51 protein-coding genes and 3 pseudogenes are annotated in these 55,566 nt (G+C 72.2%); 28 read left to right on the forward strand and 26 right to left on the reverse strand.

Annotated features, from left to right (window positions below; genetic code table 11):
- Window positions 1-336: 336 nt before the first annotated feature.
- On the reverse strand, window positions 337-942 hold the full coding sequence (locus ACIOJE_RS34295) for a 2'-5' RNA ligase family protein (protein ID WP_400781625.1): 606 nt from the start codon (window positions 940-942) through the stop codon (window positions 337-339).
- A gap of 218 nt (window positions 943-1,160) precedes the next feature.
- Window positions 1,161-1,488 (reverse strand): annotated as a pseudogene (locus tag ACIOJE_RS34300) (ISNCY family transposase); the annotation flags it as partial.
- 101 nt (window positions 1,489-1,589) lie between these two features.
- Here ACIOJE_RS34300 and ACIOJE_RS34305 point away from each other — a divergent pair.
- Both ACIOJE_RS34305 and ACIOJE_RS34310 read left to right on the forward strand, forming a co-directional pair.
- A complete protein-coding gene (locus ACIOJE_RS34305) occupies window positions 1,590-1,751 on the forward strand; it encodes a hypothetical protein (protein WP_280685660.1) in 162 nt (53 codons plus the stop codon).
- 43 nt (window positions 1,752-1,794) lie between these two features.
- Window positions 1,795-2,229, forward strand: a complete 435-nt coding sequence (locus tag ACIOJE_RS34310) for a hypothetical protein (protein WP_280685661.1) — start codon at window positions 1,795-1,797, stop codon at window positions 2,227-2,229.
- Window positions 2,230-2,300: 71 nt separating this feature from the next.
- On the opposite strand, the gene ACIOJE_RS34315 is transcribed toward ACIOJE_RS34310, so the two are convergent.
- A complete protein-coding gene (locus ACIOJE_RS34315; RefSeq protein ID WP_400781628.1) occupies window positions 2,301-3,242 on the reverse strand; it encodes a hypothetical protein in 942 nt (313 codons plus the stop codon).
- A 72-nt stretch (window positions 3,243-3,314) separates the two neighbouring features.
- On the reverse strand, window positions 3,315-4,061 hold the full coding sequence (locus ACIOJE_RS34320) for a hypothetical protein (RefSeq protein WP_400781631.1): 747 nt from the start codon (window positions 4,059-4,061) through the stop codon (window positions 3,315-3,317).
- A 315-nt stretch (window positions 4,062-4,376) separates the two neighbouring features.
- Between ACIOJE_RS34320 and ACIOJE_RS34325 the strand changes: the two genes are divergently transcribed.
- The 3 genes from ACIOJE_RS34325 to ACIOJE_RS34335 all read left to right on the forward strand — a co-directional run bounded on the left by ACIOJE_RS34325 (window position 4,377) and on the right by ACIOJE_RS34335 (window position 8,147).
- Window positions 4,377-5,276 carry a Gfo/Idh/MocA family oxidoreductase gene (locus tag ACIOJE_RS34325; protein ID WP_280685713.1) on the forward strand — a complete coding sequence of 300 codons (900 nt, stop codon included), beginning with the start codon at window positions 4,377-4,379 and terminating at the stop codon, window positions 5,274-5,276.
- A 330-nt stretch (window positions 5,277-5,606) separates the two neighbouring features.
- Window positions 5,607-7,478 (forward strand): endonuclease/exonuclease/phosphatase family protein, encoded by a 1,872-nt coding sequence (locus tag ACIOJE_RS34330; RefSeq protein WP_400781633.1) that lies wholly within the window; start codon window positions 5,607-5,609, stop codon window positions 7,476-7,478.
- A gap of 156 nt (window positions 7,479-7,634) precedes the next feature.
- Window positions 7,635-8,147, forward strand: coding sequence for a GNAT family N-acetyltransferase (locus ACIOJE_RS34335; RefSeq protein ID WP_280685666.1), 513 nt, complete (start codon window positions 7,635-7,637; stop codon window positions 8,145-8,147).
- A gap of 117 nt (window positions 8,148-8,264) precedes the next feature.
- Here ACIOJE_RS34335 and ACIOJE_RS34340 read toward each other — a convergent pair whose 3' ends face one another.
- Together ACIOJE_RS34340 and ACIOJE_RS34345 are read right to left on the reverse strand one after the other, a co-directional pair.
- Window positions 8,265-8,558: a hypothetical protein gene (locus ACIOJE_RS34340; RefSeq protein WP_400781741.1), complete on the reverse strand. Its 294-nt coding sequence runs from the start codon at window positions 8,556-8,558 to the stop codon at window positions 8,265-8,267.
- 97 nt (window positions 8,559-8,655) lie between these two features.
- A pseudogene (locus tag ACIOJE_RS34345) lies at window positions 8,656-8,805 on the reverse strand (3-oxoacyl-ACP reductase); the annotation flags it as partial.
- Between the two features lie 426 nt (window positions 8,806-9,231).
- Between ACIOJE_RS34345 and ACIOJE_RS34350 the strand changes: the two are divergent.
- The gene (locus ACIOJE_RS34350) at window positions 9,232-9,999 is read left to right on the forward strand and encodes a hypothetical protein (RefSeq protein WP_400781636.1); all 768 of its coding nucleotides are present in this window, start codon (window positions 9,232-9,234) and stop codon (window positions 9,997-9,999) included.
- A gap of 390 nt (window positions 10,000-10,389) precedes the next feature.
- On the opposite strand, the gene ACIOJE_RS34355 is transcribed toward ACIOJE_RS34350, so the two are convergent.
- Window positions 10,390-10,968, reverse strand: coding sequence for a TetR/AcrR family transcriptional regulator (locus ACIOJE_RS34355; RefSeq protein WP_400781638.1), 579 nt, complete (start codon window positions 10,966-10,968; stop codon window positions 10,390-10,392).
- 91 nt (window positions 10,969-11,059) lie between these two features.
- Between ACIOJE_RS34355 and ACIOJE_RS34360 the strand changes: the two genes are divergently transcribed.
- On the forward strand, window positions 11,060-11,506 hold the full coding sequence (locus tag ACIOJE_RS34360; RefSeq protein ID WP_280685669.1) for a DUF1772 domain-containing protein: 447 nt from the start codon (window positions 11,060-11,062) through the stop codon (window positions 11,504-11,506).
- 332 nt (window positions 11,507-11,838) lie between these two features.
- On the opposite strand, the gene ACIOJE_RS34365 is transcribed toward ACIOJE_RS34360, so the two are convergent.
- A complete protein-coding gene (locus ACIOJE_RS34365) occupies window positions 11,839-12,411 on the reverse strand; it encodes a 3'-5' exonuclease (RefSeq protein ID WP_280685670.1) in 573 nt (190 codons plus the stop codon).
- Between the two features lie 713 nt (window positions 12,412-13,124).
- On the opposite strand from ACIOJE_RS34365, the gene ACIOJE_RS34370 reads away from it, so the two are divergent.
- On the forward strand, window positions 13,125-13,451 hold the full coding sequence (locus ACIOJE_RS34370; protein WP_400781641.1) for a hypothetical protein: 327 nt from the start codon (window positions 13,125-13,127) through the stop codon (window positions 13,449-13,451).
- 353 nt (window positions 13,452-13,804) lie between these two features.
- Here ACIOJE_RS34370 and ACIOJE_RS34375 read toward each other — a convergent pair whose 3' ends face one another.
- From ACIOJE_RS34375 to ACIOJE_RS34385, 3 genes are all read right to left on the reverse strand, one after another.
- Window positions 13,805-15,538: an Ig-like domain-containing protein gene (locus tag ACIOJE_RS34375; RefSeq protein ID WP_400781643.1), complete on the reverse strand. Its 1,734-nt coding sequence runs from the start codon at window positions 15,536-15,538 to the stop codon at window positions 13,805-13,807.
- Between the two features lie 352 nt (window positions 15,539-15,890).
- Complete coding sequence (locus tag ACIOJE_RS34380; RefSeq protein WP_400781646.1) at window positions 15,891-16,172, reverse strand: hypothetical protein; 282 nt, start codon at window positions 16,170-16,172, stop codon at window positions 15,891-15,893.
- Between the two features lie 272 nt (window positions 16,173-16,444).
- On the reverse strand, window positions 16,445-18,043 hold the full coding sequence (locus ACIOJE_RS34385) for an ISL3 family transposase (protein WP_400781648.1): 1,599 nt from the start codon (window positions 18,041-18,043) through the stop codon (window positions 16,445-16,447).
- 911 nt (window positions 18,044-18,954) lie between these two features.
- On the opposite strand from ACIOJE_RS34385, the gene ACIOJE_RS34390 reads away from it, so the two are divergent.
- On the forward strand, window positions 18,955-19,209 hold the full coding sequence (locus tag ACIOJE_RS34390) for a hypothetical protein (protein WP_400781650.1): 255 nt from the start codon (window positions 18,955-18,957) through the stop codon (window positions 19,207-19,209).
- A 106-nt stretch (window positions 19,210-19,315) separates the two neighbouring features.
- Window positions 19,316-19,723, forward strand: a complete 408-nt coding sequence (locus ACIOJE_RS34395; RefSeq protein WP_400781652.1) for a hypothetical protein — start codon at window positions 19,316-19,318, stop codon at window positions 19,721-19,723.
- Window positions 19,724-20,089: 366 nt separating this feature from the next.
- Here the strand turns inward: ACIOJE_RS34395 and ACIOJE_RS34400 are convergent, their stop codons facing one another.
- Window positions 20,090-20,263 carry a DUF6368 family protein gene (locus tag ACIOJE_RS34400; RefSeq protein ID WP_400781654.1) on the reverse strand — a complete coding sequence of 58 codons (174 nt, stop codon included), beginning with the start codon at window positions 20,261-20,263 and terminating at the stop codon, window positions 20,090-20,092.
- 460 nt (window positions 20,264-20,723) lie between these two features.
- On the opposite strand from ACIOJE_RS34400, the gene ACIOJE_RS34405 reads away from it, so the two are divergent.
- The 7 genes from ACIOJE_RS34405 to ACIOJE_RS34435 all read left to right on the forward strand — a co-directional run bounded on the left by ACIOJE_RS34405 (window position 20,724) and on the right by ACIOJE_RS34435 (window position 32,307).
- On the forward strand, window positions 20,724-22,409 hold the full coding sequence (locus tag ACIOJE_RS34405) for an acyclic terpene utilization AtuA family protein (protein WP_400781736.1): 1,686 nt from the start codon (window positions 20,724-20,726) through the stop codon (window positions 22,407-22,409).
- Window positions 22,406-24,004: an acyl-CoA carboxylase subunit beta gene (locus ACIOJE_RS34410; RefSeq protein ID WP_280685671.1), complete on the forward strand. Its 1,599-nt coding sequence runs from the start codon at window positions 22,406-22,408 to the stop codon at window positions 24,002-24,004. The genes ACIOJE_RS34405 and ACIOJE_RS34410 overlap by 4 nt, the downstream gene beginning before the upstream one ends.
- A 23-nt stretch (window positions 24,005-24,027) precedes the next feature.
- Window positions 24,028-25,965 (forward strand): acetyl/propionyl/methylcrotonyl-CoA carboxylase subunit alpha, encoded by a 1,938-nt coding sequence (locus tag ACIOJE_RS34415; protein ID WP_400781657.1) that lies wholly within the window; start codon window positions 24,028-24,030, stop codon window positions 25,963-25,965.
- A gap of 15 nt (window positions 25,966-25,980) precedes the next feature.
- Window positions 25,981-27,153, forward strand: coding sequence for an acyl-CoA dehydrogenase family protein (locus ACIOJE_RS34420; RefSeq protein WP_400781660.1), 1,173 nt, complete (start codon window positions 25,981-25,983; stop codon window positions 27,151-27,153).
- Between the two features lie 180 nt (window positions 27,154-27,333).
- On the forward strand, window positions 27,334-28,947 hold the full coding sequence (locus ACIOJE_RS34425; protein ID WP_400781662.1) for a 4-coumarate--CoA ligase family protein: 1,614 nt from the start codon (window positions 27,334-27,336) through the stop codon (window positions 28,945-28,947).
- Between the two features lie 125 nt (window positions 28,948-29,072).
- Window positions 29,073-29,693: a TetR/AcrR family transcriptional regulator gene (locus ACIOJE_RS34430; RefSeq protein ID WP_400781665.1), complete on the forward strand. Its 621-nt coding sequence runs from the start codon at window positions 29,073-29,075 to the stop codon at window positions 29,691-29,693.
- Window positions 29,694-29,841: 148 nt separating this feature from the next.
- Complete coding sequence (locus tag ACIOJE_RS34435; protein WP_280685676.1) at window positions 29,842-32,307, forward strand: SpoIIE family protein phosphatase; 2,466 nt, start codon at window positions 29,842-29,844, stop codon at window positions 32,305-32,307.
- Between the two features lie 19 nt (window positions 32,308-32,326).
- On the opposite strand, the pseudogene ACIOJE_RS34440 reads toward ACIOJE_RS34435, so the two are convergent.
- The 3 genes and pseudogenes from ACIOJE_RS34440 to ACIOJE_RS34450 all read right to left on the reverse strand — a co-directional run.
- Window positions 32,327-32,992: pseudogene (locus tag ACIOJE_RS34440) on the reverse strand (endonuclease/exonuclease/phosphatase family protein); the annotation flags it as partial.
- 153 nt (window positions 32,993-33,145) lie between these two features.
- Window positions 33,146-33,358: a DUF397 domain-containing protein gene (locus tag ACIOJE_RS34445; protein ID WP_400781669.1), complete on the reverse strand. Its 213-nt coding sequence runs from the start codon at window positions 33,356-33,358 to the stop codon at window positions 33,146-33,148.
- Window positions 33,355-34,146, reverse strand: coding sequence for a Scr1 family TA system antitoxin-like transcriptional regulator (locus tag ACIOJE_RS34450; protein WP_400781672.1), 792 nt, complete (start codon window positions 34,144-34,146; stop codon window positions 33,355-33,357). Before ACIOJE_RS34450 ends, ACIOJE_RS34445 begins: the two co-directional genes overlap by 4 nt.
- Window positions 34,147-34,308: 162 nt before the next feature.
- On the opposite strand from ACIOJE_RS34450, the gene ACIOJE_RS34455 reads away from it, so the two are divergent.
- The 3 genes from ACIOJE_RS34455 (at window position 34,309) to ACIOJE_RS34465 (ending at window position 36,071) form a co-directional block, all read left to right on the forward strand.
- A complete protein-coding gene (locus tag ACIOJE_RS34455) occupies window positions 34,309-34,572 on the forward strand; it encodes a hypothetical protein (RefSeq protein ID WP_400781675.1) in 264 nt (87 codons plus the stop codon).
- 180 nt (window positions 34,573-34,752) lie between these two features.
- Window positions 34,753-34,917 (forward strand): hypothetical protein, encoded by a 165-nt coding sequence (locus ACIOJE_RS34460; protein ID WP_280685680.1) that lies wholly within the window; start codon window positions 34,753-34,755, stop codon window positions 34,915-34,917.
- A 779-nt stretch (window positions 34,918-35,696) separates the two neighbouring features.
- Window positions 35,697-36,071 (forward strand): lytic transglycosylase domain-containing protein, encoded by a 375-nt coding sequence (locus ACIOJE_RS34465; RefSeq protein WP_400781678.1) that lies wholly within the window; start codon window positions 35,697-35,699, stop codon window positions 36,069-36,071.
- Between the two features lie 151 nt (window positions 36,072-36,222).
- Here the strand turns inward: ACIOJE_RS34465 and ACIOJE_RS34470 are convergent, their stop codons facing one another.
- The 8 genes from ACIOJE_RS34470 to ACIOJE_RS34505 form a co-directional block, all read right to left on the reverse strand.
- Entirely contained in the window at window positions 36,223-37,797 is a 1,575-nt protein-coding gene (locus ACIOJE_RS34470) for an MFS transporter (RefSeq protein WP_400781681.1), read from the reverse strand.
- Window positions 37,794-38,399, reverse strand: coding sequence for a helix-turn-helix domain-containing protein (locus ACIOJE_RS34475; protein ID WP_280685683.1), 606 nt, complete (start codon window positions 38,397-38,399; stop codon window positions 37,794-37,796). Before ACIOJE_RS34475 ends, ACIOJE_RS34470 begins: the two co-directional genes overlap by 4 nt.
- Window positions 38,400-38,593: 194 nt before the next feature.
- Window positions 38,594-38,986 (reverse strand): cell division protein SepF, encoded by a 393-nt coding sequence (locus tag ACIOJE_RS34480; RefSeq protein WP_280685684.1) that lies wholly within the window; start codon window positions 38,984-38,986, stop codon window positions 38,594-38,596.
- Between the two features lie 270 nt (window positions 38,987-39,256).
- Entirely contained in the window at window positions 39,257-39,772 is a 516-nt protein-coding gene (locus ACIOJE_RS34485) for a DinB family protein (RefSeq protein WP_280685685.1), read from the reverse strand.
- Between the two features lie 56 nt (window positions 39,773-39,828).
- Window positions 39,829-40,545 (reverse strand): TVP38/TMEM64 family protein, encoded by a 717-nt coding sequence (locus ACIOJE_RS34490; RefSeq protein ID WP_400781684.1) that lies wholly within the window; start codon window positions 40,543-40,545, stop codon window positions 39,829-39,831.
- A 56-nt stretch (window positions 40,546-40,601) separates the two neighbouring features.
- On the reverse strand, window positions 40,602-41,138 hold the full coding sequence (locus tag ACIOJE_RS34495) for an RICIN domain-containing protein (protein WP_400781687.1): 537 nt from the start codon (window positions 41,136-41,138) through the stop codon (window positions 40,602-40,604).
- Window positions 41,138-41,935, reverse strand: a complete 798-nt coding sequence (locus ACIOJE_RS34500) for a dienelactone hydrolase family protein (protein ID WP_400781689.1) — start codon at window positions 41,933-41,935, stop codon at window positions 41,138-41,140. The genes ACIOJE_RS34495 and ACIOJE_RS34500 overlap by 1 nt, the downstream gene beginning before the upstream one ends.
- Window positions 41,936-42,026: 91 nt before the next feature.
- Window positions 42,027-43,271, reverse strand: coding sequence for an MFS transporter (locus tag ACIOJE_RS34505; protein ID WP_400781691.1), 1,245 nt, complete (start codon window positions 43,269-43,271; stop codon window positions 42,027-42,029).
- A 166-nt stretch (window positions 43,272-43,437) separates the two neighbouring features.
- Between ACIOJE_RS34505 and ACIOJE_RS34510 the strand changes: the two genes are divergently transcribed.
- From ACIOJE_RS34510 to ACIOJE_RS34535, 6 genes are all read left to right on the forward strand, one after another.
- Complete coding sequence (locus ACIOJE_RS34510; RefSeq protein ID WP_400781694.1) at window positions 43,438-44,646, forward strand: ROK family transcriptional regulator; 1,209 nt, start codon at window positions 43,438-43,440, stop codon at window positions 44,644-44,646.
- A gap of 147 nt (window positions 44,647-44,793) precedes the next feature.
- Window positions 44,794-45,210, forward strand: coding sequence for a helix-turn-helix transcriptional regulator (locus ACIOJE_RS34515; RefSeq protein ID WP_280685691.1), 417 nt, complete (start codon window positions 44,794-44,796; stop codon window positions 45,208-45,210).
- An 82-nt stretch (window positions 45,211-45,292) separates the two neighbouring features.
- A complete protein-coding gene (locus ACIOJE_RS34520) occupies window positions 45,293-45,739 on the forward strand; it encodes a hypothetical protein (RefSeq protein WP_400781698.1) in 447 nt (148 codons plus the stop codon).
- Window positions 45,736-46,464 carry a glycerophosphodiester phosphodiesterase gene (locus ACIOJE_RS34525; RefSeq protein WP_400781700.1) on the forward strand — a complete coding sequence of 243 codons (729 nt, stop codon included), beginning with the start codon at window positions 45,736-45,738 and terminating at the stop codon, window positions 46,462-46,464. Before ACIOJE_RS34520 ends, ACIOJE_RS34525 begins: the two co-directional genes overlap by 4 nt.
- Before the next feature lie 373 nt (window positions 46,465-46,837).
- Window positions 46,838-48,031, forward strand: a complete 1,194-nt coding sequence (locus ACIOJE_RS34530; protein ID WP_400781703.1) for an AI-2E family transporter — start codon at window positions 46,838-46,840, stop codon at window positions 48,029-48,031.
- A gap of 31 nt (window positions 48,032-48,062) precedes the next feature.
- Window positions 48,063-48,938 carry a virginiamycin B lyase gene (locus ACIOJE_RS34535; protein ID WP_400781706.1) on the forward strand — a complete coding sequence of 292 codons (876 nt, stop codon included), beginning with the start codon at window positions 48,063-48,065 and terminating at the stop codon, window positions 48,936-48,938.
- A 58-nt stretch (window positions 48,939-48,996) separates the two neighbouring features.
- Here ACIOJE_RS34535 and ACIOJE_RS34540 read toward each other — a convergent pair whose 3' ends face one another.
- The 3 genes from ACIOJE_RS34540 to ACIOJE_RS34550 are packed head-to-tail and all read right to left on the reverse strand — an operon-like array spanning window position 48,997 to window position 53,505.
- Complete coding sequence (locus ACIOJE_RS34540; RefSeq protein ID WP_280685696.1) at window positions 48,997-49,554, reverse strand: GAF domain-containing protein; 558 nt, start codon at window positions 49,552-49,554, stop codon at window positions 48,997-48,999.
- On the reverse strand, window positions 49,538-50,395 hold the full coding sequence (locus tag ACIOJE_RS34545; RefSeq protein WP_400781711.1) for a S8 family peptidase: 858 nt from the start codon (window positions 50,393-50,395) through the stop codon (window positions 49,538-49,540). Before ACIOJE_RS34545 ends, ACIOJE_RS34540 begins: the two co-directional genes overlap by 17 nt.
- Window positions 50,392-53,505 (reverse strand): adenylate/guanylate cyclase domain-containing protein, encoded by a 3,114-nt coding sequence (locus tag ACIOJE_RS34550; RefSeq protein WP_400781713.1) that lies wholly within the window; start codon window positions 53,503-53,505, stop codon window positions 50,392-50,394. Before ACIOJE_RS34550 ends, ACIOJE_RS34545 begins: the two co-directional genes overlap by 4 nt.
- A 331-nt stretch (window positions 53,506-53,836) precedes the next feature.
- Here ACIOJE_RS34550 and ACIOJE_RS34555 point away from each other — a divergent pair, with 331 nt between their 5' ends.
- Together ACIOJE_RS34555 and ACIOJE_RS34560 are read left to right on the forward strand one after the other, a co-directional pair.
- Window positions 53,837-54,013, forward strand: coding sequence for a hypothetical protein (locus ACIOJE_RS34555; RefSeq protein ID WP_400781716.1), 177 nt, complete (start codon window positions 53,837-53,839; stop codon window positions 54,011-54,013).
- A 146-nt stretch (window positions 54,014-54,159) separates the two neighbouring features.
- Complete coding sequence (locus ACIOJE_RS34560) at window positions 54,160-55,380, forward strand: MFS transporter (protein ID WP_280685700.1); 1,221 nt, start codon at window positions 54,160-54,162, stop codon at window positions 55,378-55,380.
- Window positions 55,381-55,566 lie beyond the last annotated feature (186 nt).

Below are 55,566 nucleotides of genomic sequence, written 5' to 3' on the forward strand. Positions count from 1 at the left end.
ACTCTGGAGATCCGTACGGCCGTCGAGGTCGAGGTCCAGGACTGACCGGTTGCCTTCGCGCGGCTCAGTAGGGTCGGGAACTGGCGCGGTGGCTGATGCTCCGTTTCCAGCCCCGGCCGGGGCAGGCACCAGCGCGGTCACCAGCTCCCGCTTGGTCGGAGCGGGCAGCACCAGCGGACCCGAACAGCGCGGCGGCCATGGGGCGGGTCGGGGCTTGGCGACTTCCGTGGACCGAAACCGCGGGGGAGCCCGTGCAACGGGGTGAACGGCGGGATCCTGGGCATCACGTTGCCGCCGATGACCTCGAACGCGTCGGTGGGGAGCTGAGACCCGCGCTCACGCGGGCCCGAGGTCCGGCAGTTGTGGCAGCTGCCGGATCTCGCCTGTGCCCAGTTCGACCGTGAACCGGGCCCGCATCGGGCCGTCGCCCCGGCGGGAGAGGAGCGTGAGTTCGGTGACCCGTGTCGAGGTGGTGCCCAGGCGGGCGGCCAGTTCGGGTGCGAGCTGGCGCGGGTCCCGGGTCCGCCCCAAGGACAGGTGGGGTGTGAAGTCGTCCGCCCGACCCCGGCAGCGGGGGAAGCGCTCGACCAACGAGCCGTGGAGCGCCTGCCACGGGCCGGGGCCGCCGCTCGCCGGGTCGAGCCAGACCGTGGCGTCGTGGCGGTGGGGGAAGTGGCGCACCCCGTGCAGACGCGTGGTGAACGGGGCGTGCTCGGCCGCGGCGGCGCCCAGCAGCGGGAGCGCGGGCCCGAAGTCTGACTCCGAGACGAAGCCGAACAGCACGTTGACGTGCGGCGGCCAGCGGCGGATCTGCGGATCGTGTTCCTCCCGGATCCGCTGGACGGCCTGCCACAGTTCCGCCGGCGGCAGCCAGGCAAGCGCTGTCCGGGGTGTCGGTCCGACGTCCAGGACGCCCGGAACGTCGATCGGGTGTCTGTCCATCCCTCCATGGTGGGGGACCGGGAAGGCCGGTTTTCCATGGAGACGGCCGCGTGGTCGTCGTGGGGTTCGTCCCAGGGCAGGACGAGTGTGGGCCGGCCGTCCGGGCTCCAGGCGACGCGTAGATCGCGGTTGTCGGCGTGGGCCCGCCGGCCGTGCAGGATCGCGTCGTCGTCGGCGCAGATCAGCACGGCGCGTACCCGGAGCGGGCGAGCGCGGCGGGTGTAGCCGGGCAACGACACCAGCAGCATCTCCTCCACCGCGTCGTTCAAGCTGCTCGATCGTGCCCTTCAGGTGCGGGGTGTAGGCAGGCAGGTCCTGGAGCGGCACTGCGAAGGCGCCCAGCGCCTGGGTCACCGTTCGGCACAGGAACTCCTTGCCACGGTCGATGCGCACCAGCGACGGCAAGCCGCCGAACGGGAAGGGCTCCTCGCGGCTGATCCCGATGCGCAGCGCGGCCAGCACCGCATCCCTTGACGGCTGGTGTGGCGTGACCGCAACGCCGGTAACCGCCTTCGTCGCACAGTCGATGAACCACGTGATCCACGGGCACTGCGGGGCACCCTCGACGTTCACTCGAACGATATTGCGCCCCCGGCCTTCCCACCCCGGCGGCCCCGGATCGCTGCGCTGCCCACCGCCTCGCCCCCATGCTCGGCCTCCACCTCAACACCGTCACGCGGTGGCGCTCCCGCGCGGCCACTGACTGGACCGCCTACCTCCAAGCCTGGACCTCCAGCCGGACCGCGGGACAGCCCGAATCCGCGGCGGCCCGCGTCAACCAGACCGGCGCCACGCCGACCTCCGGGTGACGGTACGCCAGCCGTCCGTCCCGGGGCCGGTAGCCCTTGCTGCATGATCACTTCTGTCTGGTGGCGCCGAGGCGCCACCACTGCCGCCGCACTTGCCCTCGCGCTGATCCCCGCCGCCGCTCCGGCCGCCGCCGCAGTGTCGCCGGCCGCTCCCGCAGCTTTCATTGTCGCTCAGCACCGTGAGCTGACCGAGCCGCCTCCGGCCGAGCAGGCCCGTGCCGAACTCAACCAGCTCGTCGTGGAGGCCCCGCACTCCATGGAGGGGTACACCCGGGAGAAGTTCCCGCACTGGATCAAGCAGTACGGGCAGTGCGACACCCGCGAGGTCGTCCTCGCCCGCGACGGCCAGAACGTCGTCCAGGACGAACTCTGTCGCGCCGTGTCCGGTGTGTGGACCAGCCCCTACGACGACAAGACATTCACCGACGCCAAGGCACCCGACATCGACCACATGGTATCCGTAGCTGCGACAACATAGGGAGCTTTGCCTGCAGTTGAAGCCGCGAGCGGCATGTCGTTGACGGGCAGTAGATGTCCGGCTCCGCGGGGTCAGCGTGAATGGTTGAGGGCCCTCTGGATCGTCTCGCGCACTGAGTGGTCCTGCTCGATCGCCAGCTGATTTCTGAGAGCCTGCCGTAGCGGTGTGCTCAGTTGGCGCCCCAGCGCTGTGGGCGTGGTCATGAGGATGGCCGCGAGGGAACGGACGTCCGGGGCTGGGTCTGTGAACGCGGTGGCCAGGAGGTTGCGGCCGTACTCTCCTTGGGCGGCAAGGGAACGAAGAATTGTTTCCCTCACGGCTGGGAGAGCTTCCGTTGCCAGTGCTCGCGTCAGTACGTCTGGGAGCGATCTGCTCGGACTCGGGTAGGTGATGAAGGTGTATGCGGCGGCGCGACGCCGTGTCGCGAGAGCGTCGTTCAAGAGCGTGGCCACCAGTTCCCCCTCGTCGCCGGCCATCTGGTCCGCGAACCAGGTCAGATCACGATGTCCGGCCAGTACGAAGTCCAGCCATCGCTCGTACCAGGAGAGGAAGTCCGAGTCGGCGTGGAAGCGAGGGGGGAAGAAGCCTTCGGAGTTGACCTCTACCAGACGCCCGCGGCCTGGCCCTGTGACGACGAGCAGAGTCAAGTCGCTGCAGCCCCGGTAGACGACCGTGATGGTGCCTGGGAAGGAGTGTGTGAGGCAGCTCCGCGCGTCCGGTTGAGTGGAGATCTCCAGGTCAGGAACGATCGGGAACGGCTCGCCAGGCATTCCGCTCTTGGCCCTCGCGGCCCCGGTCACCCACCGTTCCATCGGCAAGAGGCCGTAGGTCGGACCGTATCCGCCATGGCCGATTCGGGTGACGAACTGGCGGAATTCCTCGGGAAGTCGGACACCGTGGGCGTCCTCGAACTCCGAGACCTGCGGCTCGGTGAGCACGGGGCCGAGAGAAGCCTTCTCCGTTGGCGGTAGGGCGGCGAGCTTGGCCTGGATCCGGGCGATCCTGTCGTCCACCGGGTCTTCTTCTCACGTCAGAGGGTGTTCGAGTCGCGAGCATAGCCCATGGCCCGGACGCACCGGCCGCTGTCAGGTTGGGGCGAATTGGGCCAGGCGCCGACGAAGTTCCAAGTTCTCACCCTGGGCGATCTGCAACGCCTTCCGAAGGCGTGCGATCTCCTCCCGGTGAGCCTGTTGCTGCTGAGACAGGCGTGCGCTCAGGGCCCGCACAGCCGCTGAGGCTGACGGCGGCTTGGCCTCTACAGGACGCGTGCCGGGAATGTGACCTCCCTTGGTGCGGTGCCGTTCGATCAGGAGGAGGAGCTCCGGATGCTTGTAGAGGAAGTCGGTGCTCACCCGGACTGCACGGAGTTGTCCGTCGTCGTGAACGCCGATCTGGTCGAGCGCGACCAGCACCTTGCTCAGGGCCCGCGTCTCAGAGAGGCGGCCGGCGAGCCAGACGTTTTCCTCGCCCATGGGCTCGCTGTGGCGGGCGGTGAACCGTGCCTGGCGGCGGGTGATCAGGGTTTCGGTCTGGGCGAGTTGGCGCTGGAGCTCGTCGTGGTGACTGGCGTCGGTGACGAACTTGTCGCAGGCCAGGCAGGCGTTGCCCTTGGAACAGATCTGCTTGGGTGGCAGCATGCACCAGCCGTTGGGGAGAACGCGGTCGGCGCGCTGGTCCAGGTGGAGGAGGTCGTAGAGGTCGCTCGGGTCGACAGCGGCTGTCCTGCCGTCCGCGGTGACCTTCTTGTAGCGCAGGAACTCCCGCTCGGCGGTGACTGAGAGGGTCTTTAATGATGGAGTCGGGTATTGGAAGTGTCCGAATGCCTGCCGCATCAGGGCGCCCGGGACGGCCGGTTCGCGGCGTAGACGGCCCAGTTGCCGGCTGATGGCTTCTGAGCAGCCGGCAAACCGACGCGACCACTGTCGGCAGGTGATGCGAGACTCGGCCCCAGCTGAGCCGTGGTGTGCTCGTCGCTGGCGCCGGGGTGGTGCAGTTCGACGAAGGCTCGCAGCCGATGGTGCTGGTCGCCCTGTGGCGTGGGCGGTGCTGTGTGGTGTGCGGTGCCTGGCGAATAGGGTGGGTGCGGCCGATGATCACCTATGCCCACAGGAGAGCCGATGAGTCCGATCCTTGTCCCCGATGCCCTGCTGCCGGTCGGGGTGATCGGTCTCGGCGACATCGCGCAGAAGGCGTATCTGCCGGTCCTGGCGGCTCTGCCGGGTCTGGATCTGCGGTTGATGACCCGGGATCGGGCCAAGCTCGACCGGATCGGCGACAGCTACCGCGTCGATCCGGGCAAGCGGTTCACCGATCTCGGTGAGCTGGTCGGCAGCGGGATCCGGGCCGCGTTCGTGCACGCGGCCACCGACCAGCACGTTCCGATTGTGGAGCGGCTGCTCACCGCGGGCGTCGACGTGTACGTGGACAAGCCGCTGGCCTACACGCTGGAGGGTTCCCGTCGGCTGGTCGACCTCGCGGACCGTACGGGTTGTTCGCTGATGGTGGGTTTCAACCGCCGTTATGCGCCGGGTTATGTTCAGGCGAAGGAGCGGCCGCGTGACCTGATCGTGCTGCAGAAGAACCGGGAGGGCCTGCCGGAGGCGCCGAGGCCGATGGTTTTCGACGATTTCGTCCATGTTGTGGATGTGCTTCGTTTCCTGGCTCCCGGTGAGGTCGAGCACGTGGACGTCCGCTCCCGGGTGCGTGACGGCCTCGTGGAGCACCTCGTCCTCACCCTCGCCGGGGAGGGTTTCACGGCGCTGGGCATCATGAACCGGGTGTCCGGCTCCACCGAGGAGATTCTCCAGGTCTCCGGCGCCGACTCCAAGCGCGAGGTCCACAACCTGGCCGAGGTGATCGACCACCGCGGCCAGCCCACCGTCCGCCGGCGCGGCGACTGGGTGCCCGTCGCCCGCCAGCGCGGCATCGAGCAGGTCGTCCTCGCCTTCCTCGACGCCGTCCGCACCGGCAAGACCGTTGACGCCCACGACGCCCTGCGCACCCACGAGCTCTGCGAACTCATCGTGGAGCGGATCGAGTCCGCCTGAGGGATGCCACCGGGCCGCTGCGGGTGGCGGCGGCCCGGGCGGCGGCCGGGGCGCATCGCGGGGGCGGCCGCCGGGGGAGCGGAACCAAGAGTTCACTGACGGGGTCTTGTCGCGTCATTTTCTACGCGCGTATCTTGGGGGCGCTGCGGGGGGCGGGTGACCGGCTTCCGCTTCCTCTACGCGGGTAGCGCGTGCGGTAGGCGCGCCGCCTGACCGCTCGTCACGGCCCGGCGGCCCCAGACCTGCCGGGTGGACGCTCGACGCCCCGCCCTCACCCTCGACCGCCGTGCCACGACTGTGCCGCACGACGGAGCTAGGAGTCATGTCCCGGTGACCACCGCCCCCGCCCCCCGCCCCCGCCGGGCGCTGCTGCGCGCCGCGATCCTCCCGGCCGGCCTGGCCGCCTCCCTGGTGCTCGTCCCGCTGCCGGCCGCGAGCGCCGCGCCCGCCGCCGCCCCGGCCGGGCCGACCGAGGCCGGACCGCTGCGCATCCACGACATCCAGGGCACCACCCGGATCTCCCCGCAAGCCGGAAAGCCCGTCACCGGCGTGCCCGGCGTCGTCACCGGCGTGCGCGCGTACGGCAGTTCCAAGGGCTTCTGGATGCAGGACCCGAACCCGGACGCCGACCCGGCCACCAGCGAGGGCATCTTCGTCTACACCGGCGGCAACCCGACCGTGAAGGCCGGCGACTCGGTCCTGGTCAGCGGCAAGGTCACCGAGTACTACCCGAACCTCTCCGGCGGCTCGCAGTCCGTCACCGAGATCACCGGCCCCGCCGTCACCGTGCTCTCCTCCGGCAACCCGCTGCCCGCCCCGGTGGTCGTGGACACCCGCAACATCCCCGGCACCTACACCCCGCCGGCGGGGCCCGACGGCACCGTCGACTCGGTGCCGCTCAACCCGGAGAAGTACGCCCTGGACTTCTACGAGTCGCTGGAGGGCATGCTCGTCCAGGTCAAGGACGTCCGGGTGATACAGGCGACGGACAAGTACAACGAGCTGTGGGTCGCCGCCGACCGGCAGGACCAGCGCAGCAAGCGCGGCGGCGTGTTGTACGAGTCGTACGCGGAGCCCAACGTGGGCCGCCTGATGGTGCAGCAGCAGGCGCCGGTCTCCCAGCAGCCCTTCCCGGTGGCCAACGTGGGCGACGTGCTGACCGGCACCACCACCGGCCCGCTGGACTACAACCAGTTCGGCGGCTACACGCTCGTCGCCGGCACCATGGGCACGCTGCAGGACAACCACCTCCAGCGCGAGGTGACGGCGAAGGCCACCGACCGTGAACTCGCCATCGCCACCTACAACGTGGAGAACCTGGCCCCGGGCAACCCGGACGCCAAGTTCGCCGAGCTGGCCCAGGGCATCGTCACCAACCTGCGCTCGCCCGACATCGTGGCCCTGGAGGAGATCCAGGACGACAACGGCGCCAAGAGCGACGGCACGGTGGACGCGAGCCAGACCGTCGCCAAGTTCATCGCCGCGATCAAGGCGGCCGGCGGCCCGGCCTACGACTGGCGTTCGATCGACCCGCAGGACGGCAAGGACGGCGGCGAGCCGGGCGGCAACATCCGGCAGGTGTTCCTGTTCAACCCGCAGCGGGTCTCCTTCACCGACATCCCCGGCGGCACCGCCACCAGCGCCGTGGACGTCGCCGGCGCCGGCGCCACCACCGCCCTGACCGCCTCGCCCGGCCGGATCGCCCCGACCGACGAGGCGTGGACCAGCAGCCGCAAGCCGCTGGTCGGCCAGTTCACCTTCCGGGGCAAGAAGCTCTTCGTGATCGCCAACCACTTCAACAGCAAGGGCGGCGACCAGGGCATCGACAGCCGCTTCCAGGCCCCGGCCCGCAGCTCCGAGCTGCAGCGGGTCAAGCAGGCCACCATCGAACAGGCCTTCGTCGCCAAGCTGCTGGCCGCCGACAAGGAGGCGCGCGTCGTCTCGCTCGGCGACTTCAACGACTACCAGTTCTCGCCCGCGCTGGCCGCGCTCACCAAGGACGGCGTGCTGCGCGACCTGGTGAACGAGCTGCCGGAGACCGAGCAGTACTCCTACGTCTACCAGGGCAACTCGCAGGTGCTGGACCACATCCTGGTCAGCCCCGAGGTCGGCTACGCCAAGTACGACGTGGTGCACATCAACGCCGAGTTCGCCCAGCAGGCCAGCGACCACGACCCCCAGGTCGTCCGCATCAAGCCCTGACCCGGCACCAGCCCGAGCGCGACCGCCGGCGACCCCACCGGCACCCACCGGCGCCGGGGCTGCAGGGGGGAGCCGTCCCTGACCTGGGACTATGCTGCCTTCGCCGACGGTGATCACCGTCGGCGAAGGCAGCTACGGCAGCGGGGGTCGGCGGGTATGCGGTACCGGATCGAGCGGATCGGCGTCGAGGACTGGCAGCGTCTGCGGAAGGCGCGGCTGGCCCAACTCCTGGACTTCCCCATGGCGTTCGGCGAGACCCACGAGACGGCGCTGGCCCTCGGCGAGGCCGACTGGCGGGCCCGGACGTCCCGGGCGAACGAGCCGGGCAGGGTCGGCCTGGTCGCGGTCGACGCGGACGGCGAGTGGGTCGGGACGATGCTCTCCTTCCCCGACGAGGAGCAGGCCGCGACCGTCGTCCTGGTCGGCGTCTGGGTGGCGGGGGACCACCGCGGCCGCGAGCGCGGCGTGCCGGACGCCCTGCTGGACGCCGTCATCGACTGGGCCCGCACCGAGGGCGGCGCCAAGCGGATGCTGCTCGGCGTGCACGAGGAGAACGCCCGCGCCGCCGCCTTCTACCTGCGCCGCGGCTTCGCCTACACCGGCGGCGAGACCCCCTACCGGCTCGACCCGCAGGCCCGGATCCTGGAGATGGCCCTCCCCCTGGACTGACCGCAACCGGACAGGCCGCAACCGTCCCTGGCACCCACCCCGAGTACGTCCGCTCTCGGCGGCAGCCCCCATGAGCTCGCCTTCAGGTGATTGCCGTCGGCTGATCAACTCGCGTAGCTACCAGGGAACGGTTCGGCCCCGGTAGTCGACGAATTGCACGCCGGGGGTGCCGAACTGAGCGAGCATGACGTTCACCAGCCGGGGAATGCTGTCCTCGACGCCGAGAGGGGCGTCCGATCCTCCCCGATCCGTGCGAACCCAGCCGGGTGCCATGGCCAGCAGCGTGCGTGCCGGTTCGGGCTGGCGGACTGCGAAGCTTCGCATGAACTGGTTCAGCGCCGCCTTGCCGCCTCGGTAGACCTCCCGCAGCCCGGTCTCGTTGTTGGCGATGCTGCCCTGGCCGGACGACATCGCACCGATCAAGCCGGTCGGGGTGACGAGGGTCCTGCAGGGATTCGATGACGCGCATCGGGCTCAGCGCGTTGGTGAGCATGACGTCGTTGAATTCCTCGGTCGTGACCTCGCCGATCGGGATGTGTTCGTCCCGAGTGGTGATTCCCGCGTTGACGAACAGGATGTCCAGCGCTCGGCCGTCCAGGCGCCTGCGCAGCGCCGCGATCGGCTCCGGCTCGTTGATGTCCAACGTCTCGATCTCCACCCTGCCGCCGGCGGTCTCGGCGAGATCGTGGAGCTTGGTTCTCGGGCTCTCCGAGTCGACCGTCGCCCGCCGCTACCGCCGCATGCGGCGTGCCGGGGGCGCCGGAATCGATCTTGGGATTGAATGCCATGGTCTTGCCTCGGCATCAGTGCCGATCTTCTTGGAAGGTCGCCTTGGCGCAGGAGGAGCTTTCGCAGGGTCTTGCCACCGACGGACGCCCCGACCTCGGCCCGGGCGGCCGCGAGAACGCGCGCCAACTCGTTGACGTCATCCGGGCTTCGGCTTCAGCCGACCACAACGCCCGCCGCTTCTTCTGTCCGTTACCCCGACGACTCACCTGAATCCGGCCACAGGGGCAGGCTGACGTGAGGTGAACGGCTGCGAGTGTCCGATGGGTGGGGTTGACTGTCCGTCGATCGATCACACGTGCTGGCAGCCCGGCCGATCGCCGGGGGAGAACGACGGAGGCTCCAGATGCAGGAAGACGTCATGACGGCCGGGACAGGGTTGCGGGTCTACCCCGATCCCGCGGATGTGTTCATCACCGACCAGGTCGAACTGGCAGAGCACCTGCACCCGTTGATCTCGATCGATCTCGCCGGAGTGGACCCGGCCTGGCACGGGTGGATCCATCTGGTCAGCCCACTGGAACCGGCGGAAGGTTACCTCGGCGACCACACCGAGGCATTCCACTCACCCCTGCAGAGAACCAACTGGCTCGGGTTCTCGATGGAGGACGACCGCTACCGCCTACTCGGCGACCTGCGCTACTTCGCGCGGGCGACGACCTCCGAGGAACTGCCCGACCCCTGGCCTGGGTTCCGTACGCGGCTCGACGAGCACTGCGACTCCGAGGGCCGCAGCTACCTGGCGCACCGGGACGCCTTCCGCCGTGAGGGCATCCTGCTCATGCGTCACAACGACGGGTCCCTGCGGTATGACGAGTCCAACGCCATGGCACTGCTGGAGCAGCTCGGCGGCAACGCGGACGCTCACGACAACTGGGTCCAGCCCGAGCTGTTCCGCGTTGAGTACGACGACGACAGCGCGTGGCCGGTCAGTCCGGCCGGAAACCCGTTCCACTTTGTGGCGTCGGTGCCGGGCTGGCACTACCGACGCTCGGGCGCCGACTCGATTCTGCTGTTCTTCGAGCCCGTTGAGCGGCTCGCACTGCTGACCTTCGACTGGAGCTGAGGCACTGTCCAGGGGCGCGGGGAACTGCTGGCGGGCTCAGCGGTTGGCGAGCCAGTCCTCGACGGCGTAGTCGTAAGGAGAGCGACCTTCGGAAGTGGTTCCAACATGAATGACAACTGACCGCTTGGTTCCAGGAAGCTTGGCAAATCAGTTCCAACAAGCGTGTCACCCACCCCGAGAACGGCCAGGTCAGCACGCCTTGGCGGTTCCAACGATCCTGTCACGGCTCAACCGGTTGGCTTCGCCGGTCCTGTTGCATGGAAGCTGTCGGACTCCAGCTCGGTCTCGTTCGTGCTGGCGGATTCTCGGCGCGGTGGCTCTTGCGTGGCGATGCCGTACGCCGGCAGCCGGGCCGGAAGGCCCCGGCTGCCCGTCCGCCCGGACGGTGTGTCAGACCACGGCGAGCCGGCTCACCAGCAGCTCCACCCTCCGCTCGGCCTCCGCTGGCGGAAGCCGTCCCGCCCGGGTCAGGGTGGCCAGCCCGTGCAGGGCCGCCCAGAACACCTCGGTGAACAGTGCCGGATGGACGCCGTCCCCGGCGACCTCGGCGAGAGTCTCCAGCAGGGCGGCGAAGCCGTCCTTCAGCGGCTCCGGGGTGTCCTCCTCCGCGAAGGCCAGGCCGCCGTCGAGCTGGAACATGGCGTCGTAGACCGCCGGGTTGCGTTCGGCGAAGTCGAGGTAGGCGCGGGCGAGGGCGGTGACCCGGGCGCGAGGGCCGTCCGCGGCCGAGGTCGCGGCCCGCAGTGCCGCGGCCATCTCGGCGGCACCCTCCAGGGCGACGGCGCCGATGATCTCGCGCTTGCCGCGGAAGTGGCTGTAGAGGACGGGCTGGCTGTATTCGATGCGCTCGGCGAGCCGGCGGGTGGTGACCGCGTCCCAGCCGTGCTGCTCGGCGAGTTCGCGGGCCGTCGCCACGATGAGGCGCTCGCGGCTCGCCCGTTCGCGTTCCTTGCGTTCCTGTACCGACATGACTCGATCCTAGCATCGCTAGACAAGTGAGCGGTGGCAGTACTAGCGTTACCTCATCATCTAGCGGCGCTAGATCCCAGGAGGGGTCATCATGCTCGACGCACTCAAGGTCGTCACCACCGTGGTCGTCGGAGTGATGGTGGGGGTGGAGTTCTCCGTCGCCTTCATCATCAACCGGATCCTCGACGCACTCCCCGACGACAGTGGCCAACTCGGCCGCGCCCACGGGGGCCGGATGCTCGGCGCCGTGATGCCGTTCTGGTACATCGGGTCGCTCGTCCTCGCCGCGGTCTGGGCCATCGCGGGATGGCATCACTCCGGCACCGGCCTCGTCGTCACCGCCGCCGGGCTGCTGATCGTCAGCGTGATCATGTCGATCCTGCTGCTCGTCCCGATCAACAACCGGAGCAAGACGTGGACCCCCGAGAACCGGCCCGCCGACTGGAAGGAGCAGGTGAACCGCTGGGACCGCTTCCACTACGTCCGCGTCGCCGTCATCATCGCCGCCTTCACCCTGCTGGCCGCCGCCCTCACCTGAGCCCGCAGGCCGAGTGCAGGCGGCGCGCACCCCTCCACTCCGCAGGCGGTAGCCGACGATTCGCACGGATCCGCACCGTCCTCGGTACGCAGGACCCCCTCTACCGGAGGTTCTTCCTCCATCGATGTCCTGTCTCGGCGAGCTTGTCTTTGGATCTCGTCCTCAGCTGTGGGGTTGCCACGTCGGCTGAGAACATTCGGCGCAGGATTCTCAGTGAATCCGGCTTCCGCGGAATATGCCGTGGGCTGAGAGCCAGTCCCGGAGATCCGTCTTGATGCGCCCGGCCCCAATCTGCTGTCAAGCCTCTGCGTGCGGAGGGATGCCAAGCGCGGTCAGCACGGATCCGGCCACACGCCCCGCTCGGACAGGTGGAGAACGAGGGCGGCGATGTTCCAGGCGTCGTCCTCGCCGCGGTGGTGGCGGCCTTCGAGTCGCCGCCCGGCGATCTCCAGGGCCTGCGCCATGCCAGGGCGTTTGCGCAGGCCGTATGCCTCGGTGAAGGCCGCCTTGGCGTTGGTGTGGTGCCGGCCGAAGGGATAGGGCGTCCGGGTGTCCTGGCACTGCCGGGTGAACTGGTTGCGGTCGTAGTCGCCCCAACTGGCCCACGGGCGGGACCCGGCGTGGTGTTCGGCCGCCAGCAGCCGACACGCCTCGGCGAAGCTGACCCCTCCGTCCACCTCGTGTTGTGTGAGGCCGGTCAACTCCGTGCAGAACTCGCTGACCGTCGACCGGGCGGGACGCACCAGGATCCGATGCCGGGCGAGGCGCTCCGCGGTGGCCAGGTCGACGACGGTCAGCCCGATCTCGATGATCTCGCTGACCGCGCCCGGTGGTTGGCCGCGGGCCCAGCAGGTGGCTTCGACATCCACGACGTTCAGGAGCCGCTCGGCCCCGGTGCTGTCCATGGCGGGAAGCGTAGGGACGAGTGGCGGCCGGGGCACCTGGATTTCCCTGCTGCGGTGCGGATGCGGTGGTGCCGCCACCCCCGGGCAGGCGACGGATGCGGGGCGGCGTCGCGATCGGGCAGGCCCGGTCCCGAACCAGGCGATGTTCGCCACTCGGCGCGCGAAGCGGTGAGCATCCGCCAGCTTCAGTGCGACAGGACCGAAAAGTCGCAGTAATGTGCCGAGACACGATAGTTGGAACCAGGGCGGTGTGCTGACCTGGCGATTCTGACCTTGCGGGACACGTTTGTTGGAACCGTCTGGTCACGCTTCTTGCAACCTGCGGTGGATTGCCATTCATATTGGAACCGGTTCCGATGCTGCATCGGCGACTGGGGGTCGACCTGGTCGAGCCGCTGGCCGACCGTTCGGTCGTGGTGGTGGCTCCGGGAGCGGTGGCATGAGGGCGGCGGGGGCGGTGCTGGACCTCTCGCCCGGGGCCGGGGTGGTGCTGGACGATGCTGAGTGGACGTGTCCTGTCTCAGCCGATCTGGTCCCCGTCTCACATGATCTGGTCCGATTCGCTCGTCGTCTCAGTGGACCTGGTCCGTCGTGTCCCGCCCAGCGAAGGTCGAGCAGGCTGACGGACAAGCGCTTGTCTCACCGAGACCTGACAGCACGGGTCACTGGACCAGCGGGCTGCTGGGCACCCGCAGAGCGCCATACTGCACGTCGTGGATCGCGAAGACCTGATTGCTGCCCTCGAACGGCATGAGACCGATGCCGCGAGCCAGGCTGCCCTGGCCTTGCGTGCCGGGGCTTCCTTCCGGGTGTGGTCCGAATCGACGTTGCCGGCCAGCCAGTTCCTCAGCGTCTGGACATGGCGGGCCCAATGCATGGCGGAGGACGGCGTCGTCACCTGCAAGGACTTCAAACGGGGATTGCCGGACCTTCGGCGCGCGGGCGACACCCCAGTCGCCTTGGGGCGAGTGGATGTCACCGAAGACTCGCACCTGGTCTTCCTGGCCACCGATCTGAGCTCGTGCGTTGCCGTACTGTAGCTCGGCGTGGAGAGCCCCAGGCCCAGTTGCCTGGCCGGGTGGACCAGATCAACTGAGACAACACCCGGGATCCCGGCTTTGGCTATGTACGCGGGTTGTGCCGTCGTTTCGACATGAGATTGGGAGTCGCGCGTCTGCTCGAATAGGTGCTGTTCGCGAGAATGGGAGTCACCTGCGCTTCAGTCGGCGGCGTGCGGCTCGTGGTCCTTCTTCTATAACTCCGGCCCTCGCCGTCTGCGAAGCAGCTGGAGCGGCGCCGAGCGACGCGAGGAGCCCGCGCCGGCTGCGTGGAGTGCGGCAGCGGGCGCGGGCACTACGGGCTTACCCAGGGGCGAAATGCCCGGCCGGGTGGGTTACAGGGTGCTGCACTGGCCCGTGCGGGCGCCGGTGACGGTGTTGGGGTGGCCGTCGTTGGTGGGGGGCGGGGTGTTGCCCCAGCAGGCCAGGGAGTCGCCGATGGTGTTGCCTTCGATCTCGGGGCGGTTGTCCTCGGGGAAGGGCCCGGTGCCGGTGTTGCCGGTGACCAGCAGGGATCCGCCGATGTGGTTGCCGATGGCCTCCAGGCCGCCGTTGTTGTTGCTCAGCTGGACCGATGACTGGATCTGGTTGGCGGCGCAGTGGTCGTCGCCGGGATCGCCGATGACGACGAACCTGCTGGCTCCGTCGACGGCGAGGGAGCCGGTGACGGTGGTGCCGCACACCCCGACCAGGGTGGAGCCGAAGGAGGCGACGCTGCCCTGGACGGTGGAGTTGCCGATGAACAGGGCGGTGCCCGCCCCGGCCGTGACGCTGCCGCGGACGGTGGCGTTGAGGATGCAGGTGCTCTCGCCGGTGGCGACGACGCTGGCCACGGAACCGGCGACGGTCCGGGTGCAGTTGACCGTCTGGGTGGCGCTTTCCGCGGCGGGGACCGCGTAAGTGGCGTCGCCGCTGTACTGGGCGGTCAGGGTGTGGCCGCCGGGCAGCAGGTTCGACCAGGTCAGCCGGGCTTGGGCGCAGTGGTCGCCTCCGCCGGGGGACAGCGGGGCGGTGCCGAGGGTGGCGCCGTCGTCGGTGAAGGTGACGGTGCCGGTCGGGGTCGCGGTGGAGCCGCTGGCAGGGCAGACGGTGTCGGTGAGCGTAACCGGGTGCCCGAAAAGCGACGGGTTCGGCGAGGTCGTGAGCATGGTCGTCACCGTGGCCCGGGTGTAGCTGATGGTGATACTCGCACCAGCGCTGGTCACCGTGGGGCCGGTGCCGCCCGGTGGAACCAGGGAGGAGCCGCCACCGCCACCGCCGGCGGCGGCCGTTCCGTTACGGGTGCCTCCGTTGCCGCCGCCGTAGAGACCGCCACCGCCTCCGCCGCCGACACTGGCGATAACGCTGTCAGTGCCGCTGCCGCCGGTGCCCAGGTGGCCCGGGTTGCCGCCGGGGGTTCCGCCGGTACCGCCCATGGTCTGGGTGCCCGGCCCACCGCCGGTGCTCGCGGTCCCGCACGTGCCGTTGCCTCCGGCTTCCCCGGCATTGCCACCCGGGGTGCCCCCCGGGTCGCAAAAGGCGAACGAGCCGCCTCCGCCGCCGCCGGCCGCCACGATGAGCCGCGAGTCGGTGGTGGTGAGGGGAGTGCTGCGGGGCTGGGTGCGCACATCGGAGGCACCGCCGCCGCCACCCCCGGTCTGGTGGCTGGAGCCGCCCCCGTTGAACCCGCCGGTACACCGCGTCGATCCGATGCAGCCGCCGCTGTTGGTGGGAGTGCCGCCGACCTCGACATACAACGTCTGGCCCACGCTCAATCCCGACAGTGTGCCGCTGACCTGGGCGCCCATCCCACCCGGGGTACCGCCGTCACCGGTGTCGTTGGGGGCACCGGCCGCGCCGATGGCGGACACCTGCACCGAGGACACCCCGCCGGGCACGGTGAAGGTCTGCTCGGCGCCGGTGAAAGCGAACGTACAGGTGGTGGTGTTACCCGAGGTCGTGCAGGTGCCCTGGGCATGAGCGGTCCCGGACAGCGCCACCGGGGCGATACCGGCGACACAGAGCATGCCGGCCGCAACGGCCAGCGCACGTCCACGGCGGCCCGCCCAACCGGCACGATACCCGCTCACGCCTGAGCCTGGCTGACCACCGGCAACCGACAGTGAGAAAGTCACGATCTACTCCCAGAAAGCGGAAAGGGGAATCAGGGGATTGTCTTCCGCCACCCTGGATCAGACAGCCCAGCCCCCGGCCGGCAACCGATCCGACACACCGCCGAATCACCCCGGCGGTCCCCCGCCCACCCGGCATGCGCGCAAGACCGGAGCGCGAACCCGACCTCCGTCGCCCAGGACGTCACCAGGCCGGGCCCGGCAGGCGGGCGGTGCTGTCGAAACTCGGTTCTGGCACAGATCTTGGGGAGCGGTCGCGGAGGGTGACAGGTTCGTTCGATTGCAGGGAGGGACACGACCCTGGAGACCGTCAGCGTTCACGCATTCTGGTCCACCACCAGCGCGTCGTCGCCCACTCGCTGTAGTTGGGCTCCGGCAAGGTGCGGCGCTCGAATTCCTCATCGATACGCGTGATCAATCGGCCCAAGTCCCGTTTGGCTCCGGGCGGAAGGTACAGCATCGCCCACTCCAGGTCATCACGGGCATCTCCCACCCCCGGCGAATCAAACGCGGAGGCGTCCAGGTAGCGTCCGGGCTGCTTAAGAGCCCACTCGAAACACGAGATTGCCTTGGCGACCGCGTTGGGCCACATCTCCTGGTCTTCGACCCGGCGGATCGCTGCACGAGTCCGCGCGGAGACACCGGGGACCCTCAGGACCGGATACTGCCATCGTGGCCGGCACCGCTCTGCGCGGACGACCTTGGGACGCCTACGCGGCATCGCCCTTTCGGATCAACATGAGGTCATCCTGCCACGGCTGGGTACCTGCATGCACTGGCTATATGCCGGCCGCGGCAGGGGTTCCTAGTATCCGGTTCTCGCGCAGCTCTTGGGGAACATCGCGAAGTGTTGCTGGAGAAGGATCATCTTGCGGAGCAGTTCGAAGCCGGCGCGGCCGTAGAGCTGCCGCTTGATCTTCTTGATGCGGTTGACGGCGCCTCGATGCTGCCGGAGCTCCAGTCGAGAGTGAGCCCTGCTGTCACGGCGTCGAGGTCTCGGAGCAGGTGGAGCGCGAAGCCGGTGAGGCCCGGTAGCTGGCTGGCGTCGACTGCGTCGATCCAGGTGGGGAGTGTGGAGCCGAGGCGGTCGGTGAGGATCTCGCCGAAGTCGCGGACGTGTCCGGCGACCTTGTCCAGTTCGGGGCAACGGGCCGGGACCTCCTTCAGGCCGGCCCGGTCCTCCTCGTTCAGGGTCGAGGGGTGTCGGGTGACCCAGCCGGTCACCTGCCGCACCGTCGGCGGCCGCGGCGGCGCGCCGGCCGGAGCCCCGCGGAGGGTGGCGATGTGGGAGCGGACCATCTGGTAGGTGACGGGCGCGTTGTCGGCAACGAGTTCACTGTGGAGGCGGGTGACGCTGGTGCATCCCGCGGCGAAGCGTCGCTCCAGGTAGGGCTTGTAGGGGTCCAGTCTGCTGGGCCGGGGGCGGTTCTCGCGGATGGTGTCCTGCCAGTGTGCGGCGTTCGCGTACCGGAGGACGGTGTTGAGGCCCCAGCCCAGGTGTCGGGCGATCGCCCGGCGTGAGTGGCCTTGGGCCAAGAGCTCGTGAACCAAGGCGTGTGCCGCCTTCTTTCGTTCGGCGCGTCGGCCGACGGGCTCCGAGTCGTCCTGCGGTCGACCGGAAACAAGTCCGGTGGCCTCCGGCAGCATGCCGCTGGGCGATGGGTTGCGCAGGCAGTCGCGGTGGGCGGCGACGCAGGTCTCCACGGCCCGGCCGAGGCCCTGCCACAGATGGAACCGGTCAGCGACCTGCAGAGCGTCAGGGGCACCGCGCCGGGCGCCTTCGGCGTAGGCGCCCGCCCGGTCCCGGCAGATGATCTCCACGCCTGGGTGACGGACCAGCCACGCAGCCAGCGGCCCGGCCTCACGTGTCGGGAGTACATCGACCACGCGATGGTCTTCGACGCTGGTCAAGACAGTGGAGTAGGTCTGGCCGCGACGGATCGCGAAATCGTCCACGCCCAGCACACGCGGTGTACTGAACGCGGGATCGGGCAATGCCATGACCCTGCGCAACAAGGTCATCCTTCCCGCGCCGAAGCCCAGCTGGGCTGCCAGCCGGGCGCCGGCCCGACCGGCGAGCGCGAGCCCCACGTGCTCCAGGGCATGGTTGAGCCGGGTGGTGAACCGTGCGTACGGGGCAGCCAGCCGCGAGAACCGCTCAGCAAACGTCCGACGCGGACAGTCCGCCGCCCCACAGATGAAACGCCGGACCACCAACCGGATCACGAAGCCCTGCTCAGCGAGCGGAAGATCCTTCAATCTGCGGCGATAGCGGTCGTGCACCCGGTCCGAGAAGCGGCCACAGTCCGGACACTCCGCCCCGGCACCCCGGCCCCGCGCCACCACCTCGACCGTACCGAACAAGGCGGTCACCGCCTCGACGTCCAAGTCGTCGATCCCGTCGAACACGAGCGAGTCCCAGAACGATGCGTTGGTCTGCATGACCAGCACGATCACCGCCACCGGCCGACCACGGCAGATACCACCAAGGAGTTGACGGAGCGTCATATCCGGCTGCCGGGCAGCCAGGCGTACGCGGTCTCACGCGACCCAGCCCCTCGCAATCGAACACCAAGGTGACGCTCCGCGACCGCTCCCCAAGATCTGTGCCAGAACCCGAAACTCGTGAACATTCCGCCGCGGTCTCGGAAGCCTTGTGCCTCCCGAATCGGTGTCGAAGTGCTGGCTAAACTCGTGGACGAAGCCACCGGCTTCCAGGACCAGACCACCTGAGATTTTCGGCACCTCGGCGTCTCAAAAGATCTGGTCGCCGCAGGTCACGGCCATGCCCACGGACCAGGTCCTTCGAGACGGGACGGGACGGTTGAGCGGCGTGAGCCGCACTTGGGCCGGGTCCAACTCGTCGCCGCCGACGGTGTCCGTCAGCGGGTGAGCTTCCGGTTCCTGATCAACCACCCGGGTTGCCGGCCGTCTTCGCGAACAGCGTCCGCCGGTGCCGACCGGGGGCGCCAGTCCAAGACCGTCGAGGACCTGATGGAGGGTCGGCTGGCACGCCGGGCGGCTTTGGGTAAGGGATCCGGGACGATGCCGACCATGACGCCGGGACTCGAACACGACCTCGGGGACCGGCCCGCGGCGACACCCCGTACCGCCGAAGCTTCACCGCCATCGACCGGGCAAGGTGACAACCAGATGGTTCCTACCCTCTGGGCGAGGGAGCCGATGCTCCGGCGACTCGTCCCGGAGGGCGGCTGGGCGACGAGGTGGCCGGACGGTCGGAACGCCATCGTTCCGACCGCCACCGGGGTCCCCGGGCCCTCGCCCGCGAGGCTGGCGTCTCCCGGGCCACCGCCTACCGCGCCCCCGACCTCGTCGCCAGGCTCCGCGACGACGTACGAACCTCCCCCCGCTCCGTGGAAGAGGACCTGCGCGACCGCATCCGGGACCTCAAGGAAGAGGTCGTCCGGGTACGCGCGGCCCGTACCGAAGAAGTCGCCGAACTCCGCACCCGCGTCAACACCCTCGCCCAGCAGGTCCAGGCCCTCACCCTCGACAACACCGCCCTGCGAGCCCGGGACCCGGGACCGGCCGCGGTCGGCCGCCTGCCGCGGCTCGCCCCCCGGCCGGCACCTTCAGCAACCCGTCCAGCACCGCCACCCAAGCCCTAATCCTCATCCCCGAGTTCCACCCCACGGTCGGAGTGTCGCCCAAGCACTGCCAACTACTGTTAGCTACAGTTCGATTGCTTTAAGTAATCACTGTTTGGGAGGGCCCATGAAGACCAAGAAGAGTCTGATCATCGGAGTCGTGGGCGTTGCGCTCGGTTTGACGGCGGGACTCGGCGGAGTGGCCCTGGCCGGCACTCCGGAGTCGACGGCGCGCACCCCCTACGCCCAAGCTGCCGCAGTCGTGAAGGCCGACGCCACAGTCGTGCGCGCGAAGGGCGTCGTGAGGGTCGACCGGGTGGACGCCGGACGCTACTGCGTCACCATCGCCGACAACATCAACTGGGCCCTCAGCGTCCCCCAGGCCACCCTCGGGCCCGGTGCCAAGTGGAACGGTGAGATCCGCGTCGCCTCCGGCACATCTGGGGTCTGCGGCAACGACCCGCACAAGCTGGGCGTCTACACCGGCGTGAGCGGCGCCTACGCCGACCAGCCGTTCAACGTGATCATCCCCTGACGACCCCACACGTTCCGGCGCGTCCCGGCTCCCGAAAAGGGGCCGGGACGCGCCGTCGGCTTGTCCCCCGTACGGACGCCCGGTATGCAGCACGACGGCACAGGCCCCGCCCGGTCATCCCAGTCCCCGCTCGGCGGGGCTGATCGATCCACGGTCCCACCCGTCCTTCCGAGGAATTGACAGGTGGGCAGCGCGAAGGACGGGACGCGGCTACGGTTGCCGGACGACGGCCAACCGCGACAACGTGAGACCGTCATCCCGTCGATGCCGCCTCGTGACCTCGTCCAGCAGGGCAGCCCAGTCGGCGGTGACCTTGACGGTCAACCGGGACTGGTGGGGCACCTGATCGGGTGATCGTCCGGGTGCCTACCGATCTTTCAGGCCCAGGGCGGAGCCATCTCGCACCCAGAAGTCCACGTTGCCGCCGGCCTTGGCCTCCACCGGCTCGCAGAAGGTCTCCAACCACGGGACCACATCGGCCAGGATGTCCGCGAACCCGCACGGTTCGAAGAGCCACAGTCCAACTGCCGGTCCCGACATGCCGCCCCCCCGAGCCAGGTGGCCCAGGTGCCACTGGGACCCGGTTCTACCAGGTCCCGGCGGCGGGCGTCTGATCATTTCGGGGCACAGTCAAATCTCGAGATCGATTCCAGCGCTGGACCGCTCCGGTTCCAACAACCGTGACCAAGTTCCAACTACCGTGTCACGGCTCAAGTAACTCGCCGTGACGAGAACGGCGAGCCGCGAACTATCGCTGACCATCGCCATCAATCGCTGACGGTCACAAACAGAGGGCGTCCGAGCCTCGGCCCGGTGGCGCTAAACAAGCAGGCATGATTGCTTTTTTCTCCGCCCGGTGCCACGCTGCTGCCCGACGGCGCTCGTGTGGGGGCGTCGCCAACTCACCGGCAGGGGAGGCGTCTTGGCGCGCGCGAGCTCGGTACTGCGGATCGGCAACGCCTCGGGCTTCTACGGGGACCGCTTCGCGGCGGTGCGGGAGATGCTCACCGGCGGGCCGTTGGACGTGCTCACCGGGGACTACCTGGCGGAGCTGACGATGCTCATCCTGGCCCGGGACCGGCTCAGGGACCCGTCGCTCGGGTACGCCCGGACGTTCCTGCGGCAGATGGAGGAGTGCCTCGGTCTGGCGCAGGAGCGCGGGGTGCGGATCGTGGTGAACGCGGGCGGGCTGAACCCGGCCCGACTCGCCGCCGAGCTGCGGAACCTGGCGCAGCGCCAGGGCCTCACGGTGGCCGTGGCCCACGTCGAGGGGGATGACCTGCTGCCGCGCGGCGCCGAACTCGACCTGCCCGAGGGGCTGTTGGCTGCCCATGCCTACCTCGGCGGCTTCGGTATCGCGGCCTGCCTGGACGCGGGCGCCGAGGTGGTGGTCACCGGGCGGGTCACCGACGCGGCGCTGGTGGCCGGGCCGGCGATCGCCCACTTCGGCTGGACGGCGGCGGACCTCGACGCCCTCGCCGGGGCGGTGGTCGCCGGGCACGTCCTGGAGTGCGGCGCCCAGGCGACCGGCGGGAACTACGCGTTCTTCCGCGAGCACGACGTCACCCGCCCCGGCTTCCCGATCGCCGAACTGCACGCCGACGGATCCAGCGTGATCACCAAGCACCCGGGCACCGGCGGCGCCGTCACCACCGGTACCGTCACCGCCCAACTCCTCTACGAGACGGGCGGAGCGCGGTACCTCGGCCCGGACGTCACTGCCCGGCTGGACTCGGTGCGGCTCACCGAGCAGGGCCCGGACCGGGTCCGGATCGACGGGGTGCGCGGCGAGGCGCCGCCGCCCACGCTGAAGGTGGGCCTGAACCGGCTCGGCGGCCACCGCAACGAGGTGGTGTTCGTCCTCACCGGCCTGGACATCGAGGCCAAGGCCGCCCTGGTGCAACGGCAGTTCGCTGACGCCCTGCCGCCCGCCGCCCGGCCCGCCGAACTGCGCTGGACGCTCGCCCGGACCGACCACCCGGATGCCGCCACCGAGGAGGCCGCCTCCGCGCTGCTCCGGCTGACCGCCCGCGACCCGGACCCGGCCAAGGTCGGTCGCGAACTGGGCAAGGCCGCCGTGGAGTTGGGCCTGGCCGGCTACCCGGGCTTCCACCTCACCGCCCCGCCCGGCCCCGGCGCGCCGTACGGGGTGTTCACCGCCGCGTACGTCGACGCCAAGGCCGTCGAGCACACCGCCGTCCTGCCGGACGGCCGCCGGATCGCCGTCCCGCCGGCGCCGGTGACCGCCCGACCCGCCCAGACCGAGGAGCCGGCAGCCGGGGAGCCGGACCTCCCCGGCGACCCCCCGGCCGGGCCGCTGCGCCGGGGAGGCTCCGGCGAACCCCCGGCCGGGCCGCTGCGCCGTGCCCCGCTCGGCCTGGTGGCCGGCGCCCGCAGCGGCGACAAGGGCGGCGACGCCAACCTCGGCGTCTGGGCCCGCTCCGAGGCCGGCTGGCGCTGGCTCGCGCACACCCTCACCGTCGACAAGCTGCGCGAACTCCTTCCCGAAACAGCCGAGTTGCCGATCACCCGGCACCTCCTCCCGAATCTGCGCGCGGTCAACTTCACCCTCACCGGCCTGCTCGGCGAGGGCGTCGCCGCCCAGCACCGCTTCGACCCGCAGGCCAAGGCCCTCGGGGAGTGGCTGCGCTCCCGCCACCTCGACATCCCGGAGACCCTGCTGTGACCGTGCTGCCCACCCGCGTCGACCCGGTCGGGCCCGAGTACGCCGAGTACCGGGCCGCGATGCTCGGCAAGCTCGCCGAGCTGGACGCCGAGCACGCCAAGGCCCTGGCCGGTGGCGGTCCGAAGTACGTGGACCGCCACCGCGCCCGCGGCAAGCTGCTGCCGCGCGAGCGGATCGAGCTGCTGGTCGACCCGGACTCGCCGTTCCTGGAGCTCTCCCCGCTGGCCGCCTGGGGCAGCGACTACCCGGTGGGCGCGGCGCTGGTCACCGGTATCGGGGTGATCGAGGGCGTGGAGTGCGTGATCACCGCCAACGACCCGACGGTGCGCGGCGGCGCCAGCAACCCGTGGACCCTGCGCAAGGCCCTGCGCGCCAACGAGATCGCGTTCGACAACCGCCTCCCGGTGGTGAACCTGGTGGAGTCCGGCGGCGCCGACCTGCCCAGCCAGAAGGAGATCTTCATCCCCGGCGGCGCGCTCTTCCGCGACCTCACCCGGCTCTCCGCCGCCGGAATCCCCACCGTGGCCGTGGTGTTCGGCAACTCCACGGCCGGCGGCGCCTACGTCCCCGGCATGTCGGACCACACCGTGCTGGTCAGGGAGCGGGCCAAGGTGTTCCTCGGCGGCCCGCCGCTGGTCAAGATGGCCACCGGCGAGGAGGCCGACGACGAGTCGCTGGGCGGCGCGGAGATGCACGCCCGCACCTCCGGCCTGGCCGACCACTTCGCGGCGGACGAGGCGGACGCGCTGCGCCTGGCCCGGCGGATCGTCGCCCGGCTGGACCACCGCAAGCCCGGCCCCGCTCCGGATCGGCTCGCCGAGCCGCCGAGGTACGCCGAGGAGGAGCTGCTGGGCATCGTCCCGGGTGACCTCAAGGTGCCCTTCGACCCGCGCGAGGTGATCGCCCGGATCGTCGACGGCTCCGACTTCGACGAGTTCAAGCCGCTCTACGGCGCCAGCCTGGCCACCGGCTGGGCCCGGCTGCACGGCTACCCGGTCGGCGTCCTGGCCAACGCGCAGGGCGTGCTGTTCAGCGCGGAGTCCCAGAAAGCCGCCCAGTTCATCCAGTTGGCGAACCAGCGGGACATCCCGCTGCTGTTCCTGCACAACACCACCGGCTACATGGTCGGCAAGGACTACGAACAGGGCGGCATCATCAAGCACGGCGCGATGATGATCAACGCCGTCGCGAACTCCCGGGTGCCGCACCTCTCCGTGCTGCTCGGCGCCTCCTACGGCGCCGGCCACTACGGCATGTGCGGGCGGGCGTACGAGCCGCGCTTCCTGTTCGCCTGGCCGAGCGCCAAGTCCGCGGTGATGGGCCCGCAGCAGCTCGCCGGGGTGCTCTCGATCGTCGCCCGCCAGTCGGCCGCCGCCAAGGGGCAGCCGTACGACGAGGACGCGGACGCGGCGATCCGCGCCATGGTCGAGCAGCAGATCGAGGCCGAGTCGCTGCCGGTCTTCCTGTCCGGGCGGCTGTACGACGACGGCGTGATCGACCCGCGCGACACCCGTACGGTGCTCGGCCTCTGCCTGTCCGCGATCCACAACGCGCCGGTCGAGGGCGCGCGCGGCTACGGCGTCTTCCGGATGTGAGCCAGAGCTGTGAGGGAAGAGACATGATCACCAACCTGCTGGTCGCCAACCGGGGCGAGATCGCCCGCCGGGTCTTCCGCACCTGCCGCGCGCTGGGCATCGCGACCACCGCCGTCCACTCCGATCCGGACGCCGACGCCCCGCACGTCCACGAGGCCGACGCGGCCGTCCGGCTGCCCGGCGCCGCGCCCGCCGACACCTACCTGCGCGCCGACCTGATCGTCCGCGCCGCGCTGGAGGCGGGGGCGGACGCCGTCCACCCCGGGTATGGATTCCTGTCCGAGAACGCCGAGTTCGCGCAGGCCGTGCTGGACGCCGGGCTGGTCTGGGTCGGCCCGCCGCCGGCCGCGATCGCCGCGATGGGTTCCAAGACGGCGGCCAAGCGGCTGATGGCCGAGGCCGGGGTGCCCGTCCTGGCCGCCCTCGCCGAGCCCGCCGAGGCCGACCTGCCGGTGCTGGTCAAGGCCGCGGCCGGCGGCGGGGGCCGCGGCATGCGCGTGGTGCGCACGCTGGCCGAGCTGCCCGCCGAACTGGCCGCGGCCCGCGCCGAGGCGGCGAAGGCCTTCGGCTCGGACGAGGTGTTCTGCGAGCGCTACCTGCCCACCGGGCGGCACGTCGAGGTCCAGCTGCTGGCGGACACGCACGGTACGGTCTGGGCGGTCGGCGACCGGGACTGCTCGTTGCAGCGGCGCCACCAGAAGGTGATCGAGGAGGCCCCGGCCCCCGGCCTGCCCGATGTGGTGCGCGCCGCCCTGCACGCGGCGGCCGTCAGCGCCGCCCGGGCGATCGGCTACACCGGCGCCGGCACCGCGGAGTTCATGCTCGCCGCGGACGGCCGCTTCTTCTTCCTGGAGATGAACACCCGCCTCCAGGTCGAGCACCCGGTCACCGAGGCGGTCACCGGACTGGACCTGGTGGCGCTCCAACTCGCCGTCGCCGAGGGGGAGCGGCTGCCCGGGCCGGTCCCGCCGCCGAGCACCGGCTGCGCGATCGAGGCCAGGCTGTACGCCGAGGATCCGGCCAAGGGCTGGCAGCCCGCCACCGGTACCCTGCACCGCCTCGAACTCACCGTGCTGCACCAGGAGTTCACCGGCCAGGGCGTCCGGCTGGACTCCGGTGTGGCGGCCGGTGGCGAGATCACCGCGCACTACGACGCGATGCTCGCCAAGGTGATCGCCTGGGCGCCGACCCGCGCCGCCGCCGCCCGCCGCCTGGCCGACGCGCTCGCCCGCGCCCGGATCCACGGCCCGGCCACCAACCGGGAGTCGCTGGTTCGCGCGCTGCGGCACCCGGCCTTCCTGGCCGAACACCTGCACACCGGCTTCCTGGCCGAGCACGCGGCCGACCTCACCGCCCCGGACCGCAAGGAGACCGCGCGCGCCGCCCTGGCCGCCGCCCTCGCCGACGCCGCCGCCCGCCGCACCGCGCCGCACGGCGCCCTGCCCTCCGGCTGGCGCAACCTGCCCTCCCAGTCGCAGTCCAAGCGCTACCGGGCCGACGACGGCACCGAGGTGGAGGTCCGCTACCGCCTCACCCGCGACGGCCTGCTGGCCGACGGCCACCCGGGGGCGGAACTCGTCGACGCCGCACCCGGGCAGGTCACGCTGCGCGAGGGCGCCGTGCGACGCGGCCACCGCGTCGCGCGCTACGGCGACCGGGTGTACGTCGACACCCCGGACGGCGGCATCGCGCTCACCGCCCTGCCGCGCTTCCCCGACCCCGCCACCCGGATCGACCCCGGCGCGCTGCTCGCCCCGATGCCCGGCACCGTCGTTCGCACCACCGCCGCCGTCGGCGACACCGTCACCGCCGGACAGCCGCTGCTCGTCCTGGAGGCGATGAAGATGGAGCACCGCGTCACCGCCCCCGCCGACGGCGTCCTGGTCGAACTGCGCGCCGTCCCCGGCCGACAGGTCGAACTCGGCACCCTGCTCGCCGTCGTGCAACCCGCCACAGCCTGACCCGGAAGGACCAGCATGTCCACCATCGGCAGTCAGCTCATAGAGACCCCCGAACGCCGGGCCCTGCGCCAGGCCGTCGGCGACCTCGGCCGCCGCTACGGCTCGGCCTACTACCTCGCCAAGGCCCGGGCCGGTGAGCCCGCCGACGAACTGTGGGCGGACGCCGGCAAGGCCGGCTACCTCGGGGTGAACCTGCCCGCCGAGTACGGCGGCGGAGGCGGCGGCATCACCGATCTGGCCATCGTGCTGGAGGAGTTGGGCACGGCCGGCTGCCCGTTGCTGCTGCTCATCGTCTCCCCGGCGATCTGCGGCACCGTGATCGCCCGCTACGGTACCGAGGAGCAGAAGCGGCGCTGGCTGCCCGGACTGGCCGATGGCAGCCGCAAGATGGCCTTCGGCATCACCGAACCGGACGCCGGCTCCAACACACACCGGATCTCCACCGTCGCCCGCCGCGACGGCGAGGACTGGCTGCTGACCGGCCGCAAGGTCTTCGTCTCCGGCATCGACCACTCCGACGCCGTGCTGTTCGTCGCCCGTACCGAGGACGCTCGCACCGGCCGGCTCAAGCCCTGCCTGTTCGTCGTCCCGCGCGACACCCCCGGCTTCGAGTACCGGGCGATCCCGATGGAACTCGTCGCCCCCGAGAAGCAGTTCCAGGTCTTCCTGGACGAGGTCCGGCTGCCCGCCGAGGCCCTGGTCGGCGACGAGAACGCCGGTCTGCTCCAACTGTTCGCCGGCCTCAACCCCGAGCGGGTCCTGACCGCGGCCTTCTCCCTGGGCCTGGCCCGCCAGGCGCTCGGCAAGGCCGTCGAGTACGCGAAGACCCGTACCGTCTGGTCCACCCCGATCGGCGCCCACCAGGGACTGGCCCACCCGCTGGCCCAGTGCGCGGTGGAGATCGAGCTGGCCCGGCTGATGACCCAGAAGGCCGGGCTGCTCTACGACGCGGGGGAGGACGTGGCCGCCGGGGAGGCCGCCAACATGGCCAAGTACGCGGCCGGCGAGGCCGCCGCCCGGACGGTCGACCAGGCGGTGCAGACCCTCGGTGGCAACGGCCTCACCCAGGAGTACGGGCTGGGCGCACTGCTGGCCGCCACCCGGGTCGGCCGGGTCGCCCCGGTCAGCCGCGAGATGGTGCTCAACTACGTCGCCCAGCACACCCTCGGCCTGCCGAAGTCGTACTGAGACCGGCCGAAGGTCCTGTCCCATCAGGGAGTGCCGGACGGGCTCCGGGTGGGTCACCAGAGGGATATCTCGGCGAACTTTGCAGTGCTGGACTTTACGGTCCGTATGCTCCTGTTCACGCCCTCGGTTGACCCGCCATCGGGTCCGTTCATGCGTCAACTACCTTTGTGGAGGCACAACTTGGTGTTCCGTAGCGAGTTTCCCGATGTCCCCGTGGTCGATCTGCCGATCCATGACGCGGTGCTCGGCGGCGCCGCGCGCCACGGCGACCGGCCGGCCCTGATCGACGGCGTCAGCGGGGAGTGCGTGAGCTACGCGCGGCTCGCCGCCGCCGTCGAGCGGGTCGCCGCCGGGCTGGCCGAGGCCGGGGTGCGCCACGGCGACGTACTGGCCCTGTTCAGCCCCAACACGATCGGCTACCCGATGGCGTTCTACGGCGCCACCCGGGCCGGCGCCACCGTGACCACGGTGTCCTCGCTGGCCACGCCCGCCGAACTGGCCGGCCAGCTCGGCGACAGCGGCGCCCGCTGGCTGGTGACCGTCTCCCCGTTCCTGCCGACCGCCCGCAAGGCCGCCGACCTGCTCGCCGAGCAGGGCTGCCCGCTGGCCGAGATCCTCGTCCTGGACGGCGCCGAGGGCCACCGCTCGCTCGCCGACCTGCTGGCCGCCACCGCCCCCGCCCCCGAGGTCGCCGTCGACCCCGGCGAGGACATCGCGGTGCTGCCCTACTCCAGCGGCACCACCGGCCTGCCCAAGGGCGTGATGCTCACCCACCGCTCGATCGCCACCAACCTCGCCCAGGTCGACTCCGTCTACCGGCCCGCCGAGGGCGAGCGGGTGCTCGCCGTCCTGCCGTTCTTCCACATCTACGGCCTGGCCGCGCTGCTCAACCAGCCGCTGCGCTGCGGCGCCACCGTGGTGGTGCTGCCCCGCTTCGACCTGGAGCAGTTCTGCCGCACCATCGAGGAGCAGCGGGTGCAGGCGCTGGTGGTCGCCCCGCCGATCGCGCTCGCCCTCGCCAAGCACCCGGCCGTGGAGCGCTTCGACCTCTCCTCCGTCGAGTACCTGCTGTGCGCCGCCGCCCCGCTGGACCCGGAGCTCGCCGCCGCCTGTGCCCGCCGCCTGGGTCTGCCGCACCTGCTCCAGGGCTACGGCATGACCGAGCTGTCCCCGGTCTCCCACGTGGTCTCCCCGCTGGAGCGCGACCCCTCGCCCGGGTCGGTGGGCCGGATGATCGCCTCGACCGAGCTGCGGGTCACCGCCCTGGACGGCGCCGGCGACGACCTCGGGCCCGGCGAGCGGGGCGAGCTGCTGATCCGCGGCCCGCAGGTGATGAAGGGCTACTTCGGCCGCCCCTCCGACACCGCCGCCATGATCGACGCCGACGGCTGGCTGCACACCGGCGACGTCGGCTTCGTCGACGACCGCGGCTACCTGTACATCGTCGACCGGGTGAAGGAGCTGATCAAGTACAAGGGCTACCAGGTGGCCCCCGCCGAACTGGAGGCCGTGCTGCTCGGCCATCCGCAGATCGCCGACGCCGCCGTGATCGGCGTCCCGGACGCCGACGGCACCGAGTGTCCCAAGGCGTTCGTGGTCCGGGTCCCGGGCAGCGGCCTGACCGCGGAGGAGGTCACCGCGTACGTGGCCGGGCAGGTGGCCCCGTACAAGAAGGTCCGCGCGGTCGAGTTCGTCGACGTCGTCCCCAAGTCCGCGGCCGGCAAGATCCTCCGCCGTGAGCTGCGCGCCCGCGAGGCCGAGCGCCACGCCGCCGCGTCCGAGGCCGCCCGCTGACCGGCCGGGGCCCCGGCGGGCGAAGACCGGCGCCCGTCTGTGAAGATCGACCCGCCGAGCAGGACGGGCCCACCGGGCAGGACCGGCCCGCCGAGCCCTCACCGGAACAGGAACCGCCGCCAGCCATGACCAGCCACCCCGCCGCCCGCACCCCCCAGCAGGACCGCAGCCGCGCGACCCGGGCCCGGCTGCTCGCGGCGGCCGTGGACTGCCTGGCCGAGCTCGGCTGGCACGGCTCCACCGTCACCGTGGTCGCCGAACGCGCCGGGGTCTCCCGTGGCGCCGCCCAGCACCACTTCCCGACCCGCGAGGACCTGTTCACCGCGGCCGTCGAGCACGTCACCGCCGAGCGGCTGGCAGCCGTCCGCGCCCACGCGGACGACCTGCCGGCCGCCGGCCCCGACCGCACCCGGGCCGTCGTGGACATGATCGTCCGCCTCTACACCGGCCCGCTGTTCCGCGCCGCGCTGCACCTGTGGACGGCCGCCGCCACCGAGGAGCCGCTGCGCGAGCGGATCATCGCCCTGGAAGGCCACGTCGGGCGCGAGGCCCACCGGGCCGCCGTCGAGTTCCTGGACGCCGACGAGACCCGGCCGGGCGTACGCGAATCCGTGCAGGCCACCCTCGACCTCGCCCGCGGGCTCGGCCTGGCCAACCTGCTCACCGACGACAGCGTCCGACGATCCGGGGTGATCCGGCAGTGGACCGGCGTTCTGGAGAGTACGCTGCGGCCGGTACGCCCATGACGCCCGTACAACCGGAGCGACCGGACGGCCCCTGACCAAGGGGTCGCCGGGCGGCCGATGTCCGTGCAGTCTGGAGAAGAACCCCGGCCGACACGGACCGCGAGTCCCACCCGGCCGGGCACGAGCCGAACCGGGGTGCTGCCTGATCATGCACGGACACGAGTGGGACGCGACCGACGCCGCCGGCACCGTACCTGGCGGCGCCCCCGTACGCCCCGATGGCCATCGGATCGTCCCGCTCGCGACGGCCCTGCTCCAGGACGACGGCCTGATCCTGCACTGGAGCGAGGACGCCGAGGCGCTGCTCGGATACTCCGCCGAGGAGGCCGTCGGCAGTTACGCCGCCCAACTGCTCACCGACGGCACCGACCGCCCCGAGGTGCTGGCCCTGTTCGCCGACATCATGGCCGGCACCGGCTGGTCCGGCGTCTTCCCGGTCCGCCACCGCGACGGCCACCGGGTCGAGCTGGAGTGCCGCACCTACCCGATCGCCGGACCCGCCGGCACCCTGCTGCTGCTCGCCACCGCCTCCGACACCCGTGCCCTGCACGCGATCGAGGCCGACCTCGCGGTCCTGGACGGCGTCTTCGGCCGCTCGCCGATCGGCATGGCCGTCTACGACACCGAGCTGCGCTTCGTCCGGCTCAACGAGGCGCTGGCCCGGATGAACGGCGTCACGGTCGCCGGCCACCTCGGCCGCCGGCTATCGGTGGTGCTGCCGGGCATCAACAGCGTCGAGATCGAGCAGATCATGAGACAGGTGCTCAAGACCGGCAAGCCCGTGGTGGACGCCCGCTCGCACGGCCGGGTACCCGGCGACCCGACACACGACCGCGCCTGGTCCGCCTCCTACTTCCGGCTGGAGGACTCCACCGGCCAGGTCTTCGGGGTCTGTTCGTCGATCATCGACGTCACCGAGCGCTTCCAGGCCGAGGCCCGCGCCGCCCGCGCCCAGGAGCGGCTCGCCACCATCGCCGAGGCCACCGCCCGGATCGGCACCACCCTCGACCTCCAGCGCACCGCCGAGGAGCTGATCGAGGCCGTCGTCCCCCGGTTCGCCGACTTCGCCACCGTGGACCTGCTGGAGCCGGTGCTGCGCGGGGCCGAGCCCACCGCGATCCCCGCCGACCGGACGATCACGCTGCGTGCCGTCGCCGTCGGCGAGTCCTACGAGTCGGGCCTCGCGCACGCCGTGGACACCGTCGGCGAGGCCTCCGAGTACGCCCCCGACCGCAGCTACACCCAGTGCCTGCGCAGCGGCCGTCCCCTGCTGCGCTCCCACGTGGACGCCGAGGTGCTGCGCGGCCTGGTCGCCAGCGAGGACCGGGTCGCCCCCGGGATAGCAGCCGGCATCCACTCGTACCTGATGGTGCCGCTCACCGCCCGGGGCATGGTGCTCGGCGGCTCCGAGTTCATCCGGATGCGCAACCCCGAGCCGTTCAGCGACGCCGATGTGGCGCTCGCCGAGGAACTCGTCGCCCGCACCGCCCTGGCCATCGACAACGCCCGGCTCTACCGGCGCGAGCGGGAGACCGCGCTCACCCTGCAGCGCAGCCTGCTGCCGCAGGAGATCCACCGCACCCTGGGCCTGGAGATCGCTTACCGCTACCTGCCCAGCAGCGTGGTCAGCGAGGTCGGCGGCGACTGGTTCGACGTGGTGCCGCTGTCCTGCGGCCGGGTCGCCCTGGTGGTCGGCGACGTGATGGGCCACGGCATCCGGGCCGCCGCCACGATGGGCCAGCTGCGCACCGTCGCCCGGACGCTCGCCACTCTCGACATGCCGCCCGAGCAGGTCCTCACCCGGCTGGACGAGACCGCGTCGGGTATCGGCGAGGGCCAGTTCGCCACCTGTATATGCGCGGTCTACGACCCGCTGGAGCGCACCGTCCAGATCGCCGCGGCCGGCCACCTGCCGCCGGTCTGGGTCGCCCCCGACGGCACCGCCAGCAGGATCGAGGTGCCGCCCGGCGTGCCGCTGGGCGTCGGTGGGGTGGCCTTCGAGTCGATCGAGTTCACCCTTCCCGAGGGCGGCATGGTCACCCTCTACACCGACGGGCTGGTCGAGCGGCGCGGCCGCGACCTCGACGAGGGCATCGACGTGCTGGCCCGCACCCTCTCCGGGCCCGGCCGGACGCTGGAGGAGAGCTGCGACGCCGTCCTCCGGGCGCTCGTCACCGACGGCACCGACGACGACATCGCGATGATCATGGCCAGGGTGCTGCCACTGCCCGCCGACCGGGTCGCCACCCTCCCGCTCACCGGCGGCGGCCGCCTGCCCGGCAAGGCCCGCCGCTTCACCCGCGCCACCCTGGACGCCTGGGGCCTGTCCGCCCTCGCCGACTACGCCGAGCTGCTGGTCAGCGAGCTGGTCACGAACGCCCTGCTGCACGCCGAGGCGCCGCGGCGGCTGCGGCTGTTCCGCGACCGGGTGCTCACCCTGGAGGTCGCCGACGCCGGCGGGCCGACCCCGCAGCTGCGCCCCTTCGCCGAACAGGACGAGGGCGGGCGCGGCATGTTCCTGGTCAGCGAGCTGGCCCAGCGCTGGGGCAGCCGGCTGACCAGGGACGGCAAGGTGGTCTGGGCCGAGCTGGAACTGCCCTTCGGGGCAGGCTAGGGCCTGTCCGTCGGGCGGGTCAGCGTGCGACGAGCGGGTAGTGGTCGGACAGGTCGGTGTAGGTGTAGCTCTTGCCCCAACTGCTCACCGTCGACGGCGCGCTGTGCGTGCGCAGGACCTGGTTGGCGTACTGCTGCGGGCGGGCGTGGTCGGCCCGGTAGAGCACGTAGTCCAGGTCCTCCTTGGGCTCGCCCGGGTAGCGGTAGGCGGCGATGGAGTTGTCGGCCGTGTCGAAGGAGTACGGCCAGCCGGTGCGGGCGGAGGCCGGGGCCAGGTTGGCGTTGTCGAGCAGGGCCTGGCACTCGGAGCCGTGCGAGTCGATGTTGAGGTCGCCGGCGAGCACGATCGGCTCGTTCGCCGGGATCCGCTTGGCGTCCAGGAAGTCGCGCATGGCGGTGAGCTGCCTGGCGCGGACGGCGGCCGGCTGGCCGCTGGAGCAGCCCGAGTCGGTGGACTGCAGGTGGGTGCCGACCACGTGGGTGCGCAGGCCGTTCACGTCCAGCACGGCGTAGACGAAGCCCTTGTTCGACCAGTAGTCCGAACCGCAGGCGTCCTTGAAGACGTACTGCTCCTTGCGCAGGATCGGCCACTTGCTGAGCAGGGTCACCCTGCCGTCCTCGGGGGTGGTCGAGCTGTAGCTGCCGGAGGTGGCGTCCCAGCCGCTGGTGGAGCGGCCGACCACCGGTCAGTGGATGGTGTACATCCAACGTCGTCGCCCGCACGGTGCACAAGACCACGGACGGGCATGCGGTGAACGCGGCTGAAACACTGTCACCGGCCGAAACACGCGAGCCCCACTACCCGCTGCGGGTAGTGGGGCTCGGACAGCGCGGGTGTGTCAGACCTCGCCGAACTCGCCGGCCCGGACGGCGGCGACGAACGACGACCAGGCGTCGGCGGGGAAGACGAGGGCAGGACCCTCGGGGTCCTTGGAGTCACGGACGGGAGTAAGGGCGGGGAAGTTGGTGGCGACCTCTACGCAGTCACCACCGTTGTCGGAGTACGAGGACTTGACCCAGGAAGCGCCGGACAGGTCTACGCGGTCGGTCATGATTGGAGTTCCTCTCGGGCCCTGCGGATCATCGCCTGGGATGCGGCCTGCGGCAGCGCTTCCACCAGCATCTGATCGTACTCTCTCTCCCATGCTGCAACCGTTGTGCGAGACCGCTCAAGATGGCCCTTCGCCGTCGATTCCGCGTACCCCACGACCGTATGGTCTGGCAGGTCCAACAGGACGATTGGCAGCTTGAACGCCAGGTTTTCGCCGATTCCGAACGGAGCGACCTGCAGCGTGACGTTCGGGCGTTGGGCCAGTTCCTCAAGGTGGTGGAGCTGTTCGGCCATGACCTGCGGACCGCCGACGGGGCGGAGGAGAATGCCCTCTTCGAGCACTGCGTGAAACATCGGGGGAGTCTTCCGGGTGAGGATCTCCTGACGTAGCGACAGATAGTCGGTGCGTTCGTCGGCCTCAGCGGCGGTGATCGTGCCGCGCCTGACGGCTGCCTGTGCCAGCGCCCTTGCGTAGGCAGGGGTTTGGAACAGTCCAGGGACGATGATCAGGCCGACCGTTCTCAGCCGCCGGCACCGGGCTTCGGCGTCGGCGAACTCGGCGAAGCCTTCAAGAAGCGCTGCGCGGCTGAATCGTCGCCACAACTCGTAGAACCGTTGGCCTGACTCGAACACCTCATCGGCCTTAACCGCCAACGACCGTGTTGGGGAACGCTTCCCGTTCTCGACATATGAGATGTGCGCGCCTGAATACCCCAGGCGCTTGGCAGTTGCGGCCTGCGACCAGCGCCTTGCCCGTCGTGACCTGCGAAGTTCCTGGCCAAAGCGCACCTGCGGTGATGCTTGGGCGTCAACCTCGGCTTCAGCCGTGATCCTTCGGCTCCTTCACGCGACATTGCTGTCAAAGGTAAGACCCTTCCGATCGTAGAGGCTGTCGCGCCACCATGGCTACACCAAGTGACAAGCCAAGAGCGAAGCGCTACGGAGACCCCCATGTCCGAAGACCCGAAATCCGTGCTGCCCGACCTCGTCCCCAACGAGGTGGTGCGGGACCTGAAACACCGTGACGCCGACGGCAGGCCGAGGGAGGGGGTCTTCATGGAAATCCTCTGCGGGGCGGCCTTTCTGAGGCCGCTCGGCGGGGGCCGTGAGTGGACGACCAGGCCCGACCAGCTGCGCCAGTGCGACCCCAGGGAGATCGCGCCGGGCACCGGGAGCAACTCGCAGCGCCGGCCGATGTTTCCGGAGCCGGTGTGACCTCGGGGGAGATGCTGCTCGCCGGGCTGCACGTCAGCTCGTTGGCGGCGGGGGGCTTTGCCGCCATGGCGCGGACGACGGGACCGAACGTGCCCGAGGTGGGGGACGAGTTGATCACCGTGATGCCGCCCCAAAGCTCGTACGAGCTCGGCCCAAGGGGCGCTGGACGCTGAGTTCGCGATGATGCCGGCCGCCAACGGCGGCGCCGAGGGATTCGTGCGAAGCGGCCACCGGGAGTTGCGGGCCGAACCGGACCGCCGTGGTCAACGGCTGCCGCGCCGCTGCCGGGACGGCTGGGAGGGCGACCTCGCCTCCGGCCTGTGGTCGAACCGCGGACCGGACTGACAAGCCCCCGCCGCCACAGTGAGTGCTCATTCCCCCTGCGGTGGCGGGATTCAACGCCTGTTCGTCATCGTGGTGGTGGCGAACGGGCGCCGGCGGGGCCCCTTCTTCCCCCCTGCCGGTTGGCTCCGAGGGCGCGTTGGTGCCAGACCCTCGTCGAGCCGCACCGCTCCCCGCCGGAATCGCCGCTCCGGCGGGGAGCGGCCACCTCGATCACCGGTCGGCGGAGTCCTTGTCTCCCCTGATCGGAACCCCTGCCCGGGGGCGGCGCCCCCTTGCGCGGTCGGCGGCGTGTGCGGTTCACACATCCGAGTGTGACGCGGGTCTCGGTCCAGGAAGATCGTCTGCACTCAGAGCAGCGGCAGCAGTTCGGTCAGTGACTCGCAAATCGGACAAACCATGACATAAACCGTGAGCCCGCTCACACCGAAAAAGGTCCACGACGGGCGATAGTGGTCGTTCCCGGCGCCGCCCGCCACTCTCGATCGCGACATCTGCGCAGCTCAGCGCATTGGCCGACCGCGTAGCCCGCCCTGCGAATCAACGTCATCACCCGGGACGTACGACGGCGGATCGTAACAAGGGGGTCTTGTCGGCGACCGATGCCACCTGGCAACAATTGCTGCATCAAGCCACACCGGCTCCTGTCCCGCCGGATGTGGCTCACTGCCAAGTCGCTCCTTGTGACCAATTCGGCCCCTGTCCGGCCATGGTCTGAACGGGGCGTGACCCGGCTCAACCCGATTGAGGTCTAGCCCTACATGCCCACTTTCAAGCTTCGTATGCGTACTTCCGCCGCTGTTCTGGCCGGCGCCGCCGGTCTGACCGCCCTGGGTGCGGCCGCGGTCCCCGCCGTCGCCTCGGCCGCGGACGCCTCCCCGCAGGCCATCGCCGCTCAGATCGTGCCGGCGGACCAGCTCGCCTCGTTCAGCCAGATCGTCTCCCACGAGTCGGGCTGGAGCGTGACCGCGACCAACCCGAGCTCGGGCTCCTACGGACTGGGCCAGGCGCTGCCGGCCTCCAAGATGGCCTCCGCGGGCGCGGACTGGAAGACCAGCCCGACCACCCAGATCAAGTGGGCACTGGACTACATGAACACCCGCTACGGCAGCCCGAACGCCGCCTGGGCCTTCTGGCAGACCCACCACTGGTACTAGGAGTCCAGCGGGACCTCGTCGTCCGGCCGGTTCCGAGGGCGGTTTCCCGGGGCCGTTGCACCACGTGGGCGGTTTGATCAGGCCGTGATGAAGTTCATGCAGGCGCTCGGCTGGGGTTTCCCAGCCGAGCGTTTTGCGTGGCCGGACGTGCCTACGCGTCGGCCTTCTCCGGCGCGGACGCCTCGACCGGGGTGCCCGGGGCGGCCGCGGTGTCCAGGCCCCGCAGCAGCCGCCAGGCCATCGCGGCCGCGCCGACCAGCAGTACGGCGGCCAGCAGGCCGGCGCTGTTCATGCCGTGTACGAAGGACTCCTGGGCGCTCGCCAGCAGCGGCTCCGCGACGCCCTGCGGCAGCCCGTGCGCCGTCTCCACCGCCGCGCCCAGCGACTCGCCGGCCCGCGCCGCGGCCGCTGCGTCCGTCCCCGCCGGGACGGTGAGCCCGCTCGCGTAGATCGAGCCGACCACCGAGCCGACCAGCGCGATGCCGAGCGCGGTGCCCAGCTCGTACGCGGTCTCCGAGACCGCCGAGGCGGCGCCGGACTTCTCGGCGGGCGCGGCGCTCAGCACCAGGTCGGCGCCGAGCGTGTAGACCACCCCCTCGGCCGTCCCGACCAGCAGGAAGGACGCGGCCAGCAGCAGGTAGGTGGTGTCCTGCTGGAGCCAGCCGAGCACGCCCACGCCGAGGCCCATTGCCAGCAGGCAGCCGGTCAGCGCCGCCCGGGCGCCGGTGCGCCGCACCAGCCGGGCCGTCAGCAGGCCGCCGACCACCGCGCCGACGAAGGCGGGCAGCTCCGCCAGGCCCGCTCGCAGCGGCTCGTAGCCGCGGACCAGCTGGAGGTACTGCGAGGTCACGAAGACCACCCCGGACAGGCCGATCAGGGCGATCAGCGAGGCCAGTACGGCGGCGGTGAACCGCCGGTCGCGGAACAGCCGCACGTCCAGCAGCGGGGTCTCCAGCCGCAGCTGGCGGCGGACGAAGACGGTCAGCGCGGCGGCGCCCAGCACGAACGCGACCGGGACGTCCCAGCGGGCCACACCGTGAGCGGCGGCCTCCTTGATCGCGTAGACCGTGCCGATCACCCCGGCCATCGACAGGGCGACGCTGAGCACGTCCCAGCGGCCCGGCTTCGGGTCCTTGGACTCCGGCAGCAGCCAGCTGCCGAACACCAGCAGCAGGAGCAGGATCGGGATGTTCAGCAGGAACACCGAGCCCCACCAGAAGTGCTCCAGCAGCACCCCGCCGACCACCGGTCCGAGTGCGGCGCCGGCGGTGGCGGCCGCGCCCCAGATGCCGATCGCGGTGGCCCGCTCCCGGTCGTCCGGGAAGAGGCCGCGGATCAGCGACAGGGTCGAGGGCATGATCGTCGCCCCGGCGACGCCGAGCAGCGCGCGGGCCACGATCAGCCAGCTCGCGCCGGGGGCGTAGGCGGCCAGCAGCGAGGCGGCGCCGAACGCGGCGGCGCCGATCAGCAGCAGCTTCTTGCGCCCGATCCGGTCGCTGAGCGCGCCCATGCTGACCAGCAGGCCGGCCAGGACGAAGGAGTAGGAGTCGCCGATCCAGAGCAGCTGGGTGCCGCTGGGGCGCAGCGTCTCGCTGATGGAGGGGATGGCGAGGGAGAGGACGGTCGCGTCGAGGGCGACCACGGTGACGGCCAGGACGAGGACGGCCAGGCCGGTCCAGCGCTGGCGGGGGGTGCTGTGGGTGGGGGTGTGGACGGTACTGCTCATGGTGTATCGGTTTCCGGTGTGCGGGCCGAAGGTGCTGTGGGCGGGGGAGTGGGGGCGTCCGCTCGGCGCAGTGCGCCGCCGAGGAACAGCTCGGCGAGCGAGAAGGCGGCGTCGCGCGGGGCGAGGCGGCCGTCCTGGATGGCCCACCCGATGCCGGCGACCAGGTCGAAGAAGGCCTCGCTCAGCCAGGCGGCGCTCAGCTCGATGCGGATCACGCCCTGTTGCTGGCCGCGCAGGAAGAGCGCGTGCAGCCGGGCTATCTGGACCTCCCAGAGGTCGTTGACGCCGTCGTCGTCGTAGAGCTGGTTCTCGCCGGCCAGGAAGGCGCAGAGCGCGGCGTCCGGGACGGCGGCGTCGACGAGCCGGCGCAGCGCGGCCTCGGCGTCGCCGTCCTCGACGGCGGCGGTGTCCAGGGCGGCGGCGAAGCGGTGCAGGCCGAGCAGTCCGACTTCGCGGATCAGGGCCTCGCGGCCGGGGAAGAGCCGGTGCAGGGTCGCGCGGCTGATCCCGGCGGCACGTGCGATCTCGTCCAGGTGGGCGGTCGGGCGGCGCGAGAGTACGCCGACGGCGGCTTCCAGGACGGTGTCGCGATCGGTGGCCATGATGCGAGTGTAGGTCATCTGAGACATGGATGTCTCAAAATGACGATATGAGTCTCGGATGAGGCGTTGATCGCCAGCGTCGGGGCGGCAAAAAACCGGGGACGGCGGGTGCCGTCCCCGGTCGGGGGTGCCGCGGTCGCGCGGCCGGTTCAGCTCCGTCGGGCTCGGCTCGACCGGTCCCGGCTCTGCTGGTCTCAGCTCTGGTTGTAGAACCCGGTCTCGTCGAGCGGTCGGTCGATCACCATGACCTCGACGTCGGCCGGGGTGAGCAGGAACACCCGGCGGGCGATCCGCTCGATGCCGCCCTGGGTGCCGAAGATCAGCCCGGAGGCGAAGTCCACCATCCGCTTGGCCTCGGCCTCCTCCATCTCGGTGAGGTCCATGACCACCGGGATGCTCGCCCGGATGTGCTCGCCGACCGTGCGTGCCGCCTCGAAACCGGTCGGCCGCAAAGAGACGATCTTCGCGGGCGCGGGAGCGGACGACACCGTCTCCTGCTCGACCCACTCGTCGTCGTACACCGCGGCCGGGTAGTTCCCCGAGGGCATCAGCCACCCGTTGTGGTGCTCGTCGCGAAGTGCTCCCATGCCGCGCCTCCCTGCCTCGTCCCGTCCTGGTCCCCCGGGGGTGCGTGTCCTTTTTGACACGTCATCCACTCGTCGGAACTGTCCGAGTATCGCACTGTTCACCGGTCCCGTGCCCGCTCGCGGCCCCCGTACGAGTCGCGCCATGCCGGTTGCCCGGGCGAACCCGGGCAACATCAGCGACGCGGCGGTGCGCCGTACGGTTGCGCGCGTAGACCATATCGGTCGCGGTCGCCGCGTAATTGACCTTTTGTCAACAATGCGGAAACGATTTCACTCGCCGGTCGCGCCGTCCACCAGTTCGCGCAGGAGATCGGCGTGGCCGTTGTGTCGCGCGTACTCCTCGATCATGTGGACGAGGATCCAGCGCAGCGTCACTTCCTGGCCGCGGCGCAGCCGCTTGCCGACGGTGTCCAGCGACAGGCCGGCGCTCGCGCGGCGGGCTGCCTCGACCTCGGCGCGCCAGACGGCGAAGTCGGCCGCGACGTCGGCGGTGTCCACCCCGTTGAAGTCGCCGTCCTCGTCGGCCTCCGTCCAGAAGTGGCCGCTGGTCAGCTCCTCGCCGCACAGGATGACCTGGAACCAGTGCTGTTCCACCTCGGCCATGTGCCGGACGAGGCCGAGCAGCGAGAGGCCGGACGGCGGGACGGAGCGCAGTCGCAGCTGGTCGTCGGTCAGACCCTCGCACTTGAGTGCGAGGGTGCTGCGGTGGTAGTCGAGCCAGGCGGTGAGCATGGCGGTCTCGTCGGCGGCCATCGGCGGGTCGACCCGCGGGGAGAGTTCGGTCATGCGGGCCATCCTGGGGTCCGACGACCGGTGGGCGCGAACGATTTGCCGAGCGCCCCTCAGGCGGCCTGTGCGCGGCGACGGGCCACCGTGGCCCGCCACAGCCCGACCACGCTGCCCAGCACGAGCAGCGCGATCACCCCGGCCGACACCAGGAAGGCCGCCGAGCCCGGCTCGCCCGCGCTGGCCGCCGCCGTCACGTACACGGCGGTGGTCGGCACCACGCCGATCGCGGTGGCGAACAGGAAGGGCGGGAAGCGGACCCCGGAGAAGGCCGCGCCGTAGTTGGCAGCCTGGAACGGCATGCCCGGCAGCAGCCGCAGCACCAGCACGCTGCGGAAGCCCTGCTCGGTGAACCGCCGGTCGAGCGTGCCGAGCACCCGCCCGCGCAGGTACGGGCGCAGCGCCTCGCGGCCGAGTCCCCGGCCGAGCCCGAACGCCATGGCCGCGCCGAGCGTGGTGCCGAGCACCGCCAGCAGGACGCCCTGCTGGATGCCGAGCAGCAGTCCGGCGGCGGCGTTCAGCGCGGGCCGGGGGACGAAGGCGAGGGTGCCGAGCGCGTACACGGCGGCGAACAGCGGGGCGAACCAGTACCCGGGCATCCGGTGGGCGAGCCCGCCGTCCAGCAGCGCCGTCGGGTTCCACAGCAGCAGCGAACCGGCCGCGGCGCCGAGCAGCACCACCAGCAGCGCGAACCGCCACCACGGCGAACGCGGCGCGGGGCCGGACGGTGGCGGCTCGGCGGCGACGGGCGGGGGCGTTGCGGGTGCGGGCACCGGCCGAGCCTAACCGGTTCCCCGGAGCGGCCGGCGACCGCGTCCCGCCGCCGTGATCAGCTGTACGGCGGCTTCTCCGGGTTGTAGTGCCAGAACTGGTTGTCGCCGCTGTGGTACTCCCACTGGATCACCGGGGTGCCGTTGGTCAGGGCGCCGCCCGAGACGTCCAGGACGAGGCCGCTGTAGCCGTTCACGATCCGGCGGGGCGTTCCGGGGTGGCTGGCCGGAGGGTCGCTCCAGCTCTGGTTGGCGCCGCCGTCGCAGGTCCACTGGTCGGCCTGGGTGCCCCAGGTGGTGCTGAAGGCCGGCATGTCCAGGCACTTGCCGCTGTTCAGGTTCACCCAGCCGCGGGCGGTCTGCGTCCACTGCTGGTTGGCGCCGCCGGTGCAGGTCCAGATCCGGACCGGGGCGCCGTCGTCGGTGCGCCAGTCGGCGACCTCCAGGCAGAGGTCGTTCGGGCCCGGGTACATGCCGGTGCGGATCTCGGCGGGCCCGAAGTCGGTGGTGGCCGCCGGGGCGGGTGGGGCGGTGAGCGCCACCGTGGCGGTGGCGAGGACGGCGGTGGCGGCGAGGAGCCGGGTACGAGGGAACATCAGATCGTCCTCCGGGGGGTCGCGGATGCGGTGCGGCCGGCGAGGAATCCCAGCAGGCGTTGCCAGGAGTCCCGGGCCGCCTCGGAGTATTCGACAGCGGAGAGCTCGAAGAAGTTGTGCGGCGCGCCCGGGTAGGTGACGAACTCGTGCGGCCCGCCGGCCGCGGTGAGCGCCGCGTCGAAGGCGTCGACGGCGGCGCGCGGGATGTGTTCGTCGGCGCCGCCCCAGAAAGCCAGGATCGGCGCGGTGAGGCCGGCGGCGAGCTGGGTGGGCCCCGGGGCGCCGTTGATCGTGTCGGGGTGGCCGTAGTAGCCGACCGCGCCGGCCAGCCCGAAGCGGGGCGCGGCGGTGCGGAAGGCCTGACGGCCGCCGAAGCAGAAGCCGAGCGCGACCACCTCGGCCGGCCCGGCGGCGCGCAGCCGGTCGAGGCCGGCGGCGATGTCGGCGTCCAGGCCCTCGGGGGTGAGCGCGAGCAGGTGGGGGAGCAGGCCGGGCAGTTCGCCGAATTCCGTCGGGCGGTTTTCCGGGTCGGCTCCGGCGGTGCGGCCGTAGTAGTCGAGGACGAGCGCGGGGTGGCCCTGTTCGGCGAGTCGGGCGGCGGTCTGCCGGTAGAAGCCGGAAAGCCCCCTGTTGTCCGGCAGAATCAGGACGCCGGCCCCGGTGGCCACCTCCGGGCGGGCCAGGAAGGCGGCGAACTCGGTGCCGTCCGCCGAGGTCAGGGTGAGTGCCGAGGCCTCGGCCAGGGGCCAGAGCGCGGGAGTGAAGGCGGGCGGGGCGGCGTCGGGGTCGTAGCACACGGGGGATTCCTCCGCGGATCGCGAAAACTGCCGGACGCGGATGCGCCCGGCAGTCGGCGATATTAGCGAGGAATTCCCCGGAATTCTCTGATCATATCGCGGAGAGATCTTTATTGGAAGTGCTTTCCGGTGACATTGCGGTCACATTCCCGGCGGCGTCGGTGGAATTCGGCTCGGCCCGGCGCAGGGCTCCGGCGCTCAGCAGCAGGGCGAAGGCGAGTGCGGTGACCAGGCCGAAGGAGACGGTCAGCGAGGTCGCCTGGGCGAGGGCGCCGATGATCGCCGGGGCGACCAGGCCGGAGGTGTAGGTGACGGTGGCGACGCCCGCGATGGACTGGCTGGGGTTGCTGCCGATCCGTCCGGCCGCCGCGAAGGCCAGCGGGACGGTGACCGCGATGCCGACACCGATCAGGGCGAAGCCGGGGATGGCGAGCGCCGGGCTGTCGGCGGCCACCACCAGCAGGCCGCCGGCGGTGGCGACGGCGCCGCCGAGGCGGGTGGTGCGGACGGCGCCGAGCCGGCGGATCACCGCGTCCCCGGCGAGGCGGCTGGCGGCCATGGTGAGCGAGAAGGCGGTGTAGGAGGCGGCCGCGACGGTGGCCGAGGCGCCGGTGACGTCCCGCAGGTAGACGCCGCTCCAGTCCATCGAGGCGCCCTCGGCGAAGACGGCGCAGAAGCCGACCAGGCCGATCGCCAGCGAACTGCGCGGCGGCAGTGCGAACCGTGGCGGCGCCTCCGCCTCCTCCGGCGCCCGCAGGTCGGGCAGGCCCCGGCAGATCGGCTGCGCCAGGGCGAGCAGCACCAGCGCGGTGACGGCCAGCTGGAGCCGGGCGTCGAGGCCGAGGTGGGCGGCGAGGATGCCGAAGCCGGAGGCCAGCAGCCCGCCCGCGCTCCACATCCCGTGCAGCCCGGACATGATCGAGCGGCCGAGCCGTTGCTCGATCTCCACGCCCTGCGCGTTCATCGCGACGTCCGCCATCCCGGCCGTGGCGCCGTAGGCGAGCAGCGCCGCGCACAGCACCGGCAGTGAGGGGGCGAGCGCGGGCAGGGCGAGGGCCAGGCACCAGAGCGAGATCAGTCCGCGGACCGCCGCCCGGCCGCCGTAGCGGTGGACGAACCGGCCGGCCAGCGGCATCGCGAGGGAGGAGCCGATGGCGGGCATCACCAGGGCCAGGCCGAGCTGGCCGGGGGAGAGGTCGAGGCGGTCCTGGATCCACGGGATGCGGGTGACGAAGCTGCCGCTGACGGCGCCGTGCACGCCGAAGACCAGGGCGATGCTCGCCCTGGCCCGGCGTGGGGCGGTCAGCGGCTCCAGTGGCTGTGCGGTCGTGCTCATCCGGTGGTCCCTCCCGGGTCGCGCGTGGTGGGGCGCGACGGTGCCCTGTGGGTGGTGTACGTGTACCCCGTGCGGTCCGCGCGGCGGAGTCAGCCGTCCGGCGGAGGGTTCGATAAAATTATCAGGAAGGGACCCTGATAGAAACACTCTGGAAGGATGAGCGGCCATGACCACCGCGCGTTCGGCCACACCGAGCACAGCCCGGGCGATCAACGACCGGCTGGCGCTCAACCTGCTCCTCGAACAGGGCCCCCTGACCGCGACCGAGTTGCGCGACCTCACCGGCCTCTCCCGGCCGACCGTCGCCGACCTGCTCGACCGCCTCCAGCGCACCGGCCTGGTCGCCCTCGTCGGCGAACGGGGCGAGCAGCGCCGCGGCCCCAACGCCAGGCTCTACGCGCTGGTCGCCTCCCGCGCCCACATCGCCGCCTTCGACGTGCGCTCCGGCGGCGTCAGCCTGGTCGTCGCCGACCTCGCCGGGCGCACCCTGGCCGGCGCCGAGGTCCCGGTCGAGGAGAGCGGGGCGCCCGACCTCGCCGGGCGCCTCGTGCGCACCCTGCTGGACACCGCGCGCGGCGTCGGGGTCGAGCGGCTGCACACCGTCGCGGTCGGCGCCCCCGGGCTGGTCGACCCCGCCACCGGGAGCCTCAACAGCACCGGGAAGCTCCCCGCCTGGCACGCCGACCTGCTCGCCGAACTGCGGCGGCTGCCCGGCACCGACGTGATCCTGGAGAACGAGGTCAACCTGGCCGGCCGGGCCGAGTACCGGATCGGCGCCGCCCGCGACCGCGACACCTTCGTGCTGCTCTGGCTCGGCCACGGCGTCGGCGCCGGCGTCGTCCTGGACGGGCGGCTGCGCCGCGGCTTCTCCGGCGGTACCGGCGAGATCGGCTTCCTGCCCGTCCCCGGCACCGGCAGCCTGCCCAGCGCCACCGGCTGCGACGGCGGCTTCCACAGCCTGGCCGGCAGCGCCGCGGTCTGTGACCTCGCCCGCGCCCATGCGCTGCCCCTCCCCGCCGGGGACGTCCTCGCGGCCGGGGACGCCCCCGCCGCCGAGGCGGCCGTCCGCGCGGCGCTGACCGCACTCGGCCCGGGCGAGCCCGGCGGGCCGTTCCTGGACGCGCTGGCCGAGCGGATCGCCATCGGCGCGGCCGGCATCTGCGTCGTCCTCGACCCGGGCTGCGTGGTGCTCGGCGGCGAGATCGGCCGGGCCGGCGGTGCCGAGCTGGCCGGCCGGGTCGAACGGCGGCTGGCCGAGCTCTCCCCGCTGCGCACCGAGGTCCGGGCCGGGACGGCGGGCGGCGGCGCGGTGCTGGCCGGGGCCGTCCTCACCGCCGGGGACGCGGTGCGGCGGGACCTCTTCGGCGAGCCCTGACCCGGCTCGCTTGGCGGCCCCGGCCGCCGGTACGGCAGGATGACGGCGACGGCCCGCCCCGGGTGCGCCGTCCCCGTGCCCCATGGCCGGTGTCATCCGCAGAGCCAGAGTCAGAGCCAGAGCCAGAGTCAGTGTCAGGAGTCGCACATGGGCCAGCCCGAGGCGCCGGTCAACCCGTACCGCATCGGCGAGGCCGCGGCGCTGCTCGGCGTCAGCGCCGACACCCTGCGGCGCTGGGTGGACGCCGGGCGGGTCGCGGCCGAGCGGGACGAGCACGGCCACCGGATCATCCCCGGCGCCGACCTCGCCGCCTTCGCCCGTGAGCTGGCCCGGCCGGAGAACGTCGAGGCCGAGGGCCGCCCGTCCTCGGCCCGCAACCGCTTTCCCGGGATCGTCACCAACGTGGTGCTCGGCGACGTGGCCGCCCAGGTGGAGATCCAGGCGGGGCCGTTCCGGGTGGTGTCGCTGATCAGCCGGGAGTCGGCGGAGGAGCTGAACCTCGTCCCCGGTGCACCCGCCACGGCGGTCATCAAGTCCACCAATGTGATGATCGAACGGCGCTAGTCCGTAGTCCCCAGTCCCGTACCGAGTCCCGCCCGTACCGAGTCCCGCCCGATCCGGTTCCGAACGAGAGGCCCCGCCAGGGATGTCCCACCCGCACCTGCCGACCACCCAGAGCGCCGTCCGCGCGGTCGAGGAGCTGGCCGCCCGGCACGGCCGGGAGGTCCGCGCCCAGCACGACATCGGCCGCGACCAGACCTTCGCCGGCCTGGCCGGCAACTACGGCGGGGACGGCGAACCCGCCCCGATCCCGCACGAGGCACTGCTGGAGTTCGGCGGCCGCCCCGAGATCGCCGTCCGCCTGTTCACCCACGACGAGGCCGTGGTGACGCTCGACGGCATCGCCTTCGACGTCCGGCGCGACAGCGTGCCCGCCTTCCTCAACTCGGTCTGGAGCGGCCTGGTGCACGTCAAGGCGCGGACCTTCCCGCCGTCCACCACCATGATCGTCACCGTTCCCGGTGAGCCCGGCTACCGCGAGAGCGTCGGCATGCGCGACCTCACCCCGTGGATCGCGGGGCTGATCCGATGACCGCCGCAGACCGCACCGCCCCCGCCGACCGCCGCCCGGTGCTCGCCGTCGCCCACCGCGGCGATCCGTACCGCCACCGCGAGAACACCCTGCCCTCGATCGAGTCCGCGCTCGCCGCCGGCGCCGACGCCGTCGAGGTGGACGTCCAGCTCACCCGCGACCGGGTGCCCGTCCTGCTGCACGACCGCACCCTGGAACGCCTCTGGGGCGACCCGCGGTCGATCGGCCGGGTGACCGCCGAGCAGCTCGACGGGCTGCGCCAGGGGCCGCTCGTGGTCCCGACCCTCGCCGAGGCGATCAAGGTCGTGGCGGCCGCCGACGGCCCCCGGCTGCTCATCGACCTCGACGACCCCGGCCCCGCCGCCGCCACCTGGTCCGTCGTCACCGACCTGGGCGCCGAACGGCTGGTCGCCTTCTGCGGTCCCGCCACCGCCATGCTCGCCGTCCGCGCGCTGACCCCGGACGTCGAGATCGCCCTCACCTGGACTCAACCCCGGCTGCCCGTCCGCGCCCTGCTCGACGACCTGCGCCCGCGCTACCTCAATCCGCCGTTCGGCCTCGTCACCCCCGAGTTCACCGCCGCCGCCGCGGACGCCGGGCTCGCGGTCTCCACCTGGACCGCCGACCTGCGCCGCACCATGCGCCGGCTGCGCGACACCGGGGTCGCCTCCATCACCAGCAACCGGATCGACGTGCTGCGCGCCGTCCTGGACGGCCGCCGGTAAGCGTGCTGACCCCTCGGGAACCGGGCGGTGCCCTGCCGACCCGTCAGCACCTGCTCACCCGCAGCACCCTGGAGCCCCTCGCGGTGGTCCGCCACCTCGGCGGCTCCTTGGAGGAGAACTGACGTCCGGCGCTCGAAGGCCGGTGTCAGGGCGAATCGCTCGATGAGGTGAGGCGCGCCGATCGCTCTGTACGCGACGTACGGGGGCGGATTGAATCGGCTGCACCGTTGACCGGCGGCGCCTCTCCCGGCGGTGGGCCGGGCATCGTGTCGGCCCGGGCCCGCCAGGGGTGCCGGCGAAAAGGGGCGCGATGTCGGGTGGTCTGTTGAGATGGGGCGATTCGGACTCGTCGACGAGCCAGGCGGAGGTGGCCGTGCCGGAGCAGCGTGCGGATGAGGAACGTGCGCGAGCGGAGCAGCCGGTGGACTACGCGCCGGACCACCGCAGGCCGTATCTGATGCTGCCGCCGGTGGTCCGGCAGGCGGCCGCCTGGTCGGCGGCGGTGATCCTGCTGCTCTCCGTCGCCTCGCTGCTGGTCTTCGCACTGGTCGAGCTGCGGGCCGCCACCGTGCCGGTGGTACTGGCGCTGCTCGGGACCTCGCTGCTCTACCCGGCGGTGCCGTGGATGGTCCGGCGGGGCGTCAGTCGGGGGCTGGCCGCCGGGCTCACCTGCGTGCTGCTGGTCGCGGCCGTCTGCGGGGTGATCGCGCTGCTGGTCAACGCGCTGGTGCACAGCGCCCCGCAGATCGCCGAGTCCCTCCAGCAGTCCGGCAGCAGGCTCGCCGAGTGGCTCGGCCCGACCGGCGAGAAGATCCGGCACGCGCTGGACAACGCCAAGGGGGAGACCAACTCGCTGGTCTCGACCATCACCAACGGCGTGCTGTCCGGGCTGGGCCTGGCCACCCAGCTGATCGCCGGCGGGGTGCTGGCGCTCGCGCTGGTGTTCTTCTTCCTCCGGGACGGCCACCGCACCGGCGACACGATCCGCTCCTACCTGCCCGAGCGCAGCGCCGAGACCGTCACCGCCTGCGCCGAGCGGGCCTTCGACGCGATGGCCGGCTTCATGCGCGGCACCACGCTGATCGCGCTGATCGACGCCACCTTCATCACCATCGGTCTGGTGGCGCTCGGGGTGCCGGGCGCGCCGGGGCTGGGCGCGCTGGTGTTCATGGGCGCCTACATCCCGTTCGTCGGGGCCTTCCTGTCCGGGGCGGTGTCCGTGCTGGTCGCGCTCGCCGACGGTGGGCTCGGGACGGCGGCGTGGGCGCTCGCCGTGGTGATGGCGGTCCAGCTGATCGAGGGCAACGTCCTCCAACCCCTCATCCAGAGCCGGACGGTGGAGCTGCACCCGGCCACCATCATGGTCGCCGTGGTGGCCGGCTCCGGGATCGCCGGCATCCTCGGGGCCCTGCTCGCCGTGCCGGTCTGCGCTGCCGGGGTGGGCATCGTCTCCGTCCTGCGCGGCGTCCCCGCCCCGCGTGCCGCCCGCCGTGCGGGCAACGGAGGCAACCCGGTTGCCGGGGCCGGGACGGGCGTGCGAAGATCTCTAATGCGACGGAAGTCGTGATAGCGGCGAGGGGGTTCGCATGGAACGGGTCATGGAGCTGATCGAGGTCGCCGAGGAGGGGGCCGGACCGTACGGGGTCGCGGTGGGGCCGGACGGCGGCGTGTGGTTCACGCTGGTGCACACCGGGGAGATCGGGCGGCTGGCGGCGGACGGCACGGTCGAGCGGTACGGGCTCGGGGCGCCGGAGTGCGGGCCCTCGGTGATCACCGCCGGCCCGGACGGCGCGCTCTGGTTCACCCGGATGCGCGACCACCGGATCGGGCGGATCGACACCGACGGGAAGGCGGGTTCCTTCGCCGTGCCGACGGCGGGCGCCGGGCCGTACGGGATCGCCGCCGGGCCCGACGGGGCGCTCTGGTTCACCGAGCTGAACGCCGACCGGATCGGGCGGATCACCGTGGACGGCGAGGTGACGGAGTACCCGCTGCCGCAGCCCGGGTCCTTCCCGTCGCTGATCACGGCGGGCCCGGACGGCGCGCTCTGGTGCACGCTCAACCAGGCGAACGCCGTCGCCCGGATCACCGTCGGGGGCGAGGTCGCCGTCCACCCGCTGCCCACCGAGGGCACCGCCCCGGTCGGGATCACCGCCGGGGCGGACGGCGCGCTCTGGTACGTCGGCATCGGCGGCGGGTTGGTCGGCCGGATCACGGTGGACGGCGAGGCCACCGAGTACCCGCTGGCCGACCGGGCGGCCCGGCCGCACGCGATCACCTGCGGACCGGACGGCCGGCTCTGGTTCACCGAGTGGGGCGCCGGCCGGATCGGGGTGCTCACCGTCGACGGACACCTCGACGGCTACCGGCTGCCCGGCCCGGGCGCCGAGCCGCACGGCATCGCCCTCGGCCCGGACGGCGCGGTGTACGCGGCGCTGGAGCGCGGCGCGCTGGTACGGCTGGCACCGGCGTAGGGCGGGCCGTAGGGCCTGTCTTCAAACCCCCGCCTGCGTGGCGGCGTTGGGGCACGCCCTACGGCTGACGGCGCAGCAGCTCCTCCAGATCGGCCAGCAGGTCGAGCGCGGCGGCGCGGTCGGGCACCGCCGCCGGGGCGGGCGCGCGCTCGGCGATCACCCGCAGGGCGGCGGCGGCCTGGCGGGCGAACAGGGCGAGCAGGTCCAGCTCGGGCAGGCTGGCCCGGGCCTGCGGGGCCGGGTCCAGCACCTCCAGGACGCCCAGCACCTTGCTGCCGTGCGTCAGCGGCGCCGCCATCAGCGCGTTCGGCACGTACGCGGTGGACTCGGCGAACGCCCGGTCGAAGGTGCGGTTGGCGCCCAGGTCGTCGACCACCATCGGCTCGCCCGAGGCGGCGACCCAGCCCGCGATGCCGCTGCCCGCCGGGAACCGGCGGCCCACCAGGGACTCCTCGCCGCGCCCCGAGACGGCCTGGAACACCAGCTCGCCGGCCGCCTCGTCGAGCAGGCAGACCGAACCGGCCTCGGCGCCGAAGATCGCGCGGGCCACGTCCACCACGGACTGCAGCAGCTCGCGGGCCAGCGGGTCGACGGCGGGATCAGTGCTGAGGGTCATCGGGCGCCTCCGTGGTGGGGGTGGACGGGCGGGTGCCGCCGCCGACCTGGACGTTGGCCGCGGTGAGGTAGAGCGCGCTCTTCAGCTGGAACGTCGTCAGCCTCGGGCGGCCGGACAGGATGCGGGCGCACAGCCCGGCGACGTACGGGGTGGCGAAGCTGTTGCCGGTGGTACGGATGGTGGCGCCGCCGAGCCAGGGCACCCGGACGTTCTGGCCGGGGGCGAAGAACTCGACCGGCGGCGCCGGGTTGTACAGGTGCAGGGCCGGGTCGTCCTCCTGGTGGCTGCCGACCGAGATGACCGAGGAGAACCGCCAGGGGTAGCTCTCCACCGGGGTGTTGTGGGCGGAGGCGACGATCGCGGTGCGGGCGAAGAACGCGTCGTCGGCGATCGCGTGCAGCTCCTCCAGGAAGCGGGTCCGGGTGGTGGAGAGGCTGAGGTTGACGACGTCGAAGCCCTGCTCGACGGCCCAGCGCAGACCGGCGATCAGCATGTCGCCGGTGCCGGTGAAGCGCTCGCCCAGCACCCGGACGCTGTAGAGCTCGCAGTCCGGGGCGGTGCGGCGGATGATGCCCGCGCAGGCGGTGCCGTGGCCGCAGGTGTCGCCGGTGTGGTCGGGGCGGATCACCAGCTCCCGGGTGGTCGGGTCCTTGACCACCGCCCAGGAGCCGTCCAGCGGGCCGACCAGCGGGTGGTCCGGCTCGATGCCGGAGTCCACGACGCAGACCCGCACCCCCTTGCCGGTGCTCCCGCCGTCCGGGGCGGCGGTGTCGGCGAGCACCGGGAGGTCCGCGGCGGCCCGGCCACGCAGGCTCCAGGTGAGGCCGGCCGGGCCGCTCACCGGGTGCCCCCGAGGCGCTCGGCCCGGCGCACACCCGGCAGGTGGCCCTTGGCGGCGAACCGGTCCCGGGCGGTGGCGGCCGCCACGGCGGCCTCCGCGGGCCGGTCGAGCAGCAGCAGCGCGTGGGCGCGGTCCAGCGCGGTGAGCGCCTGTAGCAGCAGCGACTCGGTGGCCTCGGCGGCCCGGACGGCGGACCCGGTCAGCTCCAGTGCCGGCTCGGCCTCGCCCCCGGCGGCGGCGAGCCGGCCGCGCAGCGCGTCCAGCTCGATCGCCAGCACCGGCGGCAGCGCGGCCGCGGCGTCGACACCGTCCAGGTGGCGGGCGGCCGGGCCCGGGCGGTCGGTGTCCAGCAGGACGCGGGCGGTGGTGAGGGCGAGCCGGGGCAGCGGGGCGGCGGCGCCCAGCCGGCGGGCGACCTCGGCGGCGTCGGCGAGCAGGTCCAGGGCCTGCCCGGTCTGGCCGGTGGCCGCCGCGGCCTGGGCGGTCAGGGCCGGCAGCGAGATCATCGCGTCGGCCAGCGACAGCTCGCCCGCCAGGCCGTTGGCCTCGGCCAGCAGCAGCTCGGCCTCGCCGGGCCGGTCGCGCAGGGCGAGCAGGACGGCCAGCGGGCCGTTCAGCGCGACCCGGACGGTCCGGTGGCCGGCGCCGTGCCCGGCGAGCAGGGCCCGCAGCCGGAAGACGGCGTTCGGCACGGGCTCGGGGCCCGCCAGCAGCGAGGCGGCCAGGGCGGCCAGCACGGCGGCCCGGTCCAACTCGGCGTCGGTGCGGGCGGCGTGGCCGAGGGCGTCGTCCAGCAGCCGCTCCGCCTCGGTGTGCCGACCTGCCAGCAGGTGCTCCTCGGCCAGCCGCAGCCGGGCGCGGGCCTGGCCGAGGTCGTCCCCGAGGTCGGTGAACAGCGGCAGGACGGCGCGGGCGGTGGCGGCGGGCTGCTCCGGGCCGGGCGGCAGACCGCGGGCGGCCAGGGCGAGCCGGGCGTGCGCGGCGTCCAGCGGGTCGGCGGCCGAATCGCGGACCTGCGCCAGGACGGGCAGGGCCTCCTCGGCGCGGCCGAGCGCCAGCCGGGCCTCGCCGAGGCGGCGCAGGGTGGGGCCGGCGGTGCGCTCGTTCGGGTAGTGCAGCCGGACGGCGCGCTCCAGCAGGTCGGTGGCGGCGGGCAGGTCGGCGTGGCCGAGGGCCTGCGCGCCGGCCAGGCCGAGCGCGGCCGCCGCGCGGGTGCGCAGGGAGTCCGTCCGGGCGTCCAGCAGGCCGAGTTCGAGCCGGTAGCGGTGGGCGCGCTCCAGGTGGCCGCCGACGGCGGCGGCCCCGGCGGCGCGGACGGCCGGCAGGTCGGCGGCGCGCTCGTGGCGCTCGGCGCGGGCGCGCTTGGACATCGACTGGTAGACCGACTCCTGGACCAGGCCGCTGCTGAACCGGAAGCTGGTGCCGGCCGGTTCGACCAGGCGGCGCTCGGCCAGCCGGGCGAGCGCGGCGTGCAACCGCGGCGGGGTGGCGTCGCCGGTCTCGGGCAGGCCGGGGAGGCCGTCGATCGGGCCGGTGAAGACGTCGTCCTCGGGGTCGGCGAAGACGTCCTGGTCGGCGCCGCCGTGGGCGAGTTCGGCGAGTTCGGCGGCGGTGAAGGCACGGCCGAGGACGGCGGAGAGGTCCAGGGTGGTGCGCTCGTCCCGCTCCAGGTCGTCGATCCGGGCGCTGAGCAGCGCCCGGCCGGTGGGCGGGAGTTCGTCGGCGAGGGTGGGGCCGTCCGCCTCGGTGAGGGCGGCCAGCAGTTCCTCCAGGTGCAGCGGGTTGCCCTCGGCGCGCTCCAGGAGGCGGGTCGGCACCGCGTCCTGGTGGGCGCTCAGCTCGGTCAACTGGGCGGCCAGCAGGGCCGACTCGTCCCAGGACAGGCCGCCGACCGGCAGCGCCGGCAGCTCCGGGCGGGAGGCCGGGAGCTCGGGGCGGGTCAGGCAGAGCAGCAGCACCGGGGCCGGGCCGAGTGCGGCGACCAGCCGCTCGGCGGCGTCCAGCAGCACCGGGCCGGCCCACTGGCAGTCGTCCAGGACGAGCACAGCCGGGCGCTCGACGGTGCGCCCGCGCAGGATCGCGGCCAGCCGGTCCAGGGACTCCTCGGCGCCCACCCCCGGGGCGGTGGCCGCGTCCAGCCGGGCCAGCGCCTCGACGGGCGCGGTCGCCCCCCGGTCGCCCAGCAGGGCCCGGACGGCGTCCGCCAGCGGGGCCAGGACGCCCTGCTCGCCGTAGCTGCGGCAGCGGCCGGTGCCGCAGCGCGCGCTGTGCCGCCCCACCCGCTCCTGCCACTCGCGCACCAGCCGGGTCTTGCCGATCCCGGCCTCGCCGACGACCAGCAGCAGCTCGGCGCCGTGGCCGCCGGCCGTCCGGGCCAACGCAGCGTCCAACTGGGCGAGTTCGCGCTCGCGGCCGACCAGCGGGACGTCGAAGCGGCGCAGCAGCTCGGGGTCGTCCTCGTCCAGCCCGACCAGGCGGTAGGCGGTGACCGGCTCGGTCTTGCCCTTGAGCCGCAGCGGGCCGACCTCGTGCACCTGGGCGGCCGGCCCGGCCGCGCGCAGGGTCTGCGGGCCGATCAGCACCTGGCCGGGCGCGGCCTGGGTCTGCAGCCGGGCGGCGATGTTCACCGTCTCGCCGGAGATCAGGGCCTGGCGCGCCGAGGCGTCCGAACCCGCCACCACCTGGCCGGTGTTGACGCCGATCCGGACGTCCAGGCGGACCCCGAGGGTGGCGTCCAGCTCGGTGTTGAGGTCCTCCAGGTCCTCCAGCATGGCGAGCGCGGCGGCCAGCGCCCGGTGGGCGTCGTCCTCGCGGATCACCGGGACGCCGAACACCGCCATCACCGCGTCCCCGATGAACTTCTCCAAGGTGCCGCCGTGCGCCTCGATCTGACGGTGCATCCGCTCGAAGTAGCGCAGGATCACCTCGCGCAGGGTCTCCGGGTCGAGCGCGCCGGACAGGGCGGTGGAGTCGACCAGGTCGCAGAAGACCACCGTGACCAGCTTGCGCTCCTCGGCGGCCAGGTCGAGGGCGGCGGCCCGGGAGGTGCCGCAGGAGGGGCAGAACTGGTCGTTCGTGCTCGCGAGTTGGGCGCAGAGTGGGCAGGGCATGGCGGCAGTCCTTCGCTAGTCCTTCGCGGTGCGGGGAACGCGGGGCGGGTCCGGGCGTGCGGGCGTGCCGGGCCAGGCTCCCCGGGCCGGCTTCGGGCCCGGTTCGCAGCCGGCTTGCGGGTGGTATGGCCGCAGCTCGGAGCGGGTGCGGGGGCCCGCCGGGCGGGCCCGTGGGGCCGACGGGGGCCGTCGACGGCGCCGTGACCTGCGGCCATACCGCCGCCGTACCGGTTCCCAGGCCGTGCGCAGCCCCACGTCCCTACCGTCTTCAGCACGGCGGACCACCCTCCGTCGAACCCCTACCGATCAACCCAGTGAAGGGAGTTCAGCCATGGCCGAGAACATCGACCAGACCGTCGGCGAGGACGGCGAGGAGACCCCCGAGGTCGAGGCGCACGCCGCCAACGTCCTGGACCTGCAGGCGATGAAGGTCCTTCAGGACGCCTCCGACGGCAACTGCTTCAGCCTGATCAGCTACGTCAACTCCGCCGAGACCTCCGCCTCCTGACCGGCGGCAGGTCAGCGGTGTCCGGCACGGGCGCGGTCGCACCACCGCCCCCGACCGCCGGGCGGCGCAAGGCGTTCCGGGGCGGTCCTGCCGACGCGGGACCGCCCCGGCCCGATTCCACCACCCCCCCACGCCGGAGGACGGCCATGGAGCCCACCCCGCTCTCCCGTAACCGGGACTTCCGACTGCTCTGGGTCGGCGGCCTGCTGGCCTCGCTCGGCTCCCAACTCGCCTCGATCGCCCTGCCCCTGCTGGTCCTGCGGGAGACCGGATCGGCCGCCCAGGCGGGCGCCATCGGCACCGTGTCGGTCGGCGCACTGCTGCTCACCATGCTGCCCGGCGGCGTCCTCGCCGACCGGATCGAGCGACGCCGGCTGATGCGGGTGTGCGACGTCGGCAGCCTGCTCGCCGTCACCGCGCTGGTGATCGCCGTCCTGCGGGGCCACACCCCGCTGCCGCTGGTCCTGCTGGTGGCCGCCGCCGGGGCGCTGATCGCCAGCACCTACGGACCCGCCGCCGGTGGCCTGCTGCGGGCGGCGGTGCCGCGCGAACAAGTCCGCGCGGCCTCCTCCCGGATGCAGGCGCGCGGCGCCGCCGCCCGGCTGATCGGGCCGCTCGGCGGCGGCGCGCTGTTCGCCTGGCACCCGGTGCTGCCCTTCCTCGCGGAGGGCGTCGGGCTGCTGCTCTCCACCATCTGCGTGGCGCTGATGCGCACCCGCTCGGTGCCCGCCGCCAGGAGCGGGGCGGTGTTCAGCCGCAGCGAGCTGACCGCCGGGCTGACCTTCATCTGGCGCCAGCCCTACCTGCGCACCCTGCTGCTGATCTTCGGGCTCGGGATGAACTTCGCGTTCAGCGCGCTGATGTTCGCCACCCTGGCCGTCGCCTCCGACGGCGGCCGCTCCGGCGTCGGCGGCGGCACCGTGGTCTCCTGCACCGCGGCCGGTGCCCTCGCAGGCGCGCTGCTCGCCCCGAAGCTGGACGCCAGGGCGCGCGACGGCAGCCTGGTGGCGCTCAGCTGCTGGGCGGCCGCCGCCACCGCAGGCGTGCTGGTGCTCACCCGGGTGCCGGTGCTGATCGGGCTGCTCTGCGCGGTGTGCATGTGCCTGTCCACGGTCGCCAGCATCGGCTTCGTCTCGGGCATGCTGCTCGCCGCGCCGCCCGACCGGATCGGCCGGGTGCAGAGCGCCGCCGGCTTCCTCTCCACCCTGGTCCAGCCGTTCGGCCCGCTGGCGGGCGGCGCGCTGCTCGGCACCCTCGGCGGCACCAGGACCTTCGCCCTGCTGGCGCTCGGCATCGCGCTCTGCGCGGCCGTGGTCACCTGGGCGCCGCCGGTCCGGCGCGGCCCGGCGCCGGTGCCCGCCGTCTGAGACCGCCTGGCACATGGTGGGTGGGTGAAGGAGCGGCGTTGGGGTGCGTGCATCGCAAGGCGGAGGAGGGAGTAGCAGCGGAGCTGCGGCGACTGACGACAACGCGGCGAGGTGCGTGCCCCAACTCCGCGACGCCGCTCACCATGTGTCAGGCGGTCTGAACCGTCCAGCGACCCGGAAGAGGAG

It is taken from the genome of Kitasatospora sp. NPDC087861 (genome assembly GCF_044742585.1).
Classification (GTDB): Bacteria; Actinomycetota; Actinomycetes; order Streptomycetales; family Streptomycetaceae; genus Kitasatospora.

Bases quoted from the DNA above. Each gene is read 5' to 3' on its own strand.
- ACIOJE_RS34295 (WP_400781625.1), bottom strand. From the start codon at position 942: ATGGACAGACACCCGATCGACGTTCCGGGCGTCCTGGACGTCGGACCG.
- ACIOJE_RS34305 (WP_280685660.1), top strand. From the start codon at position 1,590: ATGCTCGGCCTCCACCTCAACACCGTCACGCGGTGGCGCTCCCGCGCG.
- ACIOJE_RS34310 (WP_280685661.1), top strand. From the start codon at position 1,795: ATGATCACTTCTGTCTGGTGGCGCCGAGGCGCCACCACTGCCGCCGCA.
- ACIOJE_RS34320 (WP_400781631.1), bottom strand. From the start codon at position 4,061: ATGCGGCAGGCATTCGGACACTTCCAATACCCGACTCCATCATTAAAG.
- ACIOJE_RS34335 (WP_280685666.1), top strand. From the start codon at position 7,635: ATGCGGTACCGGATCGAGCGGATCGGCGTCGAGGACTGGCAGCGTCTG.
- ACIOJE_RS34340 (WP_400781741.1), bottom strand. From the start codon at position 8,558: ATGTCGTCCGGCCAGGGCAGCATCGCCAACAACGAGACCGGGCTGCGG.
- ACIOJE_RS34355 (WP_400781638.1), bottom strand. From the start codon at position 10,968: ATGTCGGTACAGGAACGCAAGGAACGCGAACGGGCGAGCCGCGAGCGC.
- ACIOJE_RS34360 (WP_280685669.1), top strand. From the start codon at position 11,060: ATGCTCGACGCACTCAAGGTCGTCACCACCGTGGTCGTCGGAGTGATG.
- ACIOJE_RS34365 (WP_280685670.1), bottom strand. From the start codon at position 12,411: ATGGACAGCACCGGGGCCGAGCGGCTCCTGAACGTCGTGGATGTCGAA.
- ACIOJE_RS34380 (WP_400781646.1), bottom strand. From the start codon at position 16,172: ATGTGGCCCAACGCGGTCGCCAAGGCAATCTCGTGTTTCGAGTGGGCT.
- ACIOJE_RS34395 (WP_400781652.1), top strand. From the start codon at position 19,316: ATGAAGACCAAGAAGAGTCTGATCATCGGAGTCGTGGGCGTTGCGCTC.
- ACIOJE_RS34400 (WP_400781654.1), bottom strand. From the start codon at position 20,263: ATGTCGGGACCGGCAGTTGGACTGTGGCTCTTCGAACCGTGCGGGTTC.
- ACIOJE_RS34405 (WP_400781736.1), top strand. From the start codon at position 20,724: ATGCTCACCGGCGGGCCGTTGGACGTGCTCACCGGGGACTACCTGGCG.
- ACIOJE_RS34415 (WP_400781657.1), top strand. From the start codon at position 24,028: ATGATCACCAACCTGCTGGTCGCCAACCGGGGCGAGATCGCCCGCCGG.
- ACIOJE_RS34420 (WP_400781660.1), top strand. From the start codon at position 25,981: ATGTCCACCATCGGCAGTCAGCTCATAGAGACCCCCGAACGCCGGGCC.
- ACIOJE_RS34430 (WP_400781665.1), top strand. From the start codon at position 29,073: ATGACCAGCCACCCCGCCGCCCGCACCCCCCAGCAGGACCGCAGCCGC.
- ACIOJE_RS34435 (WP_280685676.1), top strand. From the start codon at position 29,842: ATGCACGGACACGAGTGGGACGCGACCGACGCCGCCGGCACCGTACCT.
- ACIOJE_RS34445 (WP_400781669.1), bottom strand. From the start codon at position 33,358: ATGACCGACCGCGTAGACCTGTCCGGCGCTTCCTGGGTCAAGTCCTCG.
- ACIOJE_RS34455 (WP_400781675.1), top strand. From the start codon at position 34,309: ATGTCCGAAGACCCGAAATCCGTGCTGCCCGACCTCGTCCCCAACGAG.
- ACIOJE_RS34460 (WP_280685680.1), top strand. From the start codon at position 34,753: ATGATGCCGGCCGCCAACGGCGGCGCCGAGGGATTCGTGCGAAGCGGC.
- ACIOJE_RS34465 (WP_400781678.1), top strand. From the start codon at position 35,697: ATGCGTACTTCCGCCGCTGTTCTGGCCGGCGCCGCCGGTCTGACCGCC.
- ACIOJE_RS34470 (WP_400781681.1), bottom strand. From the start codon at position 37,797: ATGAGCAGTACCGTCCACACCCCCACCCACAGCACCCCCCGCCAGCGC.
- ACIOJE_RS34475 (WP_280685683.1), bottom strand. From the start codon at position 38,399: ATGGCCACCGATCGCGACACCGTCCTGGAAGCCGCCGTCGGCGTACTC.
- ACIOJE_RS34480 (WP_280685684.1), bottom strand. From the start codon at position 38,986: ATGGGAGCACTTCGCGACGAGCACCACAACGGGTGGCTGATGCCCTCG.
- ACIOJE_RS34485 (WP_280685685.1), bottom strand. From the start codon at position 39,772: ATGACCGAACTCTCCCCGCGGGTCGACCCGCCGATGGCCGCCGACGAG.
- ACIOJE_RS34495 (WP_400781687.1), bottom strand. From the start codon at position 41,138: ATGTTCCCTCGTACCCGGCTCCTCGCCGCCACCGCCGTCCTCGCCACC.
- ACIOJE_RS34505 (WP_400781691.1), bottom strand. From the start codon at position 43,271: ATGAGCACGACCGCACAGCCACTGGAGCCGCTGACCGCCCCACGCCGG.
- ACIOJE_RS34510 (WP_400781694.1), top strand. From the start codon at position 43,438: ATGACCACCGCGCGTTCGGCCACACCGAGCACAGCCCGGGCGATCAAC.
- ACIOJE_RS34515 (WP_280685691.1), top strand. From the start codon at position 44,794: ATGGGCCAGCCCGAGGCGCCGGTCAACCCGTACCGCATCGGCGAGGCC.
- ACIOJE_RS34520 (WP_400781698.1), top strand. From the start codon at position 45,293: ATGTCCCACCCGCACCTGCCGACCACCCAGAGCGCCGTCCGCGCGGTC.
- ACIOJE_RS34525 (WP_400781700.1), top strand. From the start codon at position 45,736: ATGACCGCCGCAGACCGCACCGCCCCCGCCGACCGCCGCCCGGTGCTC.
- ACIOJE_RS34535 (WP_400781706.1), top strand. From the start codon at position 48,063: ATGGAGCTGATCGAGGTCGCCGAGGAGGGGGCCGGACCGTACGGGGTC.
- ACIOJE_RS34540 (WP_280685696.1), bottom strand. From the start codon at position 49,554: ATGACCCTCAGCACTGATCCCGCCGTCGACCCGCTGGCCCGCGAGCTG.
- ACIOJE_RS34550 (WP_400781713.1), bottom strand. From the start codon at position 53,505: ATGCCCTGCCCACTCTGCGCCCAACTCGCGAGCACGAACGACCAGTTC.
- ACIOJE_RS34555 (WP_400781716.1), top strand. From the start codon at position 53,837: ATGGCCGAGAACATCGACCAGACCGTCGGCGAGGACGGCGAGGAGACC.
- ACIOJE_RS34560 (WP_280685700.1), top strand. From the start codon at position 54,160: ATGGAGCCCACCCCGCTCTCCCGTAACCGGGACTTCCGACTGCTCTGG.